The 53,862-nt window shown below is 70.5% G+C and carries 43 protein-coding genes; 17 read left to right on the top strand and 26 right to left on the bottom strand.

Going from position 1 to position 53,862, the window contains the following annotated elements; genetic code table 11:
- Positions 1–48 precede the first annotated feature (48 nt).
- From SM757_RS25215 to SM757_RS25205, 3 genes are all read left to right on the top strand, one after another.
- Complete coding sequence (locus SM757_RS25215) at positions 49–3,030, top strand: translocation/assembly module TamB domain-containing protein (protein WP_322467505.1); 2,982 nt, start codon at positions 49–51, stop codon at positions 3,028–3,030.
- Positions 3,031–3,215: 185 nt separating this feature from the next.
- The gene (locus tag SM757_RS25210; RefSeq protein ID WP_066337255.1) at positions 3,216–3,410 is read left to right on the top strand and encodes a DUF3606 domain-containing protein; all 195 of its coding nucleotides are present in this window, start codon (positions 3,216–3,218) and stop codon (positions 3,408–3,410) included.
- The gene (locus SM757_RS25205) at positions 3,407–4,984 is read left to right on the top strand and encodes a glycine betaine ABC transporter substrate-binding protein (RefSeq protein WP_322467504.1); all 1,578 of its coding nucleotides are present in this window, start codon (positions 3,407–3,409) and stop codon (positions 4,982–4,984) included. The genes SM757_RS25210 and SM757_RS25205 overlap by 4 nt, the downstream gene beginning before the upstream one ends.
- A gap of 13 nt (positions 4,985–4,997) precedes the next feature.
- Here the strand turns inward: SM757_RS25205 and SM757_RS25200 are convergent, their stop codons facing one another.
- The 19 genes from SM757_RS25200 to SM757_RS25110 form a co-directional block, all read right to left on the bottom strand.
- Positions 4,998–5,309, bottom strand: a complete 312-nt coding sequence (locus SM757_RS25200; RefSeq protein ID WP_066337254.1) for a hypothetical protein — start codon at positions 5,307–5,309, stop codon at positions 4,998–5,000.
- A 182-nt stretch (positions 5,310–5,491) separates the two neighbouring features.
- Positions 5,492–7,495: a TRAP transporter large permease subunit gene (locus tag SM757_RS25195; RefSeq protein WP_322467503.1), complete on the bottom strand. Its 2,004-nt coding sequence runs from the start codon at positions 7,493–7,495 to the stop codon at positions 5,492–5,494.
- Complete coding sequence (locus SM757_RS25190) at positions 7,495–8,124, bottom strand: TRAP transporter small permease subunit (RefSeq protein ID WP_322467502.1); 630 nt, start codon at positions 8,122–8,124, stop codon at positions 7,495–7,497. The genes SM757_RS25195 and SM757_RS25190 overlap by 1 nt, the downstream gene beginning before the upstream one ends.
- Positions 8,125–8,210: 86 nt before the next feature.
- Positions 8,211–9,356 (bottom strand): TRAP transporter substrate-binding protein, encoded by a 1,146-nt coding sequence (locus SM757_RS25185; RefSeq protein WP_322467501.1) that lies wholly within the window; start codon positions 9,354–9,356, stop codon positions 8,211–8,213.
- 152 nt (positions 9,357–9,508) lie between these two features.
- On the bottom strand, positions 9,509–9,901 hold the full coding sequence (locus tag SM757_RS25180) for a RidA family protein (protein WP_322467500.1): 393 nt from the start codon (positions 9,899–9,901) through the stop codon (positions 9,509–9,511).
- Between the two features lie 20 nt (positions 9,902–9,921).
- Entirely contained in the window at positions 9,922–11,538 is a 1,617-nt protein-coding gene (locus SM757_RS25175) for an AMP-binding protein (protein WP_322467499.1), read from the bottom strand.
- Positions 11,539–11,567: 29 nt separating this feature from the next.
- Positions 11,568–12,746 (bottom strand): acyl-CoA dehydrogenase family protein, encoded by a 1,179-nt coding sequence (locus tag SM757_RS25170; protein ID WP_322467498.1) that lies wholly within the window; start codon positions 12,744–12,746, stop codon positions 11,568–11,570.
- A 10-nt stretch (positions 12,747–12,756) separates the two neighbouring features.
- On the bottom strand, positions 12,757–13,608 hold the full coding sequence (locus tag SM757_RS25165) for an enoyl-CoA hydratase family protein (protein ID WP_322467497.1): 852 nt from the start codon (positions 13,606–13,608) through the stop codon (positions 12,757–12,759).
- Positions 13,608–14,207 carry a MarR family winged helix-turn-helix transcriptional regulator gene (locus SM757_RS25160; RefSeq protein ID WP_084267529.1) on the bottom strand — a complete coding sequence of 200 codons (600 nt, stop codon included), beginning with the start codon at positions 14,205–14,207 and terminating at the stop codon, positions 13,608–13,610. Before SM757_RS25160 ends, SM757_RS25165 begins: the two co-directional genes overlap by 1 nt.
- A 41-nt stretch (positions 14,208–14,248) precedes the next feature.
- Positions 14,249–15,031, bottom strand: a complete 783-nt coding sequence (locus SM757_RS25155; protein ID WP_322467496.1) for an SDR family NAD(P)-dependent oxidoreductase — start codon at positions 15,029–15,031, stop codon at positions 14,249–14,251.
- On the bottom strand, positions 15,028–17,376 hold the full coding sequence (locus tag SM757_RS25150; RefSeq protein ID WP_322467495.1) for a bifunctional salicylyl-CoA 5-hydroxylase/oxidoreductase: 2,349 nt from the start codon (positions 17,374–17,376) through the stop codon (positions 15,028–15,030). Before SM757_RS25150 ends, SM757_RS25155 begins: the two co-directional genes overlap by 4 nt.
- Positions 17,377–17,746: 370 nt before the next feature.
- Complete coding sequence (gene kynA, locus SM757_RS25145; RefSeq protein ID WP_322467494.1) at positions 17,747–18,586, bottom strand: tryptophan 2,3-dioxygenase; 840 nt, start codon at positions 18,584–18,586, stop codon at positions 17,747–17,749.
- 74 nt (positions 18,587–18,660) lie between these two features.
- Positions 18,661–21,066, bottom strand: a complete 2,406-nt coding sequence (locus SM757_RS25140) for a PAS domain S-box protein (protein WP_322467506.1) — start codon at positions 21,064–21,066, stop codon at positions 18,661–18,663.
- 131 nt (positions 21,067–21,197) lie between these two features.
- Positions 21,198–22,004, bottom strand: coding sequence for a GntR family transcriptional regulator (locus SM757_RS25135; protein WP_084267528.1), 807 nt, complete (start codon positions 22,002–22,004; stop codon positions 21,198–21,200).
- A 46-nt stretch (positions 22,005–22,050) separates the two neighbouring features.
- A complete protein-coding gene (locus tag SM757_RS25130) occupies positions 22,051–22,806 on the bottom strand; it encodes an aspartate/glutamate racemase family protein (RefSeq protein ID WP_322467493.1) in 756 nt (251 codons plus the stop codon).
- A gap of 75 nt (positions 22,807–22,881) precedes the next feature.
- Positions 22,882–24,366, bottom strand: coding sequence for an NCS1 family nucleobase:cation symporter-1 (locus SM757_RS25125; protein WP_322467492.1), 1,485 nt, complete (start codon positions 24,364–24,366; stop codon positions 22,882–22,884).
- A gap of 209 nt (positions 24,367–24,575) precedes the next feature.
- Positions 24,576–25,448, bottom strand: a complete 873-nt coding sequence (locus SM757_RS25120) for an alpha/beta hydrolase (protein WP_322467491.1) — start codon at positions 25,446–25,448, stop codon at positions 24,576–24,578.
- A gap of 51 nt (positions 25,449–25,499) precedes the next feature.
- A complete protein-coding gene (locus tag SM757_RS25115) occupies positions 25,500–26,288 on the bottom strand; it encodes a slipin family protein (RefSeq protein WP_322467490.1) in 789 nt (262 codons plus the stop codon).
- Complete coding sequence (locus tag SM757_RS25110; RefSeq protein WP_322467489.1) at positions 26,285–27,667, bottom strand: NfeD family protein; 1,383 nt, start codon at positions 27,665–27,667, stop codon at positions 26,285–26,287. Before SM757_RS25110 ends, SM757_RS25115 begins: the two co-directional genes overlap by 4 nt.
- A 146-nt stretch (positions 27,668–27,813) precedes the next feature.
- On the opposite strand from SM757_RS25110, the gene SM757_RS25105 reads away from it, so the two are divergent.
- Positions 27,814–28,353, top strand: a complete 540-nt coding sequence (locus SM757_RS25105) for a pyridoxamine 5'-phosphate oxidase family protein (protein WP_084267527.1) — start codon at positions 27,814–27,816, stop codon at positions 28,351–28,353.
- A 55-nt stretch (positions 28,354–28,408) separates the two neighbouring features.
- Here the strand turns inward: SM757_RS25105 and glk are convergent, their stop codons facing one another.
- The 3 genes from glk to SM757_RS25090 all read right to left on the bottom strand — a co-directional run bounded on the left by glk (position 28,409) and on the right by SM757_RS25090 (position 31,765).
- Complete coding sequence (gene glk, locus SM757_RS25100) at positions 28,409–29,374, bottom strand: glucokinase (protein WP_322467488.1); 966 nt, start codon at positions 29,372–29,374, stop codon at positions 28,409–28,411.
- A 162-nt stretch (positions 29,375–29,536) separates the two neighbouring features.
- Positions 29,537–31,009 carry a sensor histidine kinase gene (locus SM757_RS25095; RefSeq protein WP_322467487.1) on the bottom strand — a complete coding sequence of 491 codons (1,473 nt, stop codon included), beginning with the start codon at positions 31,007–31,009 and terminating at the stop codon, positions 29,537–29,539.
- 42 nt (positions 31,010–31,051) lie between these two features.
- Positions 31,052–31,765 carry a response regulator transcription factor gene (locus tag SM757_RS25090; RefSeq protein ID WP_322467486.1) on the bottom strand — a complete coding sequence of 238 codons (714 nt, stop codon included), beginning with the start codon at positions 31,763–31,765 and terminating at the stop codon, positions 31,052–31,054.
- A gap of 201 nt (positions 31,766–31,966) precedes the next feature.
- Here SM757_RS25090 and SM757_RS25085 point away from each other — a divergent pair, with 201 nt between their 5' ends.
- The 8 genes from SM757_RS25085 (at position 31,967) to SM757_RS25050 (ending at position 40,188) form a co-directional block, all read left to right on the top strand.
- Positions 31,967–33,238: an ABC transporter substrate-binding protein gene (locus SM757_RS25085; protein WP_066337228.1), complete on the top strand. Its 1,272-nt coding sequence runs from the start codon at positions 31,967–31,969 to the stop codon at positions 33,236–33,238.
- A 156-nt stretch (positions 33,239–33,394) separates the two neighbouring features.
- Positions 33,395–34,273, top strand: coding sequence for a carbohydrate ABC transporter permease (locus tag SM757_RS25080; protein WP_066337227.1), 879 nt, complete (start codon positions 33,395–33,397; stop codon positions 34,271–34,273).
- 65 nt (positions 34,274–34,338) lie between these two features.
- Positions 34,339–35,199: a carbohydrate ABC transporter permease gene (locus SM757_RS25075; protein ID WP_066337274.1), complete on the top strand. Its 861-nt coding sequence runs from the start codon at positions 34,339–34,341 to the stop codon at positions 35,197–35,199.
- A gap of 5 nt (positions 35,200–35,204) precedes the next feature.
- Positions 35,205–36,272 carry an ABC transporter ATP-binding protein gene (locus tag SM757_RS25070; protein WP_322467485.1) on the top strand — a complete coding sequence of 356 codons (1,068 nt, stop codon included), beginning with the start codon at positions 35,205–35,207 and terminating at the stop codon, positions 36,270–36,272.
- 175 nt (positions 36,273–36,447) lie between these two features.
- Positions 36,448–37,728 carry a carbohydrate porin gene (locus SM757_RS25065; RefSeq protein WP_322467484.1) on the top strand — a complete coding sequence of 427 codons (1,281 nt, stop codon included), beginning with the start codon at positions 36,448–36,450 and terminating at the stop codon, positions 37,726–37,728.
- Positions 37,729–37,747: 19 nt separating this feature from the next.
- On the top strand, positions 37,748–39,226 hold the full coding sequence (zwf, locus tag SM757_RS25060; RefSeq protein ID WP_322467483.1) for a glucose-6-phosphate dehydrogenase: 1,479 nt from the start codon (positions 37,748–37,750) through the stop codon (positions 39,224–39,226).
- Positions 39,227–39,397: 171 nt separating this feature from the next.
- Positions 39,398–39,637 (top strand): hypothetical protein, encoded by a 240-nt coding sequence (locus SM757_RS25055; protein ID WP_157118985.1) that lies wholly within the window; start codon positions 39,398–39,400, stop codon positions 39,635–39,637.
- A 305-nt stretch (positions 39,638–39,942) separates the two neighbouring features.
- Positions 39,943–40,188 (top strand): DUF2789 domain-containing protein, encoded by a 246-nt coding sequence (locus SM757_RS25050; RefSeq protein ID WP_322467482.1) that lies wholly within the window; start codon positions 39,943–39,945, stop codon positions 40,186–40,188.
- Positions 40,189–40,236: 48 nt separating this feature from the next.
- Here SM757_RS25050 and SM757_RS25045 read toward each other — a convergent pair whose 3' ends face one another.
- Positions 40,237–41,643 carry a replication initiation protein gene (locus tag SM757_RS25045; RefSeq protein ID WP_322467481.1) on the bottom strand — a complete coding sequence of 469 codons (1,407 nt, stop codon included), beginning with the start codon at positions 41,641–41,643 and terminating at the stop codon, positions 40,237–40,239.
- 655 nt (positions 41,644–42,298) lie between these two features.
- Between SM757_RS25045 and SM757_RS25040 the strand changes: the two genes are divergently transcribed.
- Both SM757_RS25040 and SM757_RS25035 read left to right on the top strand, forming a co-directional pair.
- Positions 42,299–43,471: an AAA family ATPase gene (locus tag SM757_RS25040; RefSeq protein ID WP_322467480.1), complete on the top strand. Its 1,173-nt coding sequence runs from the start codon at positions 42,299–42,301 to the stop codon at positions 43,469–43,471.
- Between the two features lies 1 nt (position 43,472).
- Positions 43,473–44,519, top strand: coding sequence for a ParB/RepB/Spo0J family partition protein (locus SM757_RS25035; RefSeq protein ID WP_322467479.1), 1,047 nt, complete (start codon positions 43,473–43,475; stop codon positions 44,517–44,519).
- A 277-nt stretch (positions 44,520–44,796) separates the two neighbouring features.
- Here the strand turns inward: SM757_RS25035 and SM757_RS25030 are convergent, their stop codons facing one another.
- Complete coding sequence (locus SM757_RS25030; RefSeq protein ID WP_322467478.1) at positions 44,797–46,869, bottom strand: phage integrase family protein; 2,073 nt, start codon at positions 46,867–46,869, stop codon at positions 44,797–44,799.
- 322 nt (positions 46,870–47,191) lie between these two features.
- Between SM757_RS25030 and pyk the strand changes: the two genes are divergently transcribed.
- A complete protein-coding gene (gene pyk, locus SM757_RS25025) occupies positions 47,192–48,610 on the top strand; it encodes a pyruvate kinase (RefSeq protein ID WP_322467477.1) in 1,419 nt (472 codons plus the stop codon).
- Positions 48,611–48,743: 133 nt separating this feature from the next.
- Here the strand turns inward: pyk and SM757_RS25020 are convergent, their stop codons facing one another.
- Complete coding sequence (locus tag SM757_RS25020; protein ID WP_157118984.1) at positions 48,744–49,217, bottom strand: hypothetical protein; 474 nt, start codon at positions 49,215–49,217, stop codon at positions 48,744–48,746.
- 523 nt (positions 49,218–49,740) lie between these two features.
- Between SM757_RS25020 and SM757_RS25015 the strand changes: the two genes are divergently transcribed.
- Positions 49,741–51,522, top strand: a complete 1,782-nt coding sequence (locus tag SM757_RS25015; protein ID WP_322467476.1) for a SulP family inorganic anion transporter — start codon at positions 49,741–49,743, stop codon at positions 51,520–51,522.
- A 143-nt stretch (positions 51,523–51,665) separates the two neighbouring features.
- Positions 51,666–52,841, top strand: coding sequence for a methyl-accepting chemotaxis protein (locus tag SM757_RS25010; protein WP_322467475.1), 1,176 nt, complete (start codon positions 51,666–51,668; stop codon positions 52,839–52,841).
- Between the two features lie 84 nt (positions 52,842–52,925).
- Here the strand turns inward: SM757_RS25010 and SM757_RS25005 are convergent, their stop codons facing one another.
- On the bottom strand, positions 52,926–53,627 hold the full coding sequence (locus SM757_RS25005; RefSeq protein WP_322467474.1) for a fumarylacetoacetate hydrolase family protein: 702 nt from the start codon (positions 53,625–53,627) through the stop codon (positions 52,926–52,928).
- Positions 53,628–53,862 lie beyond the last annotated feature (235 nt).

Here is a 53,862-nt window from a genome sequence, read left to right as displayed (position 1 = left end):
TGTGTATAAGAGACAGCTATAGACCTCACCGGCCAACTCGCGGGCGAGATGGCGGCGCCCGGCGGCACCGAGGCCTTGAAGCTGAACCTGGAGGCCGGCTGGCAGTCCGAAGCCGCCGCCACCGTGGTGGCGCTGCGCCGGCTGCAGGGCAGCGCCGGCACGGCCCGCCTCTCGGCCCAGGGCCGCATGCGCCAGGCGGCGGCCGGCGCGCCCTGGCAACTGGACACCAAGGCCACCCTGGACAACCTGGACCTGCGCCCCTGGTGGAGCGGCCCGGCCGACGCGCCGCTGCGCCGCTTGCCCAGCCAGCTGGCCGCGCGCGTGGACGCGGCCATGACGCTGCCGGCGGCCGGCCCAGGCGGCGACCTGCTGGCTTGGCTGGCGAGGCTGGAAGGCCGCGCCGACGTGGGCATCCCGCCCAGCCGCCTGGCCGACGTGCCGCTGCAGGGTGCAGCCTCGCTGCGCGGAACCAGCGCCGGCCTGCAAGCCGCCCTGGACGCCCAAGTGGACGGCAACGCCGCCCGCGCCCAAGGCCTGCTGGCGCGCAACCCGCAGGCGGACCACTGGGAAGCCACGGTGGACGCCCCCGCCCTGCAGCGCCTCAACCCGCTGGCCGCGCTGCTGCCGGCCCCGGCGCCCGCGGCCACCACCTCCAAAGGCCAGGCGGGCGACAAGCCGGCTGCGAAGAAAACCGCCCAAGCCGGCGCCAAGGCAGGCGCGGCGAAGGCGGCCGCGTCCGCACCCGTGCGCCCGCTGGCCGTGGCCGGCGCCGCCAAGGCCAATTTCACGCTGGACGGCCGCTGGCCCGCGCTGCGCAGCCAGGGCCAGGCCAGCGCCGACGGCTTGTCGCTGCCCACCCTGCGCCTGCGCAGCGGCCAGGCCCGCTGGCGCCTGGCCACGGTGGGCGATGCCCCGCTGGAGCTGAACCTTCAACTGGCCGACGTGGCCTTGGCCGACAGCGGGCAGTGGCAGCGCGTGCCGGCGGTGGATGTGCGCCTGGACGGCACCACCCGCGCCCACCGCCTGGCGCTGCAGGGCGAAGCCGCCGCGCAGCCGCCGGAGTGGACGGACCTGCTGCAACCGCCGCCGCCGGGCGCCGCGGGCACGCGCACCCGCTTCGCGCTGGAGGCGCAAGGCGGCCTGATCCAGAGCGGCAGCGGCGCGTTGCCCGCCACGCTGGCGGGCTGGCAGGGCCGCATCACGCGCGTGGACGTGCGCCGTGCCGGCGCCGCCGACGCGCTGCTGCAGGCGGCCGACGTGGAGCTGGCGTTCCGGATGGCCGAGGGCAGCCGCCCCGCCAGCCTGAACGTGCAGCCCGGCCGCGCCACGGTGTTGGGCGCGGGCGTGCAGTGGAGCGCCGTGCGCTGGCAGGCCGGCGCGGGCGGCGCGCCGGCCCAACTGGACGCTGCCGTCAACCTGGAGCCGCTGGCCGTGGCGCCGCTGCTGTCGCGGCTGCAGCCGGACATGGGCTGGCAGGGCGACCTGGAGATCAGCGGCCGCGCCGTGGTGCGCACGGCACCCACGCTGCAGGCCGACGTGCTGGTGGAGCGCCGCCGCGGCGACCTGAGCCTGGCCGCGGGCGGCAGCCGCCGCGCCATGGGCTTATCGGCCCTGCAACTCTCGCTGCGCGCCAATGGCAACCAGTGGAATGCCGGGGCGGGCGTGGCCGGCCAGCAGATCGGCGTGCTCTCGGCCGGCGCCAGCGCGCGCACGGCGCCGGGCGAGGTCTGGCCCAGCGCCGCCACGCCCGTGCAGGGCAACGTGGAGCTGCGCGTGGCCGACCTGGGCGTGTGGGACCCGTGGCTGCCCGTGGGCTGGCGCCTGGCCGGCACGGTGGACGCGCGCGCCCGCGTGGGCGGCCGCCTGGGTGCGCCGGAAGTCGCCGGCACGCTGCTGGGCAACCAGTTGGGCGTCACGAACTTCGTGGAGGGCGTGCGCGTGCGCGACGGCGAGATGCGCGTGGCGCTGGACGGCGAGCAGGTGCGCATCGAACGTTTCGTCCTGCGCGCGGGCGACGGCACGGCGCAGTTGCAGGGCGGCGCGCGCTTGGGCGAGCAGCCCGGCGTGGACGTGGCGCTGGTGCTGGACCGTTTCCAGGCCCTGGGCCGCGTGGACCGCCGCGTGGACGTCAGCGGCCGGGCGCAGGCGCGGCTGCAGGGCAAGGATTTGTCGCTGCGCGGCGGCTTCAAGGTGGACCGGGGCCTCATCGACCTGGGCCGCAGCAGTGCCCCCGCGCTGTCGGACGACGTGGTGGTGGTGGACGACCCCGCCATGGCGCGCAAGCCCGCCCCGGGCACCGGGCAGCCGCAAACGCCCATGAAGATGGACCTGGACCTGCGCGTGGACCTGGGCAGCGACCTGCGCGTGCGCGGCAAGGGCATCAACACGCTGCTGGCCGGCGAGCTGCGCGTGACCGCGCCCAACGACCAGGTGGCGGTGGTGGGCACGGTGCGCACCGTGGGCGGCGTGTTCGACGCCTACGGCGCCAAGCTGGACATCACGCGCGGCCTGGTGACCTTCACCGGGCCGGTGGCCAACCCGACGCTGGATATCGAGGCGCTGCGCACGGACCTGGACGAGGTGCGCGTGGGCGTGGGCGTGACCGGCTCGGCGCAGAACCCGCGCGTGGCGCTGGTGTCCACGCCGGCGCTCTCGGACATCGACAAGCTCTCGTGGCTGACGCTGGGCAAGGCGTCCACGGACCTGGCGGGCGACCAGACCGCGCTGCTGCAGCGCGCGGCGCTGGCGCTGCTGGCGGGCAACAAGGGCAGCAGCGGCCCCGGCCTGGCGCAGCGGCTTGGGCTGGACGCCTTTTCCGTCTCGCGCGGCGCTTCCGGCGGGCTGTCGGACGCGGTGGTGGGCGTCGGCAAGCAGCTCTCCGAACGCTTTTACGTGGGCTACCGGCAAAGCCTGGACGCCACGGGCGGCGGTTTCGACCTGGTCTACAAGATCGCCCAACGCTTTACCTTGCGGCTGCTGACCGGGGAGACGACGGGCGTGGACCTGGTGTGGACCTGGCGGTGGGATTGAAGGGGGACGGGTTGTTGCCGCTGGAACCATCACCCGGCAGGGCCTCAACGCTCCATGTACTGAAACAACGCAGCGCAGCCCCTGCAGGAGGTCTGCCCGCGGGCCGAACCGTCGCCGGGCTGCAATTTTCTTCATCGGCGGCCTGGCCCATGCCGCACGGGGCATGGCGCTTGCCGCCATGGGCCATGGCTACCCACACCGAACCCACCCGCCCCGGAGACTCCATCGACCTCAACGACGAAGCCGCGATGCGGCGTTGGGTCGATTACTTCGGCGTGACCATCTCCCAGCTGGAGGACGCGGTGCGCGCCGCGGGCAACGACGCGGAGGCCGTGAAACGGCACCTGCTGGAGCAGGGCAGCAGCGCCGGCGCAAGTTGAACCTGCGGGCCGCCGCACGTGCACTGGCGGCACTGGCACTGGTGCTGCTGGCCGGCGCGGCGCACGCGCAGCAGCCGGCAGGCGCGGCGTCGCGCGCCGGGCAGGCTCCGGAAGCCCACGCCGAAGTGGCCGTGGGCTCCAAGCGCTTCACGGAAAGCTACCTGCTGGGCGAGCTGGTCACGCAGTCGCTGCGGCGCGCCGGCATCGCGGCGGAGCACCGGCAGGGCCTGGGCAACACGGCCATCCTGGAGCAGGCGCTGTCCAGCGGCGCCGTGGACGTCTATCCGGAGTACACGGGCACCATCACGCGCGAGCTGCTGAAGCTGGAGGGAGCGCAGGCCGCCGTTTCGCTGGAGCAGCTCAATGCCCGGCTGGCGCCGCGCGGCCTGAAGGCGGCCGTGCCGCTGGGCTTCAACAACACCTACGCCCTGGCCCTGCGCGAGGACGACGCGCGGCGGCTGGGCGTGGCCTCCCTGTCCGACCTGGCCGCGCTGCCGCCCGCGCAGGCGGGCGCGCTGCGCCTGGGCCTGTCGCACGAGTTCCTGCAGCGCGCCGACGGCTGGCCGGGGCTGAGCCGCGCCTACGGGCTGCGCATGGCGCCCGGCGCCGGCCTGGACCACGGCCTGGCCTACCAGGCGCTGGCGCGCAAGCAGGTGGACGTGGTGGACGTCTACACCACCGACGCTCAGATCGAGCGGCTGCACCTGCGCGTGCTGCGCGACGACCGCAATTTCTTCCCCCGCTACGACGCGGTGCTGCTGATGCGCGCCTCGCTGGACGAGCGGCCGCTGGCCGCGGCGCTGCAGGGCCGCATCGACGAAGCGGCCATGACGGCCATGAACGCCCAGGCCGAGGTGGACGGCCGCGCCTTCGCCGACGTGGCGCGCGAGTTCCTGGACCGCGGCAGCGCCGCCGCCGCCTCGGCGCCGGCCGGCGCGCCCGCGTCGCCCCCGGGCTTCATGGCGCGGCTGCTGGCGCCGGACCTGGGCCGGCTGCTGCTGCAGCACCTGGCCATGGTGTTCGGCTCGGTGGCGATGGCCGTGGTGGTGGGCGTGCCGCTGGGCGTGCTGGCCCACCGGGTGAAGGCGCTCTCCGGGCTGGTGCTGGGCGCGGTGGGCGTGCTGCAAACGGTGCCGTCGCTGGCGCTGCTGGCCTTCTTGATCGCGCTGGTGGGCACGATAGGTTTCGTCCCAGCCTTGCTGGCGCTGTTCGTCTATGCGCTGCTGCCCATTGTCCGCAACACGCACGAGGGGCTGGCGGGCGTGCCGCAGGGGCTGCGCCTGGCCGGCGCGGCGCTGGGCCTGAAGCCGGCGCAGGTGCTGCGCTCGGTGGAGCTGCCGCTGGCGGCACCCGTGATGCTGGCGGGCATCAAGACGGCGGCCGTGATCAACGTGGGCACGGCCACCGTGGCGGCCTTCGTGGGCGCTGGCGGGCTGGGAGAGCGCATCGTCACGGGCCTGGCCATCAACGACCACGTCCAAACCCTGGCCGGCGCCGTGCCGGCCGCGGCGCTGGCGCTGGTGGTGGAAGCGGTGTTCGCGCTGCTGCAGCGGGGGGTGAGGCGAGGGGTTTGAAGGCGGGCCGGGTTCAGTGCAGGGCCCGCGCCGCCAGCTCCTGGGCGTGCGCGATCGCTGCTTCCGCCTCGTGCAGCGCCTGGCAGATGCCTTGCAGCGCACAGGCCGGCACGGCATCGCGCGCGGCGTCCGCACCCAGCACGGCCAGTTGCGCCTGCTCGCGCAGCGCGGCGATGCGCTGCAACAGGCAACGCGCTTCGTGCGCCGAAAGCTGCGGCAACGGATGCCGCGAGGCTTGCGCCGGCAACGGGCCCACGGCCGGCGCGTCGGCCGCGGGCCGGCCGGGCTCACCAGCCCACTGCAGGGGTTCGGCCAGGTTGCACATCACAAGGACTTCCCGGGGTTGATCGACAACGGCTTCAGACTACTGTCTTTTTATACATATGCGGACGGCATATGCATTGGGGTCCGCGCCAGGCGCCGCGGCGTCGCCACCTTGCCGAGATGGGGCCGGCGGACGGATGCGCAAGCCGTCCGCCGGCAAGCCGCTGCCCGCGGCGCCCCGCCTCAGCCGCCGTAGAGCTGCCGCGGCAGCCACAGGCCGATGCCGGGGAAGAGGTAGAGCAGGAAGATGGCCACGATCTGTATGCCCATGAAGGGCAGCATGCCCGCGAAGATCTGGTTGAGCGTCACGTGCCGCGGCGCCACGCCCTTCAGGTAGAAGGCGCTCATGGCCACGGGCGGGCTCAGGAAGGCCGTCTGCAGGTTCAGCGCCACCAGCAGGCCGAAGAACAGCGGGTCCACGCCGAAGTTGTCCAGCAGCGGAATGAAGATGGGCATGAAGATCACGATGATCTCCGTCCACTCCAGCGGCCAGCCCAGGATGAAGATGATCACCTGCGACAGCAGCATGAACTCCGTGCGGCTGAGGTTGAGCCCCATCACCCACTGCTCCACCAGCTCCTGGCCGCCGAGCAGCGCAAAGGCCGCCGAGAAGATGGCCGAGCCCACGAACAGCCAGCACACCATGGCGCTGGTCTTGGCCGTGAGGAAGACCGACTCCTTGACCACCTGCAGGTTCAGCCGCCCGTAGGCCGCCGCCAGCAGCGCGCCACCCAGCGCGCCCACGGCCGCGGCTTCGGTCGGCGTGGCCAGGCCGAACACGATGGAGCCCAGCACGGCCAGGATGAGGAGGAGCAGCGGGAAAAAGCTGCCCAGCAGCATCTTGAACACCTCCAGCCGCGCGAAGCTCAAGAGCGCATAGAACAGCAGCAGCGCCACGGCCAGCACGCCCAAGGTGATCCAGAAGCCGGCAGGCGCAGGCCGGGGCGCGGCGGCGTCGGCCCCCTCGCCCGCCGACGGCGCCGCGCCGGGCGGCTCGGCCAGGCCGGCTGAGCCGGAGGACGCATCCGCTCCCCCCAGGGCGCCTGGCGGCTCCTGCAGCCCGCCGGCGCCACTGCCGGGAGGCTCCTGCAAGGCGCCGCCGGAGGGCGGTTCCTGCAAGCCGCCCTCGGCCGGGGGCTCCTGCAGCGCGCCATCTGGCGGCGGCTCGGCCAAGCCGCCGCCGGCACTGCGCTCGGAGGGCTCTGCACCGATCTCCGTCAGCCCCGATCCGGCCTCCGCCGCCTGCGGCCGCGTCACGACGTCATGGCTCACCAGGGCCGCCGCCACGAACACCAGCGCCGGCAGCGCCGCCACCAGGCTTTGCCCAAGCAGGTAGCCCGTGGGCACGCCATGCGCGCGCCGGCCCTTGAGCGCGGCCAGCAACCCGGGCAGCACGTGGGCGTGCGGCGCGGCGCCGGCCTGCAGCAGCGGCGCGGGCAGCGCCACGGCGCGCTCCTGCGCGGACAGCGGGGGCGCCAGCGTCGGTTTGAGCTTGGCCACCAGGATGGTGTAGAGGATGTACAGCCCCGCCAGCATCAGCCCCGGAAAGAAGGCGCCCGCGTAGAGCTGCACCACCGACACGCCGGCCGTGGCGCCGTAGACGATGAGCAGCACCGAAGGCGGGATGAGGATGCCCAGGCAACCACCGGCCGTGATGACCCCGGCCGACAGCGGCACCGAGTAGCCCGCGCGCAGCATGGCCGGCAGCGCCAGCAGCCCCATGAGCGTCACCACCGCGCCCACGATGCCCGTGGCCGTGGCGAAGAGGGTGCAGGTCACGAGGGTGGCCACCGCCAGCGCCCCGGGCAGCCGCGCCAGCGCCAGGTGCAGGCTCTTGAACAGCTTCTCTATCAGGTTGGCCCGCTCCACCAGGTAGCCCATGAAGACGAAGAGCGGGATGGAGATGAGCACGTCGTTGCTCATCACCTTGTAGGCCGACTGCACCATGAGGTCCAGCGTCTTGGCCGTGTCGCGCTCGTAGGCCAGCCAGGTGAAGACCATGCCCATGCCCATGAGCGTGAAGGCGGTCGGAAAGCCCAGCATGATGGCCACCACCACCAGCGACAGCATCAGCAGGCCGATGTGGCCGTTGGTGATGCGCTCGGCCCCCACCAGCATGGCCACGGCACCGGCCCCGATGAGCGCCATCAGGCCGAAGCCGAACCACAGTTCCTTGCGCAGCTTCATCACGCGCCCTCCTGGCGTTGCGCCGGCGGCAGCACGGCGGCATCCGCCGCGGCAGCGCCGTCGGCCTGGACGCGCACCATCTCGCGCAGCTTGTCCACGTCCACCTCCTCCACGTCGCCGTCGCGCCGGGGCCAGCACCCTTCGCGCAGGCACAGCACGCAGCGCACGATCTCCACCACGCCCTGCAGCAGCAGGATGGCGCCGGCCAGCGGGATGACGAACTTGAACGGGTACAGCGGCAGCGCGTCGGCCGAGAAGGTCTGCTCGCGTATGGCCAGCGACTCGTGCGCGAACTGCCAGCCCGCCCACGTGAGCGCCACCACGCCGGGCAGGAAGAACAGCAGGTACAGCGTGAGGTCAATGGCCGCCTGCGTGCGCGGGCTGAAGAAGCCGTAGAGCACGTCGCCGCGCACGTGGCCGTTCTTGGACAGCGTGTAGGCGCCGGCCGTCATGAACAGCGTGCCATAGAGCATGATCTGCGCGTCCAGCACCCAGGCATGCGGCCTGTTGAGCACGTAACGGCTGAACACCTCCCAGCTGATGAGCAGCGTCAGGCCCACCGCCGTCCAGGCGAAGGCCTTGCCCACGAAGGTGGAGAACCGGTCCACCGCCAGCAATGCCTTTTGCATCGCATCCCCTTCGCTTGCCACAAAAGGAAGGGGCGCCTGCTGCAGGCGCCCCGGACTGTTACTGCCTCATGAGGAGAAGGCCGGGTTCAGGTCTTCTTGGGCTGGGTCTGCCCGGCGCCGCGGCCGAAGTAGTGGTTGTAGGCCATCCTGAAGTCCACGAGGTAGTCGCCCTGCCATTGGCCGGCGCGCTGCGCGAAGGCGCGCTGCGAGTCCAGCACGCGCTTGAACATCGGGTTCTCGGCGGACTTCTTCTCGATGACCTTGTCCCAGGCGGCGAGCTGCGCGCGCAGGATGGCGTCCGGCGTCTTGTAGAACTTCACGCCGGCCTTCTTGAGCTCCTCGTAGTCGCGCGAGTTGCGCTCCACGGCCTTCCAGCTCATGTCGGCGCTGGAGGCCTGCACGGCGTAGTCGATGATGGCCTTGAGCTCCGCGGGCAGCGCCTTGTACTTGGCGCCGTTGAAGAGGATCTCGAACTGCTCGCCGCTTTGGTGGAAGCTTTGCAGCATGCAGTTCTTGGCCACGTCGGGGAAGCCCAGGGCGCGGTCGGAGGACGCGTTGTTGAACTCGGCCGCGTCGATGAGGCCGCGGTCCAGCGCCGGGACGATCTCGCCGCCGGGCAGCGGGTTGACCGCCGCGCCCAGCTCGGTGAACACGTCCACGGCCAGGCCGACGGTGCGGAACTTCAGGCCCTTCATGTCCTCGGCCTTGGCCACGGGCTTCTTGAACCAGCCCAATGGTTGCGTGGGCATGGGTCCGTACATGAAGGAGACCACGTCCAGGTTGAGGCTCTTGTAGATCTCCTCCGCCAGGGCCTTTCCCCCGCCGTAGTAGTGCCAGGCCAGCACCATGTTGGGGTCCATGCCGAAGGCGGGACCCGACCCCCACAGGGCCAGCGCCGAGTTCTTGCCGTACCAGTAGGCGATGACGCCATGGCCGCCGTCCAGCGTGCCCTTGCTCACGGCGTCCAGCATCTGGAAGGCCGGCACCACCGAGCCCGCGGGCAGCACCTCGATCTTGAGGCGGCTGCCGGCCATGTCGTTCACCTTCTTGGAGAAGTCGTTGGCGTACTCGTGAAAAATGTCCTTGGCCGGCCACGTGCTCTGGAAGCGCAGCGTGGTGGTCTGCGCCCGCGACACCATGGGCGCGGCCATGGCGCCGGTGCCGACGGTGGCGGCCACGGCGTTCTTGATGAAACCGCGGCGCGGGGCCGCTTTGCTGGACTGCTGGCTCATGCTTGTCTCCTCGGTGGGGGTACAGCGCGATGCACTGGCTCGCGATGTGGGCCTGCACTATCGAAGCCGTAGGGCCCAGGCTTCAACCCATGCGCAGGCAACGGCCCCCGAGGCTCGCGATGCTCGCTGCGCTGCAGCAACACGGATGCGGGTCAGTCGGGAACCACGGCCGTGGCTTCCAGCTCCACCTTGGCTTTGTCCTCGATGAGCGCCACGACCTGCACCGCCGTCATGGCGATGTCGTAGTGGCCTATGAGCTCGCGAAAGGCCGCGCCTATGGCCGGCAGCGCGGCGAGGTACTCGCGCTTGTCGGTGACGTACCAGGTCATGCGCGCGAGGTGCGAGGGCTGCGCGCCGCCGGCCTGCAGCACGGCCACGATGTTGCGCAGCGCCTGTGTGGCCTGGACCGCGAAATCGTCGCTGGGGAATTGCTGCCGCTCATCCCAGCCGACCATGCCGGCCACGAAGACCATGCGGCCGCGCGCGGACACGCCGTTGGCGTAGCCCTTGGGACGCGGCCAGCCGGGGGGAAGCAGTGCGGACATGGCCGGCTCCTGTGAGGGGTTCATTCGGTACGCCCCAGGCGGAAGCGCTGCAGCTTGCCGGTGGCGGTGCGGGGCAGCGCCTCCAGGAAGGCGACGGCGCGCGGGTACTTGTAGGGCGCGATGGCTTGCTTCACGAAGTCCTGCAGCGCGCGGACCATGGCCGCGTCGGCCTGAAAGCCCGGCTGCAGCACCACGAAGGCTTTCACGAGCTGTCCGCGCTCGGCGTCCGGCACGCCGATGACGCCGCACTCGGCCACGGCGGGGTGGCTCAACAGCGCCGCTTCCACCTCCGGTGCGGCGATGTTGTAGCCGGCGCTGACGATGAGGTCGTCGGTGCGGGCGTGGAAGTGGAAATAGCCGTCGGCGTCCTGCGAGTAGGCGTCGCCCGTGTAGTTCCAGCCGTTGCGCACATAGCTGGCCTGGCGGGCGTCGGCGAGGTAGCGGCAGCCGGTGGGGCCCTTCACGCGCAAGCGGCCCACGGTGCCGGCGGGCACGGGCTGCTCCTCGTCGTCCACGATCTCGGCGCGGTAGCCCGGGACGACGACGCCCGTGGCGCCGGGGCGGGCGTGGGCCTCGTCGGCCGAGATGAAGATGTGCAGCAGCTCGGTGGTGCCTATGCCGTCGATGATCTCCAGCCCCGCGGCTTCGCGCCACTGCAGCCGCGTGGCCGCGGGCAGCGCCTCGCCGGCCGAGACGCACTTGCGCAGCCGCGTGCCGCGCAGCGCCTCGCCGTGCGCGGCCAGCGCGCGGTAGGAGGTGGGCGCGGTGAACAGCACCGTGGCGCCGAAGTCGCGGATGCCGTCCAGCAACTGCGCCGGCGCCGCCTTCTCCAGCAGCACGGTGCTGGCGCCTATGGACAGGGGAAAGAGCAGCAGCCCGCCCAGGCCGAAGGTGAAGGCCAGCGGCGGGCTGCCGATGAAGACGTCGTCCGCTTGCGCGCGGAGCATGTGCGGCGGCCAGCAGCGGCACACGGCCAGCAGGTCGCGGTGGAAGTGCATGGTGGCCTTGGGCACGCCGGTGGTGCCGGAGGTGAAGGCCAGCAGGCAGGTGTCGTCCGCGGCGGTGTCGACGTTGGCGAAGGCGCGGGGCTGGCGCTGCATGGCCTGCTCCAGCCCCTGCGGGTCGCGGGCGTTGGTGTTGAAGTGGCGGACGTGGCGCAGTTGCGGGCAGAGCTGGGCGGCGGCCATGAGCTCGCGCGCCAGCGCCGTGTCGCACAGGGCATGGCTGCACTGGGCGATGTCCAGCACGTCCTTGAGCTCCTTGGCGCGCAGCAGCGGCATGGTGGTGACGGCGATGCCCCCGGCCTTGATGACGCCGAACCAGCAGGCGGCCAGCATGGGGTTGTTGGCCGAGCGCAGCAGCACGCGGTTGCCGGGGACGAGGTCCAGCTCGTGCACGAGGACGTTGGCGATGCGGTCGGCCTGCTCCTGCAGGTCGCGGTAGGTCCAGATGAGGCCCGGCGCGCGCAGGCACACGCGCTCGCCGCGGCCCTCGGCCACGTGGCGGTCCAGCAGCTCCCAGGCGCAGTTCAGTTGCGCGGGAAACTCCAGCGCCGGCAGGTCGAAGACGAGCTCCGGCATGAGCGGCGGCGGCGGCAGCCGGTCGCGGGCGAAGGTGTCTAGGTGGGCACTGGGCATGGACATCCTCCTGGTGCGGAGTTGAATCGTCAGGGCGCCTGCACGGCGCGGACTTCGCGCAGCAGCTCCCGCGCGATGATGAGTTGCTGCACCTCCGAGGCGCCCTCGTAGATGCGCAGCGCGCGTATCTCGCGGTACAGCCGCTCCACCGCCACGCCGCTGACCACGCCCAGGCCGCCCCAGAGCTGCACCGCGGCGTCTATGACCTGCTGCGCGCCCTCGGTGGCGGCGAGCTTGGCCATGGCGGCTTCGCGCGTCACGTTCTGGCCCTGGTCGCGCTGCCAGGCGGCGCGGTAGGTCAGCAGCGCGGCGCTCTCAATCGTCAGCGCCATCTGCGCCAGCTTCGACTGCGTGAGCTGCAAGTCGGCCAGCACGCCGCCGAACAGGGGCCGCGTGGTGGCGCGAGTTAGAGCCTCGTCCAGCGCGCGCCGCGCGAAACCCAGCGCGGCGGCGGCCACCGAGGTGCGGAACACGTCCAGCGTGCGCATGGCCAGCTTGAAGCCCTCGCCCGCCGCGCCCAGGCGCTGCGAGGCCGGCACGCGGCAGCCCTCGAAGCGCAGCCGCGCCAGCGGGTGCGGCGCCATCACTTCGATGCGCTCGGCGATGTGAAAACCCGGCGTGCCCGCCTCCACGATGAAGGCCGAGATGCCGCGCGCGCCCGGGGCCTCGCCGCTGCGGGCGAAGACCACGTAGAAATCGGCGATGCCGCCGTTGGAGATCCATGTCTTCTCGCCGTCGAGCACATAGGCGTCACCTTCGGCCCGCGCCGCGCAGGACAGGGCCGCCACGTCCGACCCGGCGTCCGGCTCCGACAGCGCGAAGGCCGCGATCGCCTCCCCCGCCGCCACCGCCGGCAGCCAGCGCGCTTTTTGGGCCTCGGTGCCCGCCAGTGAGATGGCGCCGGAGCCCAGGCCCTGCATGGCGAAGGCGAAGTCGGCCAGGCCGCTGTGGCGGGCCAGCGTCTCGCGCAGCAGGCACACGGCGCGGGTGTCTATGGCGTCGCTGATGCCGCCCAGCGCGCGCCCGGCCACCGCGTGGCGCAGCCAGCCCGCCGCGCCGAGCTGCCGGACCAGCGCGCGGCAGGCGGCGTCCACGTCGGCGCCGTGATCGCCGGCGAGGTGCTGCGCGGCCCAGACGTCCAGCTCGCGCGCCAGGGCGCGGTGGCGGGGCTCGAAGAAGGGCCAGTCCAGGTAACGCGTGTCGGCCATGGAGACCCCTTCAATCGCCGCGGAACACCGGCTTCTCGCGCGCCACGAAAGCCTCGTAGGCACGCTTGAAATCCTGCGTGGCCATGCACAGGGCCTGCGCCTGGGCCTCGGCTTCTATGGCTTGGTCGATGCCCATGGACCACTCCTGGTGGAGCATGGTCTTGGTCATGCCGTTGGCGAAGGTTGGGCCGCGGACCAGCTCGCGCGCCAGCGCCTGCGCCTCGGCCAGCAAGGCGTCGGGGGCGGCGAGGCGATTGAAGAAGCCCCAGCGCTCGGCCTCCTCGCCGCCCAAGCTGCGCCCGGTGAACAGCAGCTCGCTCGCGCGCCCCTGGCCGATGAGGCGCGGCAGCAGCGCGCAGGCGCCCATGTCGCAACCGGCCAGGCCCACGCGGTTAAAGAGGAAAGCCGTCTTGGACCGGGCCGTGCCCAGCCGCAGGTCGCTGGCCATGGCGATGATGGCGCCCGCCCCCGCGCACACGCCGTCCACCGCCGCGATGACGGGCTGCGGACACGCGCGCAGCGCCTTCACCACTTCGCCGGTCATGCGCGTGAACATCAGCAGCTCCGGTGCCGGTAAATCCACCAGCGGGCCGATGATCTCGTGCACGTCGCCGCCGGAACAGAAGTTGTCGCCGGCGCCGGTGATGACGACGGCGTGCACGTCGGTCGCGTACTTCAGCCGGATGAACAGCTCGCGCAGCTCGGCGTAGGACTCGAAGGTCAGCGGGTTCTTGCGCGTTGGACGGTTGAGGGTGAGGGTGGCCACGCCCTCGCGCGCTTCCCACAGGAAGTGGCGCGCGTCGTAGCCGGCAAGCGCCAGGCGGTTGCCCGCGGCCAGGGCGGGATCGAGGGATTTACTCATCACCGCTCCTTGCGCGCGGCGGCGCGGGGGGAAACGTCGTCCTGCTCCGGCAGCGGCTCGCCGCCGTCGCCGGCCTCCTTGCCGGCCAGGTGCACGCGCAGCCGGCCCAACAGCTCATAGAGCGTGTCGCGGTGCGCAGGCTCGAAACCCTGGAACATGTCTATGAGCCAGCCCTCGTGCTCGGCGGCCATGGCCAGGAATTCCTCGCGGCCCTTGGGCGTGAGGCGCACCAGCAGCGAGCGGCGGTCCTGCGCATCGGCCACGCGCTCGACCCAGCCGTCGGCCACGAGCTGATCGGTGAGGCCCGTGACGTTGCCGCCCGTGACCATGAGGTAGCGCGAGAGCGCGCTCATGCGCAGGCCCTCGGGGCAGCGCTCCAGTTGCGCGAGGTAGTCGAAGCGCGGCAGCGTGGTGCCGAAGCGCTGGCGCAGCCGCACGCGCACGGCCTGCTCGATCTGCGTGCTGCACGAGAGCAGCCGCAGCCACAGCCGCACGGCGGAGTGGTCCTCCGGCGCGGCGCGGGCCTCGCGGCCTATGGCGTCCTCGCCCAGGGACTGCACCAGCTTGAAGTCCCGGACCTGGGTGACTGGATTCTTCATGGCGGCTCCCTCGTGAGTGCCTGCGGGCCGTGGTGACGCGTTCACATCACCTCCCCGCCGCTGATGGACAGCGACTGCCCGTTGACGCTGCCCGCGCCCGCTGTGCACAGCCAGGCCACGGCGTCCGCCACTTCCTGCGGCCGCACCAGCCGGCCCTGCGGGTTGTGGCGGGTGAATTCACGGCGCGCCGCCTCGGCGTCGCGCCCCGTGGTGGCGACGACCTTGGCGATGCTGTCGGTGAGCAGGTCCGTTTCGGTGAAGCCGGGGCAGACGGCGTTGACGGTGACGCCCTTGCTGCCCACCTCCAGCGCCAGCGAGCGCGTGAGGCCGATGACGCCGTGCTTGGCCGCCGCGTAGGCGCCCACGTAGGCGTAGCCGCGCTGCCCTGCCGTGCTGGCGACGTTGACGATGCGCCCCCACCCGCCGCGCAGCATGGCCGGCAGCGCGGCGCGGCAGCAATTGAACGTGCCGGTGAGGTTGACGGCCAGCATGCGCTGCCAAAGCTCATCGGTGGTTTTCACCAGCGGCGCGCTGGCGGCCTGGCCGGCGTTGTTGACGAGGACATGCACGTCCGCGCCCGCAGCTTCCAGCGCCTGCCAGGCGCGGGCGACGGAAGCCGCATCGGCCACGTCGCACACCAGCGTGCGCGCCTGGGCGACGCCCGGCAGCTCGCGGGCCAGCGCCTGCAGTGTGTCCTCATGCCGGCCCAGCAGCGTGAGCGTGGCGCCGTCGGCCGCCAGGCGGCGGGCGATGGCCGCGCCTATGCCGCGCGCCGCGCCCGTCACCAGCGCGTGCCGCCCGGCCAGCGGCAGCGCGCCGCTCACGGCCGGCTCCCTGGCGCCGCGGCGGCTTTCTCGCGGGCGAGGTTGGATTCCAGCTGGCGCTTGGCCGCCAGGTACTGCTTGGGCCAGGCGATCTCCGTGAAGCCGATCTTGGCCGCCTCCAGCAGCGTCCAGGCCGGGTTGGCGAGGTGCGGGCGGGCGACGGCGCAGAGGTCGGCGCGGCCGGCGGCGACGATGGAGTTCACGTGGTCGGCCTCGCTGATGGCGCCCACGGCCATGGTGGCGATGCCGGCCTCCTGCCGCACGCGGTCGGCAAAGGGCGTCTGGAACATGCGGCCGAAGGTGACGTGCTCGTCCTTGCTGACCTGGCCGGAGGAGACGTCCATCACGTCCGCGCCCGCGGCCTTGAAGGCGCGGGCGATGTCCACGGCCTCCGCGGGCGTGTTGCCGCCGGGCACCCAGTCGTGCGCGGAGATGCGCACGGACATGGGCAGGTGTGCAGGCCACGCCTCGCGCACGGCGCGGAACACCTCCAGCGGGTAGCGCAGGCGGTTCTCCAGCGGGCCGCCGTAGTCGTCCTCGCGCCGGTTGGTCAGCGGCGAGAGGAAGGAGGAGAGCAAATAGCCGTGCGCGCAGTGCAGCTCCAGCCAGTCGAAACCGGCGGCGGTGGCGCGGCGGGTGGCGGCGACGAAATCCTCGCGCACGCGGTCCATGTCTTCGCGCGTCATGGCGCGGGAGAACGGGCTCACGCCCGCGAGGTACTGCTGGGGCGAGGCGCTGATGAGCGGCCAGTTGGGTTCCGGGCCGTCCGCGGGCAAGGGAAGGTCGATGCCGTCCCAGGCGCGGCGGGTGGAGCCCTTGGCGCCGGCGTGGCCGAGCTGCATGGCGATCTTGGCGTCGCTGTTCGCGTGCACCCAATCCACGATGGCTTTCCAGGCTTCGCCCTGTTCGTCGTTCCACAGCCCGGGGCAGCCGGGGGTGATGCGTGCGTCGGGGCTGGTGCAGGTCATCTCCGCGCAGACCAGCGCCGCCCCGCCCATGGCGCGGGCGCCCAGGTGGACGAGGTGGTACGGGCCCGGCACGCCGTCCGCGCACGAGTACTGGGCCATGGGCGAGACCACCACCCGGTTCTTCAACTGGACCGACCTCACCTTGAAGGGCGTGAACATGGGCGGCACGGCGGGTTGATCCGCCGAGCGGTCCACGCCGGCGCGGGCGGCGAACCAGCGCTCGTAGCCCTCCAGCCAGGCCTTGTCGCGCAGGCGCAGGTTTTCGTGGCTGATGCGCTGGCTGCGGGTGAGCAGCGAGTACATGAACTGCTCCGGCGCCAGGTGGTCGCAGTAGCGGTCGCCGCAGACCTCGAACCACTCCATGGCGTTCCAGGCGGCGTTCTGCAGGCGCAGCGCCTCGACGCGGCGCGTCTCCTGCCACTGCTGCAGGGCCTGCGGGATGTGCTCCATGGTGTCGCCCAGATCGCGGAACTGGCGGGTGAGCTCGATGGCGTCCTCCAGCGCCAGCTTGGTGCCGGAGCCGATGGCGAAGTGGGCCGTGTGCACCGCGTCGCCCATGAGCGCGACGTAAGCGCCCTGCGGGTTGCGCAGCCACCATTGGGCGCAGGCCACCCTTTGAAAATTCAGCCAGGCCGAGCCGCGCAGGTGGCGGGCGTTGGAGAGCAGCTTTTCGCCCTGCAGCGTGTCGGCGAAGAGGCGCTCGCAGAAGGCGATGGAGGCGTCGGTGTCGGCGCGGTCCAGGGCGTGGGCGCGCCAGACGTGTTCGGGGCACTCGACGATGAAGGTGGAAGTCTGGTCGTCGAACTTGTAGATGTGGGCCTGGAACCAGCCGTGCTCGGTGCGCTGGAAGTCGAAGGTGAAGGCGTCGAACAGCCGTTTCGTGCCCAGCCAGATGTAGCGGTTGGGCCGGGTGACGATTTCCGGCTGGAAGGTGGACGCGTGGCGGGTGCGTATGCGGGAGTTGATGCCGTCGCAGGCGATGAGGAGGTCAGCGTCCGGGAACTCGGCGTCGGACTCCACCTCGCGCTCGAAGACCAGCTTCACGCCCACCTGCTCGCAGCGGGCCTGGAGGATGTTCAGGAGTTTTTTCCGCCCGATGCCGACGAAGCCGTGGCCGCCGCTGCGCAGGGTGCGGCCCTTGAAGCGCAGCTCGATGTCGTCCCAGTGGTTGAACGCCTGCTGGATGGTGGCGGCGGACTCGGCGTCCCACTGGCGCATGTTGTCCATGGTGGCGTCCGAGAAGACGACGCCCCAGCCGAAGGTGTCATAGGGGCGGTTGCGCTCCACGACGGTGACGTCATGGGCGGCGTTGAGCCGCTTCATCAGCAAGCCGAAGTACAGCCCCGCCGGGCCGCCGCCAACGCACACGATCTTCATTCGCCGCCCCTCCAACATCCGGTGCGGGCCGTGAGGCCGAAGCGGGAACTTTAGGGGTCAATTGTTTAGGCTTCAAGCAAATGGAAGCACTGAGGGAGGGGTAGGACGCTTCCCCGCCCGCTTGGCCTGCGCGTGCCCGGCCGCGCTCGCTGGGCGCCGTGCGCTGCGCTCGCATCCTGTTTCAAGCCAAGGTTCGGACCCACAACTTATTGTTGATGGGGTTTCGTTACCTTATGTTGTGCTGCAGTTTATTCATAAGATACTGAAACGGCAGTATTGGATTTTTATTCCTACGCCTTGATTTTCGTCTTTTGCAGCCACAAGCCCACAAGATATTTCCACTCATACACTACCGGCGCGTGCCCATATCTCACAAATCCGTCCTCAACTGCCAAATCTCCGGAAAAAGAACCACTTCCAGCATCTTCCTCAAATAACTCACACCCCCCGTCCCGCCGGTCCCGCGCTTCAGGCCGATGATGCGTTCCACCGTCGTGACATGCCGGAAGCGCCACAGTCGGAACGCGTCTTCCAGGTCGGTGAGTTTTTCGCCGAGCTGGTACAGCTCCCAGTGGTGCTCCGGGTCGCGATAGACCTCCAGCCACGCCGCCTCCACGCCCGCATCGGCTTGATAAGGCTGCGTCCAATCCCGCTCCAAATGTGAGGCCGGCACGTTCAGGCCGCGGCGCGCCATCAATTTCAGGGTCTCGTCGTAAATCGATGGCGAGCGCCAAGCCGTTTCCACCCGCGCATACAAATCAGGTTTATGGGCATGCGGCTTCAGCATCGCCGCATTCTTGTTGCCCAGCGCGAATTCGATGCAGCGGTATTGGGCGCTTTGAAACCCACTGGAGTTGGCTAAATAAGGCCGCATGGCGCTGTATTCCGGCGGCGTCATGGTGGAGAGCACCGTCCAGGCACTGACGAGTTGCTCCATGATCCGCGTCACCCGCGCCAGCATCTTGAAAGCGGGGCTCAATTCATCGCGGCGCACGCAATCGATGGCCGCTTCCAGCTCGTGCAGCAGCAGCTTCATCCACAACTCGCTGGTCTGGTGCTGGACGATGAACAAGAGCTCGTCGTGGGATTGGGACAGCGGCTGCTGCGCGTTCAGGATTTCGTCGAGGTGCAAATAGTCCCCGTAGCTCATGTCCCGGCTGAAATCCAGCTGCGCACCCTCCTCGGCGACGATGCGTTCGGTTTCACTCATGGCGGCTCCCGGTTCGTTGCGGCAATGGCCGCATCTTCGCCTGCCGGCTCGTGGGCGCCAACGCGGCGCCGGCCTCAGGCGGCCGGCGGCAACGGCAGGTCGATGCGGAAGGCCGTGCCCGCGCCGCGCTCCAGCAGCGTGAGCTGCGCGTCGATCTGCCGAGCCAGCGCGTGGATGATGCGCATGCCCAGACCCTTGGAGGCGGCGGGCTCGAAGCCTTCCGGCAGGCCGACGCCGTCATCCGCCACCAGCAGGCGCAGGCCCCCATCTTTGCGATGCACGTGCAACCGCACCGTGCCCCGGCCGTTCGGGAAGGCGTACTTCACCGCGTTGGTCAGCAGCTCGGAGAGCAGCAACGACAGCGGCACGGCCTGGTCCACGGCCAGGGTCACGGCCTCGCCGGACTGGAAATCCAGCGTGATGTGCTTGCCCTCGCCCAGGAGCCGCAAGGTGTCCTCGGCCATGCGGCGCAGCCAGTGGCCCAGGTCCAGCGAGCCGAGGCGGCCGGACTGGTACAGGGACAGGTGCAGCCGCGCCATCACGCCCACGCGGGCGCCGGCCTCGGCGATGGCGCGGCGCGCGTCCTCGTCCTGCACCGTGCGCAACTGCAGCGACAGCAGCGAGTTGATGATCTGCAGGTTGTTCTTGACGCGGTGATGCACCTCGTACAGCAGCGTGTCCTTGGCCTGCAGCGCCTCGGTGAGCGCGGCCTGCGCGGCCTTCTGCGCCGTGATGTCCAGGCTCACGCCCACCATGCGCTCCACGTGGCCGCAGCCGTCGCACACCACCTCGCCGCGGTTGAGCAGCCACACCTGGCGCCCGTCGGCATGCGCCAGCCGCATCTCCTGCTCGAAGCCGCCGCGCGTGGCCAGCGCTTTGGCCAGCGCCCCCTCCAGCGCCGGGCGGTCCCCGGGGTGCACGCGGGCCATGAAGGCCGCCGTGGGCAGAAAACCGTCTTCGGTCGGCTTCAGGCCCAGCAGCTCGAACATCTGCCGGTTCCAGTGCGAGCGCCCCTGCGCGGGCGACCACTCCCACACGCCCATGTCGCCGGCGGACAGCGCCAGGTCCAGCCGCAGTTGCGCCTGCGCGAGCTGGCGCTCGCGCTCCTGCAGCGACTCCAGCGCACGCACCTTGGCGTCGATGTCGTCCACCACCACCAGCGCGCCGGTGAGCGTGCCATCGGCGTCGCGTATGGGCGCGCCCAGCGCGCGCAGCCAGGCCATGTGGCCGCCCGGGCGCAGGTAGCGCATCTCCAGCGCGGGCCGCTCCTCGCCGGCCAGCACGCGCGCCAGCGGCTGCTCGGCGGGCGCCACGGGGCGGCCGTCCTCGTGGAAGGCGCCGTACTCGGCGTAGCCGGCCACGCCCTCCACGTTGAGCAGCGGGTGGCCCAGGATGTCTTCAATGCTGCGGTTGCCCTTGACGATGCGACCCGACGGCGCCTCGGCGATCACCACGCCCACGGGCAGCGCGTCCAGCACGGCACGCAGGTGCGCCTCGCTGGCGTCGCGGGCGCGCTCGGCGCGCCCGCGCTCCACCGCGCCCCACAGCCGCTCGCACACCTGCTCGGCCAGCGCGATGTCCACGTCGCTCCAGCCGCGCGGCTCGGGGTGGTGAATGAACAGCAGCGCCACCAGCCGCCCGTGTTTCACAAGCGGCACGTCCAGGATGCTGCGCGTGTGTATGCCGGCGTAGGCGGCCACCACGGCGGGGGCGCGGGTGCGGTCGTCCTCTTCCACATCGGCGATGGCCACGGTGCGCCCGGCGCGTATGTCGTCCACGAAGGCGACGCCGAAGTCCGGCAGCCGCCAGCGGCCGACCACGGACGGGATGCGCCCGTCGTTCCAGTCGTGGTGCACGGTGATGTAGGGCGGGTTGCCGTCGATCTCGCCGTAGCCGACCTGCGCGACGTCGAGGTGCCGGCCCAGCGCGGCGGTGGCGGCGTCCATCATGTCCTGCGGCTGCGCCAGATCGCGCAGCGCCTCGCTCACGGCCAGCATGAAGCTTGCGCGCTGCTCCTGCGCGGCCAGCGCCTGCTCGGCGCGCACCATCTCGTCCACGTCCACGGCGCTGCCCAGCCAGCCGCGCAGCGTGCCGTCGCCATCGAGCCGGGGAACGACGTTGACCAGGTGCCAGCGCCACTGGCCGTCGTAGCGGCGCACCCGGCGCCGCGAGGCATGGGCGCGGCCGGCCTGCAGGTTGCGCTGCCAGTCGGCGTGGCCGGCCCGCATGTCCTGCGCGTGCACCACGCGCACCCAGCCGCGGCCGGACAGCTCCTGCGCCGACAGCCCCGTGTAGCGCTCCCAGCCCGCGCTGGACCACAGGCGCTGCCCCGCCGCATCGGTCTCGAAGGTCAGCGTGGGCAGGGCATCCGCTATGGCCCGATACCTGTCGGGTGCAGGGGAAACCGCCCCACCGGGGGCTGCGGCACCACGCTCGTCGTCCTCCAGGGGGTGGCTCAGCAGGGGCGCGGCGTAATGCATGGACACGGGAAAATGCCAGGACAAGACAGCCTAGCGCCTGAGCCTTCCGCCACATTGACAAAAGTGACGGCCGGCGCGGATTGCGTCACATCCTGGTACCCGTTACCCCTTGCAACGGCCCGTGGAATGCCTCAGCTCAGCAGGGCCTTGACCAGGTCGAGCTGGCGCTCCGGCACGCCGCCGTCCAGGCGCAGGCTGGCTTCCACGCGCTGCAGGTGCTCGTTCATGCAGGCCACGGCCGCGGCGGTGTCGCCGCGGCGGCACACGCGCAGCAGTTCCTCGTGCTCGTCGCTGGAGCAGTGCGGGTCGTTGGTGGAGGGGTAGAGCATGGCGATGAGCGAGCTGCGCGCCACCATCTCGCGCACCAGCTCCGTGAGCGTCACGTTGCCCGTGCACTCGGCCATCTCGACGTGGAAGTCGCCCAGCAGCTTCTCGCGCGCGCTGCCCACGCTGGTGCGGGGCTCCAGCGTCGTGCGCTCGATGTGGATGTGCTGCTGCAGCCGCTCGAAGTCGCGCGGGCGGGCCTGGGCCACGAAGAGGCGCACCACCTCGGCCTCCAGCACGCGGCGCACCGCGAACACCTCGCGCGCCTCCTGCACGCTGGGCTTGCTCACCAGCGCGCCCTTGTCCGGGACGATCTGGATGAGCTTGTCGCGCGAGAGCGTGAGCAGCGCGGCGCGTATCTTGGTGCGGCTCACGCCGTAGACCTTGCCCAGCGCCTCCTCGCGCAGCCGGGTGCCGGGGGGCAGGCGCTTTTCGACGATGGCGGTGGCGATGTCCTGCGCGATCTCCTCGGCGCTGACGCTGCGCTGCCCGGCCGCGGCCGCGCTTGGGCCGTCAGCGTCGCCGCCGTCGGCCTCGGGGGGGATGGCGCCGGCGGCGGTGGCCTCGTCCGTGGCGGGCGCGGAGGCGGGGGTGGATCGCTTCTTGGTGGGCATGGCCCAAATTTTAGGCAGCAGCCCCGCCCGGCCACCCTGACGGCGCTCAGGCCGCCAGCGGGTCTTGCGAGGGCAAGGTGAAACCTTCGAGCAGGCCGCGCAGCGGCTTGGCGATCGGCGCGGCCAGCTCGCCGCGCTTGGAGGTGTGCAGGCCCAGGGCGGCCAGCGACTCCACGAGCTGCACGGCCGCGGCCACGCCGTCCACCACCGGCACGCCCAGGGCCTGGGAGAGCTCGCGGCAGAGGTCGGCCATGCCGGCGCAGCCCAGGACGATGACGTCGCAGCCGTCCTCGGCCAGCGCGCGGCGGCACTCGTCCAGCACGCGCTGGCGGGCGTTGGAGCCGGGCACCTCCAGCTCCAGCACGGGCAGCTCGCAGGCGCGCACGTTGGCGCAGAAGCGCTTCATGCCGTAGCGCTCGGCCAGGTGCCAGGCCTGGCCGCGGGTGCGGTCCAGCGTGGTGACCACGCTGAAGGAAGCGCCGATGAGGCTGGCCACGTGCATGGCGGCCTCGGCGATGCCCACCACCGGCGCGCGCGCCAGCTCGCGCGCCGCAAGCAGCCCGGGGTCGCCGAAGCAGGCGATGACGTAGCCGTCCATGCCCGCGCGCTCGCCCGCGGCGATCTCCTGCAGCAGCCCCGGCACGGCCAGGGCCTCGTCGTAATGGCTCTCTATGGACACCGGGCCCATGGCCGGGTTGACGGCGATGATGTCGGTGCCCGGCCGCGCCACGGCGCGGGCCGCCGCGCCGATCTTGGCCGTCATGCCGGCCGTCGTGTTGGGGTTGATGATCTTCAGTTTCATGGGGGTGCTTGCGGGTTGCGCTGGGCGCTTGGGGAGCAAGGGCCGCCGGGGCAGCCCTTGCAGGTCACACGGGTCTCAGCGTTGCTTGCTCAACAGCGCGTGGAAGACGAAACCCAGGCCGGTGCCTATGAACCAGGCGTAGTTGGCGGCGCCGCGCCAGTCGGGGACGATCACGCACAGCATGGGGATCAGGGCGGACGGCACCAGGGCCATCACCGCGCGGCGGTTCACGCCGTTCTGGTACCAGTAGCGGCCCTGGGGGCTGAGCGTGTAGAGGTCATCGACGTGCACCTGCTGCTTCTGCACCAGGTAGTAGTCGGCGATGAGGATGCCGAACAGCGGGCCGATGAAGGCGCCCAGGATGTCCAGCGTGTAGTGGATGACCTCGGGGTTGTTGTAGAGGTTCCAGGGCGTGATGAACACGGAGCCGACCGCGGCGATCATGCCGCCGGTGCGCCAGCTGATCTTCTGCGGGTTGCAGTTGGAGAAGTCGAAGGCCGGCGAGACGAAGTTGGCGACGATGTTGATGCCGATGGTGGCGACCATGAAGGTCAGCGCGCCCAGGACGACGGCGGTGGTGCTGTCGATCTTGCTGACCGTGTGCACGGGGTCGGTGATCAACTCCCCGAACACCGGCAGCGTGGCGGCGGTGGTGACGACGGTGAGCAGCGAGAAGAACACGAAGTTCACCGGCAGGCCCCAGAAGTTGCCCTTCTTCACCGCGTCGAAATGCTTGCCGTAGCGGGAGAAGTCGCCGAAGTTGAGCATGGGGCCGCTGAAGTAGCTCACCACCAGGGCGATGGCCGAGAGCATCACCGGCAGCGCGTCCCAGCCCTGGAACTTCACGCCGCCCAGGTTCATGTTGATGTTGTCCCAGCCGGCCTTCCACACCAGCCAGCCGCACAGCACGGCCATGACGACGTAGACGGCGGGGCCGGCCCAGTCGATGAACTTGCGGATGGACTCCATGCCGTGCCAGAACACGAAGGCCTGCAGCGTCCACATCACCATGAAGGCGACCCAGCCCAGCGTGGACAGGCCCACGAAGCCGTGCTGCTGCACGTCGGCGTAGGGCGCGAGGTGGGGGAAGAAGTGCAACGCCAGCACCATGAAGGCGGCGGAGGCGAGGTAGGTCTGGATGCCGTACCAGGCCACGGCGATGAGGCCGCGGATGACGGCGGGGATGTTGGCGCCCAGCACGCCGAAGGAGGCACGGCAGATGACGGGGTACGGCGTGCCCGTGACCTGGCTGGGCTTGGCCACGAGGTTGCAGAAGAACTGGACGATGCAGATGCCCACCAGCAGCGCCACCAGCACCTGCCAGCTGGAGAGGCCCAGCGCGAACAGGCTGCCCGCGGTGATGTAGCCGCCGACGCTGTGCACGTCGGACATCCAGAAGGCAAAGATGTTGTATTGGCCCCAGGTCTGGCGCTTCAGCGGCGCCAGGTCCTCGTTGGTCAGCCGCGGGTCGTAACCCGGCTTGATGAGCGCATTGGATTCCTCGGTGTGCGCCGGCCCCGCCTGGGCCGTGGCGCTGACGCCGGTGGCGATCGTGTTCATGCTGTCTCCATCGCTTGTAGTGGTCTCGTGACGGCTTCGATGCCGCGGCGACGCGTGGTGCCTTCCGCAGATCGTGCACCTATTTTGTATACATAAATCGCGACAAACAAGTGAAGAATGGGGGGCGGCACCCCGGGGTTTCACGGATGGTGGGAGAAGGCCGCCCGCGGCGGGCGGCAGGAGCGCCGAGGCTGACGCTCAGTGCGAAATCACAGGCCCAGCCGAGCGGCGAGCCATCGGCACACCGGGCTGGCCGCGTCCTCCAGCCCGTGGATCACGGTGAAGTGGTGCGTATCGGCCACGGGGGACAGCTCCACCTCGTTGCCCGCCCGCCGCCACGCTTCGGCGAACTCGATGGACTGCCGCGCGAACTCGCTGGACTCCAGCGCGCCCCAGGTCACCCACGCGGGCGTGGCGCAGGAACGAACCAGCCGCGTGGGCGAGTTGCGGCGGATGACGCCCTCGTCCAACTGGATCATGGGCTGCAGGTAGCTCCAGCGCAGGGGCTCCAGCTCGTAGAGGCCGCTGAACAGCAGCGCGCCGGCCAGCGGGTCTTCCGGCAGCCCGTAGTCGCGCGCCCAGGGAGCGAGCAGGCTCATGGCGGCCAGGTGCCCGCCCGCGGAATGCCCGCCCACGGCCACGCGCGACGGGTCGCCGCCGTACTGGCCGATGTTGCGCAGCACCCAGGCCACGGCCGCGCGGGTCTGGCGGGTGATCTCGTCGATGCTGACCTGCGGGCACAGCGCGTAATTCACCACCACGGTGGTGATGCCCAACGCCTGCGGGCCCAGGGCCACGCCGCTGAAATCGCCCGCGCTCAAGGCCCGCCAGTAGCCGCCGTGTATGAACACGAACACCGGCGCGTCGGCCTGGGCGGCGGGGAAGATGTCCAGCGTCTCGGCCAGCGTCGGCCCGTAGGGCACGTTCAGCACGTTGGGCAGCTTCTCGCGCGCTTGGCGGCTGGTCTCCACGTAGTGCCGCATCTCGGCCGCGGGGTCGTCCACGCCCAGCGAGGGGTTGTACTGGCCGTCGATCTCGGCCTGGGTGGCGAAGTTGCGGTAGAGCTTGGGCGATGCGGTCATGGGCAGGTGGGCGGATGGGCGGGTTGGTGGCGGGGGCAACGAAAGGGCAGCTCAGCCGGCGTCGCGGGGCTTGTCGCTGCGGCGCATGCCCTCGATCAGCGGACCGAGGATGTCCACCGGCAGCGGGAACACGATGGTGGAGTTCTTGTCCGCCGCGATCACCGTGAGCGTTTCCAGGTAGCGCAACTGCAGCGCCTGCGGCTGGCGGCCCAGGATCTCGGCGGCCTGCGCGAGCTGCTGCGAGGCCTGCAATTCGCCCTCGGCGTGTATGACCTTGGCGCGGCGCTCGCGCTCGGCCTCGGCCTGGCGGGCGATGGCGCGCACCATGGACTCACCCAGGTCCACGTGCTTGATCTCGACGTTGGTCACCTTGATGCCCCAGCTGTCGGTCTGGGCGTCCAGGATCTTCTGGATGTCCAGGTTCAGCCGCTCGCGTTCGGAGAGCAGTTCGTCCAGCTCGTGCTTGCCCAGCACGGCGCGCAGCGTGGTCTGCGCGAGCTGGCTGGTGGCGCCCAGGTAGTTCTCGACCTGGATGATGGCCCGGTCCGGCTGCACCACCTGGAAGTACAGCACCGCGTTGACCTTCACCGAAACGTTGTCGCGGGTGATGATGTCCTGCGACGGCACGTCGATCACGCGCACGCGCAGGTCCACCTTGACCATCTGCTGCAAGCCGGGGATGAGGATGACCAGCCCCGGCCCCTTCACGCTCCAGAAGCGGCCCAGCTGGAACACCACACCGCGCTCGTACTCGCGCAGGATGCGCAGCGAGTTCACCAGCAGCACCACCAGCGCAAAGCCCGCCAGCACCAGAAAGCCCGTGGGCAGCAGATCGCTCATGTCCTCACCTCTCCTTGTGGGTCGTGATCCTTGGGCGCCTCAACCGGCCGTACCAGCAGCGTGAGGCCGTCCTGGCCGGTGACACGCAGCGGCTGGCCGGGCCATAGACCGGCCACGCCGCGCACGCGCCAGGGCGTGCCGGCCACGCGGGCCCAGCCAGCGTCGCCGTCCACTTCCAGCAGCTCGCCCGGCTCGCCCATGAGCACCGCCGTGCCGCCCACCTGCGGGCGGCGGCGCGTGCGCAGCGCCAGCATGGCCACGCCGCCTATGAAGGCGGCGGAGGTGAGCATGAGCACGGCGATCAGCGTCCAGGGGATGGCCAAGCCGGGCACCTCGCCGTCGGTGAGCAGGGCCGCGCCCAGGCCGAAGGCGGCCAGGCCGCCCAAGCCGAGCACGCCGAAGCTGGGGACGAACACCTCGGCCGCCAGCAGCGCCAGGCCCAGCAGCACCAGCGCCAGCCCGGCGTGGTTGATGGGCAGCATCTGCAGCCCAAACAGGCCCAGCAGCAGCGACACGCCGCCCACCACGCCGGGCAGGACGAAGCCGGGGTTGGCGAACTCGAACACCAGGCCGTAGAGGCCAATGGTCATCAGCGCCAGCGCGACGCTGGGGTCGCTCAAGCTCTCCAGCAGCTCGTCCCGCCAGCCGGGCTGCAGGGCCTTGACCGGCGCATGGGCGGTGGCCAGGGTCACGCGGCGCTCGCCCACGGTGAGGGTGCGGCCGTCCAGGCGGCGCAGCAGCGTGGGCAGGTCGTCGGCGACGAGGTCGATGACGCCCTGCGCCAGCGCCTGGCGCGCGTCCAGGCTGGCGGCGTCGCGCACGGCGCGCTCGGCCCAATCGGCATTGCGCCCGCGCAGTTGCGCCAGGCCGCGGATGTAGGCCACGGCGTCGTTGACGCGCTTGGCGGCCATGGCGTCCTGGGGCGCCGAAGCGGCCTGCGGCGCCGCCCCGCCGGGGCCGACCGCCACCGGCGTGGCCGCGCCCAAGTTCGTCGCCGGTGCCATGGCGGCCACGTGCGCCGCATAAAGGATGTAGGTGCCGGCGCTGGCCGCCCGCGCGCCCTGCGGGGCCACGAACACCGCGACCGGCACGGGCGAGGCCAGCAGGCGCTTGATCACGTCGCGCATGGACTTGTCCAGGCCGCCCGGCGTGTCCAGTTGCAGCACCAGCAGCGCGGCGCGCTCCTGCTCGGCCTGCTTGAGCGCGCGCTCGAAGCGCAGGGCCGTCGCGGGGCCGATGGCGCCGGAGACGGTGAGCAGCAGCACCGGCGCCGGCCCCGGTGCGGAGGCAGGAGCGGACGCATCGGCCAGCGCGCGCCACGCGCCGGCCAGGCCGAGCGCGAGCGCCAGGCCGTACAGCCACGGGCGAAGCCACTTCATGCCGGGGATGCTACGCGCCGGCTCCCGGCCCGGCGAGGAACGCGGGCGATGGCCGCGCCGCCCCGCGCAGGACCCTGGGCCCGGGAATGGCCCTTGCCGATCACCCAGTCCCGGGCTGCGGCCCACCCCAGCAGGAAACCACAACCATGAGCCAGGACCAGCACACCGACCACGCCTCGCACGACGGGCACGACCCGGCCAACATCGCCAAGCTGTGGAAGATGATCAAGGACATGCGCTTCGGCATGTTCACCACGCGGCACGAGAACGGCCACCTGCACTCGCGCCCCATGACCACGCAAAACCGCGGCACCGACACGGACGACGTGCTGTGGTTCTTCATGTCGCGCAGCAGCGAGCCCTGCGCCGACCTGCAGCGCGACGCACAGGTCAACGTGGCCTACGCCGACCCGTCCAGCGACACCTACGTCTCCGTGGCCGGCACGGCCGAGCTGGTGGAGGACGCCGGGCGCAAGCGCACGCTGTGGAACACCGCCACCGAGGCCTGGTTCCCCAACGGCCCGGACGACCCCGACGTGGCCCTGGTGCGCGTGCGCATCACCCACGCCGAGTACTGGGACGTGCACGAGAGCAAGGCCGTGCAGCTCTTGAAGATGGCCCGCTCCGCCGTCACCGGGCATCCGCCCAAGGACATGGGGGAGTACGGGCAGGTGCGCATGCATTGAGGGCGCTGGGGCGCCTTGGCATATCGCAAGCCAAGGCGCCTCGCACCCTACTTCGTCATTCCCCCAACGCCGCCGCCGCGCCCAGCAGCGCCGGCTGCGGCGCGCGGATCAAGAAAGTCGGAATGCGCTCCAGGTAGCCCGCAAACCGCCCCTTGGCTTCAAAGGCGGCGCGCAGCGGCGAGCGGCGAAGCAGATAGTCCTCGCCGAAGCGGCCCAGGATGCCGCCGCCGAAATACACGCCGCCGCGCGCGCCCAGCGTCAGCGCCAGGTTGCCCGCCACGCTGCCCAGCAGGCTGCAAAACGTGTCCACCGCCTCGGCGCACTGCGCGTCCGTGCCCGCCAACCCACGCTCGCACACCTGGGCGGCGGTGAGCGGCTGCGGCATCACGCCGTCCAGCCTGGCAATCGCGCGGTACAGGTTTTCCAGCCCCATGCCGGAAATCAGCCGCTCGGCCGAGACGTGCCGGTGCTCGGACCACGTGGCGCGCAGGATGTCCGCCTCGCGCGGGCCGCCGGGCGCCAGCGTCGCGTGCCCGCCCTCGCCCGCCACGGCCACCCATTCGCCGCCGCGTGAGCGCACGAGAGAAGACACGCCCAAGCCTGTCCCCGGCCCAAGCAGCACGCAAGGCGCCAAGGCGTCCGGCGCGCCGCCGCCCAAGTGCAGCAGGTCTTGCGGCTGAAACGCCGGCACGGCGTGCGCCATGGCCTCCCAGTCGTTGAGCATGAGCAGCCGCCGCAGGCCCAGGCGCTGCCGCGTGGCCTCGATGGAGAACTGCCAGCGGCTGTTGGTCATGCGCAGCCCGTCGCCCTGCACGGCACAGGCGATGGCCACGGCCGCTTCGACAGGACGTTCCGGAAATCCGTGCAGGCTTTCCAAATAGGTTTCGACCGCCGAGGCCAGGTCCGGGTGGTCCGTCGTTGCCAGCGTGCGCTGCATCTGCGGCAGGCCGCGCGCACCGCGCACCAGTGCGAAACGGGCATTGGTGCCGCCCACGTCGCCCACCAGGCGCAGCGGCCCCAAGTCGGACGGCTCAACGGACGGCAGGACGGCACCGGCAGGCGACGGCGCAAGAGCGGGAATAGGAAGCATCGGAACAAGCGACGTGAACGCGATGCCTAAATTATTAATGCTTCATTAATAAATGAACACGGGTTAAACCCGCAGGCGTGCCGCCTCGCTGCGCTATGCCGCCGCGCCCGCGTCCAGCGGCAGCCGCACCACCACGCGCAACCCGCCCGCGGCGCCGTCCGCCAGCTCCACCTGGCCCGCGTGGCGCTCGATGATTTCCTTGACGATGGCCAGCCCCAGGCCGCAACCGTCGCCCGTGGTCGTGCCGCGCACGAAACGCTCAAAGACGCGCTCGCGCTCCGCGGCCGGGATGCCCGGCCCGTTGTCCTCCACCTCGGCCACCGCCTGCCCGCCTTCGCGGCGCACGCGCACCGTCACTTCCGAGCCGCGCCCGGCGTAGCGGATGGCGTTGTCGATGAGGTTGCTCAGCGCCTCGCGCAGCAGCAGCGCATTGGCGCGCACGGGCACGGCGTCGCCGTCTTCCTCCAGCGCCGGGTCCAGGCCGAGGTCCACGCCGGCGCGCAGGGCGCGCGGGACCAGCTCCGCCGTCAGCTCCCGCGCCAGTTGCCGCAAGTCGAAGGCGCTGCGGTCCTGCACCAAGGCGGATTCGGGCTCGGCCCGCGCCAGCGTCAGCAGTTGATTGACCAGATGCGCGCTGCGCGTGGCGCTCTGGTGCACGCGCTCCAGCCGCGAGCGCAGCTCGGCGTCCGTGCAGCCCTGCAGCGCGAGTTCCGTCTGGCTCTTGAGCCCTGCCAGTGGCGTGCGCAACTGGTGGGCGGCGTCGCCTATGAAGCGCTTTTGCGCCGCCACGTTGCGCCGCGCCGCGCCCAGCAGCTCATTCAAGGCCCGCGCAAGCGACTGCAGCTCGCGCGGCGCCTGCTCGATGTGCAGCGGCGCCAGATCAGTGGGCGCACGGCTTTCCACCTCCCCGCGCAGCCGCGCCAGCGGTGCCAGGCCCGCGCGTATGCCCGCCCACACGATCATGGTCATGAGCACGATCAGGGCGGACAGCGGCAGCAGCGTGTCCACCAGGATGCTGCGCGCCAGCTCCTCCCGGTTGGCGCTGCTGCGCGCCACCTGCACCAGCATCAGCTGCCGCGGCGAGTCCTCCGTGGCGTAGGACAAGTACAGCGCCGCCACGCGCACAGGCTGCGCCGGGCGCGGCGACGAGGCGTCATCCGCCATGCGGCCGTCGTAGAAGTATGGCACGTTCAGGCGCGGCTCCTGCAGCGCGGGCGGCTGCGGCAGCGTGCGGCTGCCCAGGATGAACTGCCCCGGCGGCGTGCTCACCATGTAGTAGATGCGGTCGTCGGGGTCGGCCTCCAGCACGTCCTGCGCGGCGCGTGGGAAGTCGATCAGCAAGCCGTTTTCCATCGGCTTTATTTGCCGCGCCAGCGCGCGCGTGGCCTGCGAGAGGCTGTCGTCGATGGCGCGGTTGGCGTAGCCCGCGGCCAGCCGGTAGGTGGCAAAGCCGCCCGCGATCCACAGCACCAGTTGCGGCAGCAGCAGCCACAGCAGCAACTGCCGCTGCAGCGACAAGCCCCCGGCGTTGAAGCCGCGCAGCAGGCGTTTGAGCGGGGAAAACACGGGTGATGCGCCCCGGTGAAACAACGGTACGGGTGCGGTGCTTCAGCCGCGCGGCGCCTCGCCGCTTTCCAGCAGATAGCCCAGGCCGCGCACGGTGCGGATGCTCAGGCCCGACCCTTCGAGCTTGCGGCGCAGGCGGTGGATGTAGACCTCTATGGAGTTGCCCGCGGCGCCCGCGCCGCCCGCGCTACCCGCCTCGCCGCCGTCGCCGCTCCAGGCCTGCGTGATCTGCTCCTTGGTCAGCACCTGGTCCCGGTGCGTGCTCAACTGCTCCAGCAAGGTCCACTCGCGCGGGCTGAGCTCCAGCGGCTCGCCGGCCACGCTGGCGCGGCGAGCCTGCGGCTCCAGCAACAGGCGCCCAAGCGTGCTGGCCGCGGGCGCGGCCTGCGACGCGGCCTGCGAGCGCCGCAGCAGCACGCGCAGCCGCGCTTCCAGCTCGGGAAAATCAAAGGGTTTCGTGAGGTAGTCCTCCGCCCCGGCGTTGAGCACCGTGACGCGGCTTTCCAGGTCGTCCAGCGCGGTGAGCACCAGCACGGGGAAGCTGGGCTTGGCCGCGTGCACGCGCTTGAGCACGCTCAGCCCGTCCAGCATGGGCAGGCCCAGGTCCAGGATGGCCAGATCAAAGGATTGCCGCAGCAGCAGGTATTCCGCCACCGCGCCGTTTTCCACATGTTCGACGTCAAAGCCCACCTGGCGCAGTTGCGCCGACAGCGCATCGGCCAGCAAGGCATCGTCTTCCGCAAGCAGGAGTCGCATGGCCGAAGCTTAACGGCACATTGCACCCTTCACGGCCCGCGCACCGCCTTGCACGCCGGCACGGCGCGCCTTCAGGGTTTAACCTCATATTAAGACATTAACGTCACATTAATACTTGCATCCAACGCAGCCGCAGCAGGCCGCGTGCAGTGCAACCATCAAGCCGGATGCAACAACCGGCGCCCGCAAGGAGACTTCCCCATGACCACCCACCGCCCCACCCCGCGCCGCGCCCTGCTGGCCGTTGCGGCGACTGCCGCCACCATGGCGCTTTGCGGCGCGGCCCGCGCCGGCGAGGTCGAGGTGCTGCACTACTGGACCAGCGGCAGCGAGGCCAAGGCCGCCGCGGCGCTGAAGTCCATGCTGCAGGCCAAGGGCCACACCTGGCGCGACTTCGCCGTGGCCGGCGGTGGCGGCGACTCGGCGATGACCGTCCTGAAATCCCGCGTGGTGTCGGGCAACGCCCCGGCCGCCGGCCAGATCAAGGGGCCGTCCCTGCAGGAATGGGCCGCCGAGGGCGTGCTGGCCAGTATCGACGACGTGGCCAAGGCCGAGAAGTGGGACAGCCTGCTGCCCAAGCAGATCGCCGACGTCATGAAATACAAGGGCAGCTACGTCGCCGCCCCGCTCAACGTGCACCGCGTCAACTGGCTCTACGCCAACCCCGAGGTGCTCAAGAAGGCCGGCGCCAAGCTGCCGGCCAACTGGGACGAGTTCTTCACCACGGCCGAGGCGCTGAAGAAGGCCGGCGTGATCCCGCTGGCCCACGGCGGCCAGAACTGGCAGGACTTCACCATCTTCGAGAGCGTCGCGCTCGGCCTGGGCGGCGTGGACTTCTACCGCAAGGCGCTGGTGCAACTCGACGCGGCCACGCTCAACGGGCCGACCATGGAGAAGGTGCTCACCACCTTCCGCCGCATCAAGGGCTACACCGACAAGAACGCCCCGGGCCGCGACTGGAACCTGGCCACCGGCATGGTGGTCAAGGGCGAGGCCGGCATGCAGCTCATGGGCGATTGGGCCAAGGGCGAGTTCATGGCTGCGGGCAAGCAGCCGGGCAAGGATTTCGTCTGCACGGCCGCCCCCGGCAGCGCGGGCGCCTTTACCTTCAACGTGGACTCGCTGGCCATGTTCAAGGTCAAGGGCGACGACAAGGTCAAGGCCCAGAAGGACCTGGCCGCGGCCGTGATGTCGCCGCAGTTCCAGGAGGCCTTCAACATCAACAAGGGCTCCATCCCCGTGCGCATGAACATGGACCTCTCCAAGTTCGACGACTGCGCCAAGGCCTCCGCCAAGGACTTCGCCGCCAGCGCCCAGGCCGGCACCCTGGTGCCCAGCATCGCCCACGGCATGGCCGTGCCGGCATCGGTCGAAGGCGCCATCAAGGACGTCGTGAGCCAGTTCTGGAACAACGACCGCATGACGCCCAAGGAAGCCATGTCGCGCCTGGCCGCCGCCGCCAAGAGCAGCTGACCAACGCCCGCGGCCGCGCCTGACGCGGCCGCCTGAATTTCCCCACCCGTCGTCGGCGCCCCCCCAGCGCACCGGCCCGTTGAAACCTGCGCCGCGCGCGCCGGGTGGGGCCCTCTCACGCCCAATGAATCCATTGGGCTCCACCAAGAGGCTTGCATGTCCGCCCCTTCCAACCTGCGCACGCCGTGGCTGCCCAAGCTGGTGATCGCGCCCGGCTTCGCGCTGTCCTTCGTGTTCATCTACGGCTTCATGGCCTGGAACGGCTACCTGTCGCTCACGGGCTCGCGGCTGCTGCCCAACTACGAGCTCCAGGGCCTGGACCAGTACGTGGCCCTGTTCCACAACGAGCGCTTCCACGTGGCGCTGACCAACATGGCGGTGTTCGGCGGCCTCTTCATCGCCGGCGCCATGGGCCTTGGCCTGCTGCTGGCCATCCTGCTGGACCAGAAGGTGCGCGCCGAAGGCGTGCTGCGCACCGTCTACCTCTACCCGATGGCGATCTCCTTCATCGTCACCGGCACCGCGTGGAAATGGATGCTCAACCCCGGCCTGGGCCTGGAGCGCACGGTGCAGCAGTGGGGTTGGGAATCTTTCAGCTTCGGCTGGCTGGTGGACCCGGACAAGGCCATCTACTGCATCGCCATCGCCGGCGTGTGGCAGGCCGCGGGCTTCGTGATGGCGCTGTTCCTGGCCGCGCTGCGCGGCATCGACGACGCCATCATCAAGGCCGCCCAAGTGGACGGCGCCACGCTGCCGCGCATCTACCTGCGCATCATCGTCCCCAGCCTGCGCCCGGTGTTCTTCAGCACCCTGATGGTGGTCAGCCACCTTGCCATCAAGAGCTTCGACCTCGTGATGGCCCTCACCGCCGGCGGCCCCGGCTACGCCACGGACCTGCCCGCCACCTTCATGTACGCCATGGCCTTTACCCGCGGCCAGATCGGCCTGGGCGCCGCCAGCGCCACCGTGATGCTGGCCACCATCGCCGCCATCGTCGTGCCCTACCTCTACTCCGAGCTCAGGAGCAAGCGATGAGCACTTCACCCCTCGCCACCACCATGCCCTCCTCCTCCGTGATCGGTGCCACCGCACCCGCCGCGATGTCGCGCCGGCGCCTCAACCTGCACCGCCTCGTGCTGTGGGCCGTGCTGCTGGTGTTCGCCGCCTGGTTCCTGGCGCCGCTGTACGTGATGGTCGTGACCTCGCTGAAGGACATGGCCCAGATCCGCGACGGCAACCTGCTGTCGCTGCCTACCAGCCCCACGCTGGAGGCGTGGAGCCGCGCCTGGAGCAGCGCCTGCACCGGCACGGACTGCAGCGGCCTGCAACCCTTCTTCCTGAACTCCGTGCTGCTGGTGGTGCCGGCCGTGCTGATCTCCACCGCTTTGGGCGCGCTCAACGGCTACGTGCTGAGCAAGTGGCGCTTTCGCGGCAGCGAGCTGATGTTCGCGCTCATGCTGTTCGGCGTGTTCATGCCCATGCAGGTGGTGCTGCTGCCCATGAGCCAGGTGCTGGGCTGGCTGGGCATGGCCAGCTCCATCAGCGGCCTGGTGCTGGTGCACGTGCTCGCCGGCCTGCCCTCCACCACCCTGTTCTTCCGCAACTACTACGTGGGCCTGCCGGACGAGCTGGTCAAGGCGGCCATGCTGGACGGCGCCTCGTTCTGGCAGATCTTTTGGCGCATCGTGCTGCCGCTGAGCACGCCCATCCTGGTCGTGACGCTGATCTGGCAGTTCACGCAGATCTGGAACGATTTCCTCTACGGCGTCGTCTTCTCCGGCGCCGACAGCAAGCCCATCACCGTGGGCCTGAACAACCTCGTCAACACGACCAGCTCGGTCAAGGAATACAACGTGGACATGGCGGCTGCGCTCATCGCGGCGCTGCCGACGCTGCTGGTCTACGTCATCGCGGGCAAATACTTCGTGCGCGGCTTGACGGCCGGCGCAGTGAAAGGCTGATCACCATGGGCGCTCTCTCCATCCGCCAGGTCGAGAAAACTTACGCGGGCAACGTCCGCATCCTCAAGGGCATCAACATCGAGATCGAGGCCGGCGAGTTCCTCATCCTCGTGGGCCCGTCCGGCTGCGGCAAGTCCACGCTGCTGGGCATGATCGCCGGGCTGGACACGCCCACGGCCGGCAGCATCCACATCGGCGAGCGCGACGTCACGCACCTGCCCAGCAAGGACCGCGACATCGCCATGGTGTTCCAGAGCTACGCGCTCTACCCGAACATGAACGTGGCGCAGAACATCGCCTTCGGCCTGGAGATCCGCAAGGTGCCCAAGGCCGAGCGCGACGCGACCGTCCAGCGCGTGGCGCAGATGCTGCAGCTCGGCCACCTGCTGGACCGCAAGCCCGCCCAGCTCTCCGGCGGCCAGCGCCAGCGCGTGGCCATGGGCCGCGCCCTGGCCCGCAACCCCAGGCTCTTCCTCTTCGACGAGCCGCTGTCCAACCTCGACGCCAAGCTGCGCGTGGAGATGCGTGCAGAGATCAAGCTGCTGCACCAGCGCACGCGCACGACCACCGTGTACGTGACGCACGACCAGGTGGAAGCCATGACGCTGGGCGACCGCATCGCGGTGATGAAGGACGGCGTGGTGCAGCAGTTCGGCACGCCGGAGGACATCTATGCGCGCCCCGCGAACCGCTTCGTGGCCGAGTTCATCGGCTCGCCCGTGATGAACATCGTGTCCGCCGCGCAGGGTGCCAACGCACCCACCGCTGCCGGCCTCCCCTTGCCGACCACCGATGGCCAGCAGGCCGCACTGCGCGCCAACGGTTGCGCCAGCATCCTGTACGGCCTGCGGCCCGAGCACCTGAGCCTGGCCGACAGCGGCGTGCCGGGGCGGCTGGCCATCGTCGAGCCCACCGGCCCCGACACCTACGCCACGGTGGAAACGGCGCTGGGCATGCTCACCGCCCGCGTGCCCGGCACGCTGCACGCGCAGGCCGGCGAGAGCGTGCACCTGCGCTGGCAGCCGCAGCACGCCCACCTGTTCGACGCGCGCACCGAGGCCCGCGTGGCCTGACGCCCAAGCGGCCCGCGCGCCGCCCGCCCAACGCAAGACGCCCACACGCCGCGCCAGCGCGCGGCGCGGGGACGGCTTCGCCCAAAGAACAAACAACGGCCCGCTCCATCCGCCCAAAGGCAAGGCGGCGGGCGAACTCGTCCCCAGCGGACGCCTACTCAGAGGAGACAAGGACATGAACACCAGCAACGCCCCCCAGCGCCTGCGCCAGGCCAGCATCGCCGCCGCCGCGGCGCTGGCCTGCCTGTCGGCAGCCCAGGCCGCGGAAGTCGCGGGCCTGGAGCTTTACGGCTACACCCGCGGCGGCTTCTACTCCAGCAGCGGCGACGCCCCGCGCGGCGGCTACACCTTGGGCGGCGACGCGCAGAAGTTCCGCCTGGGCAACGAGGGCGACCACGGGCTGGAGTTCGGCATAGGCAAGACCTTCGATGCGGGCAACGGCCTGAAATTCGGCGCCTACTACATGCCCACGGTCTGGAACGGCGACCACGGCACCGACGAGGCCTACGGCACGCTCTCCGGGCTGCCGTTTGCGCCCGAGGCCGAGTTCTGGGCCGGCCAACGCCGCCTGCGCCTGCAGGACGTGCACATCGTGGACAAGTTCTTCGCCGACTACGGCGACAACTTGGGCGCGGGCATGCGCGGCATGCAGTTGGGCCCGGTGAAGCTGGGCGTGGGCCTGTTCACCAGCGACAGCATCAACAACCACGTGAGCCGCCCCAATCAGGCCAGCCGCCTGAACGTGGACCTCTCCGACTACGCGCTCAACCCCGGCGGCAAGCTGCGCGTGACCTTCACCAAGGTGTTCGGCGATTTCCAATATGGCCACGACGGCATGGGCGTGTCGCTGGTGCACAACCAGGCGGACTTCATCGTTCCCAAGCTGAAGAACGCGCTGTTCGTCCAGGCGGCCAACGGGCATGCGGCGCTCAGCGGGCAGTTCTTTGGGCTGGACAACCCGACAACGACCAGCCTGGTGGTGGGCGTGGGCGGCGTGGTCAACACCGTCACCAACCCGCCCACGCCCAACGCGGGCCAGAAGAGCTGGCGCGTGATCGACTCGCTGAGCTGGCAGCAGGGGCGCTTCGGTGGCCAGACCATCGCCGCCTACCAGCACGCCAAGGCGGATGGCGGGCCCAACGACGGTGTGGTGACCAAGGACATCTCCCTGGGCGGCCGTGTCTCCTATGCGGTGACCGACCATTTCAAGCTGCTGGCCGAGGCCGGCACCACCAGCCGCGCGGTGGACGGGCAGCCCACGCAGCGGCTGCACAAGCTGACCATCGCCCCGGCCCTGGCGCTTGGGCCGGAGTTCTTCTCCCGCCCCGAGCTGCGCCTGTACGCCACGCGGGTGAAGTGGAACGACGCGGCCGCGGCGGCCAACGCCGGCGGCTTCGCGGCCGGCGGGCGCACCTCGGCCACGCTGTTCGGCGTGCAGATCGAGGCCTGGTGGTGATCACTGCGGGGACACGGCCATGAGCTTCGACCTCGTCATCTTCGGCGGCACCGGCGACCTGGCTTGGCGCAAGCTCATGCCGGCCCTGTTCCAGGCCTGGCGCCACGGCAAGCTGCCCGCTGGCGGGCGCATCCTGGCCGTGGCCCGCGAGGCCCTGGACGACGATGGCTACCGCCAGTGGCTGCAGCAGCGCTTCCAGGACCTGGCCGGCCCAACCCGGCCGGGCGCGGCGGATTTCAAGCGCTTCGCCGCGCTGCTGCACTACCTGCAGGTGGACTTGTCCTTGCGCGCGCACTACGCGCGGCTGCGGCGCTGGCTCAAGGCGCCGCAGCCGGGCGAGGGCCGCAACAGCGCTGCCGACAGCGCGGTGCTGTACCTGGCCACCAGCCCGCACCTTTTTCCCGAGATCTGCCGCCAGCTCGGCGCCGTGGGCCTCAACGGGCCGGAGGTGCGCGTGGTGCTGGAAAAACCGCTGGGCCATGACCTGCAAAGCGCCCGCGCCATCAACCAGGCCGTGGGCGCCACCTTCAGCGAAGCGCAGGCGCTGCGCATCGACCACTACCTGGGCAAGTCCGCCGTGCAGAACCTCACCGCGCTGCGCTTTGGCAACGCCCTCTTCGAGCCGCTGTGGCGGCGCGAGAGCGTCGCCAGCATGGAGATCACGCTGGCCGAGTCCTTGGGCGTGGGCACGCGCGGCGACTTCTACGACCGCACCGGCGCCCTGCGCGACATGGTGCAGAACCATGCCTTGCAGTTGCTGACCATGCTGGCCATGGAGCCGCCCGCGCGCCACGACGCCAACGCGCTGCGCGACGAAAAGCTCAAGGTGCTGCAGGCGCTGAAACCCTTCGACGCCGTGAGCGCGCGGCGCGACGTGGTGCGCGGCCAGTACCGCGCCGGCGTGTGCGAAGGCCGCGCCGTGCCGGGCTACCTGGACGAGCGCAACGTGCCCGCGGGCAGCCGCTGCGAGACTTTCGTGGCGCTGCGCACCGAGGTGCGCAACTGGCGCTGGGCCGGCGTGCCCTTTTACTTGCGCACCGGCAAGCGGCTCGCGGCGGGGGCGGCCTGCATCGTCGTGAACTTCCGGGCGGTGCCGCACCCCATCTTTCCCGGGCCGCACCGCGCCAACCGCCTGCTGATCAAGCTGCAGCCGGAGGACGGGCTGGAGCTGCAACTGCTGGCGGCCAAGGGCAGCTCCGGCTCGGAGGCGCTGGCGCCGGTGAGCCTGGACCTGGACTTCGACAAGGCCTTTTTCGAGGACCGCGTGGGCGCCTACGAACGGCTGCTGCTGGAGGCCCTGCACGGGCGGCTGAACCTGTTCGTCCGCAGCGACGAGCAGGAGGAGGCCTGGCGCTGGGTCGAGCCCGTGCTGCAGGCTTGGCGCGAGGACGATGCCGCCGGCCTGGGCCCGCGCCCCTACGCCGCCGGGAGCTGGGGCCCGGCCGCCGCCAGCGCGCTGGTGGCGCGCGACGGGTTTCACTGGTCCGAGGAACACTGAGCACCGTCCGCCGCCCGGCGCGCCTATCCACAAAACTGGTGCGTGCCGTCAGAAAAAAGTCTGCTTGTCAGGGATAACGAGGAATATTCACGGCTACCGATGTAAACAGGCGCAACCAGACGCCGATGAAAGACCGTCGCCCAAAGTGGGCTGCAGTTTTTTAGGCAGGACATGGACATCGAAGTCTGGAGAGAAGGATTTGAAGCCGGCAAAAGGCTGCAGCCGGCTCGTCCGCCTTATGACAACGGCACGCTGGAGGCCTGGAGTTGGCACCGCGGCTACATCGAAGGCGCGGCGCAGCGCATGGGCCGCTGCTACAGCGACCGGCCGCCTCGCGACGTGGAATGGCCCAGCCTGCCCAGCCAGCGCAGCGCCGGCCGCGCTGTGAGAGGAAGGCCGGTTTCGCGGTAAATCCCTTCGCCGCTTTTCCCCCAGATCGCGCGCACGCGCCGCGCTCCAATGCTGGAGCCGGCGCGTGCGCGCTTTTGGGCGTTCCCATGCACCGACCTTGCCGTCAGGCACGCCAAGCTGTGGACGCGCAGACCCTGCCCGCGCGGCTGTCCGCACCAGGGCGAGGGACTTTCCTGGGCGCCCCGGGGGCGGCGCGAGACTTGCCACGTGCCGGGACCGACCGCGCCGACCGGCGCGCAGCGGCACTCCAACCATTCCGGCGCATGGCGCCACAGTCCGTTCAAGCCAAGGGAAAGGACACTGTCATGGAACTCTCCAACCACGCCTTGAAAGACCTCTTCGACCAGCTCGGCCTGCCCAGCGAGCAAGGCGACATAGAGCACTTCATAGAGAGCCACCGGCCGCTGCCGGACGATCTGCGGCTGGCGGATGCGCCGTTCTGGACGCCGGCGCAGGCGCAGTTCCTCAAGGAGGAATTCCTGGATGACGCGGATTGGGCGCCGCTGGTGGACCAGCTCAACGCGCTCCTGCATCAGCCGACGCGGCACTGAGCGCGGCGCGTTCGCCCATGCGGCGAACGCACGCCGGGCCTGCGGCTTTCAGCCCAGGCCGTTTTGCTCCATGTAGAAGCGCACCATGCTGGCCATGACCAGGGGCGACTGCCACTGGCGCGCGTCCAGCCGGCGCATGAGCGTGGGCGTGGCGGTGCCGGCGGCCACCACGTGGGCGCGCAGCCGCTCCATCCAGGCCGCCTGCTCGGCCTCCGGTAAAGCCTCGAAAACCGCCCTCGCCTGGGCCAGCGCCCGCGACTGCGCCTGCTGCGCGGCGGTGGCCGGGTTTTGCAGCCCGGCTTCCCGCACCGCGGCGGCGGGCCGTGGGGCTGCGGCCATCGGCCCCGGCGCAGCGGCGGCCGGCGCGGGCGCAGGGGTGCCCGGCTGCGCCACGGTGGGATGCGCCTCGTTCTCCAGGCCGGCCAGGATGGTCTTGAGGTAGGCGGCCTTGTTGACGATGGGCTTGCTGGCACCGGCACCGGCGTAGCGCTGCATGGCGTCCAGCGCGCGGGCCACGGTGGCTTCGCCGTAGCGCTCCATGAAGGCATCGACATCGCTTTCGCGCAGGCCCAGGGCCAGTGCGCGCGCCACCTGCGTCACGTCGGCGGGCTGCTGCTCGGCGCGGGCAGCCGCCACCTCCGGCGCCTGCTTGCGGCGCACGGCGAACTGCACCTCGGCCACGGCACGGCCTTCCTTGTATTCGAGCAGCTCGATTTCGAGGTCGCTGATTTCGTTGATGTCGCGTATGGCGGGGCTGACGAACTCGTTCTTGAACTTGCGCCACTCGCGCTGGCGCGCCAGCTCGGAGCCCTTGAGCACGGCCACCCACCAGCTCCAGTGCTGGCGCGCGGTGACGCCGCCGGGGTTGTCGCGGTAGCGGGCGCAGATTTCGTACAGCGCCACGGCCGTGTAGGTGCCCAGCTGCGCGATCGTTTCCAGCTCCAGCCGCGCCCACCGGTTCGGACCCAGCATCTGCTGCTGGATGGTGGGCGGGTAGAACCACGTGACCCAGTTCTCGCCGTTCTTCTTGTACAGGCGCACCTCCGAGAGCATGTTGAACATGCGCAGCTCGTCGCGCGTATCCGCCGCGCCGCCCTCGGCGAAGCTGGCCGCCGCCGCGTCAGCCGGCAGCAGGCTCCACTGCTCGCCGCGCGACAGCGGGCGCCACTCGATCTTGGTGGACATCATCTGTTCGATGTAGCGCTTGGCGTCCACGGCTACGTTGGAGCCGGCACCGAAGCCGCGCAGGATGGCGTTGAGCGGCGCACTGAAACCGGTGCTGCCGTCAGCACCTTGCGCGCCCTGGCGCTGCGCGATGTGCAGCATGACGTTGTAGGCCTTGCGCGCGGTGACGGTGAGGCTCTTGTTCAGCGGAACGATGGCCAGCGCCGCCACCGGCTTGTTCAGCATGCCGGCGGGAGCGTCCTTCTTCAGCGACGTCAGCTTCTTGGCCATGGCGCAGTATATGTCCGCACGCGTTCGGACAGATGGCACGGACACCGGCGCCCTGCTGTCCTCGTTTCAACGGACAGCATATGGAACTCGCTCAGCCAACCCCCGGAAAAGCCGGACATTTACAAGTGCCGCAAGCTTGAGGAAGCCCCGGAAAAGCCGGACGCTTGGCTACCTGCGGACCGACAGCAAAGGCCTGAAAACCCGGACACTTCACGGTTCACAACTGAGAAACAGGCCTGCCGGCCCTTGGAACAAGCGTCCTACAAAGCGGACACGGAGCATGGAACAGCCACGCCCGGAAAACCGGGACACTTGCCCGCAAGCTCAGACAGTTGGCTCGCAATGCCGGACGCATGTGCAGGCCATCCCGGACGGATGCTTGGGCAAAGCCGGACGGTAAAACTTATTAAGTTGTTGATTTATATGGAAAATTCAAGGTTTTCCACAGGCCCGAAATCTTGAATCTTTGAATTCTTCTAAAGATCGGATGACGTTGAGGAAAAGAGAACTCCATACAGCCGAAAGTGTCCGGATTCTCCGGACCGTTGTTGAATCAAGACGCGGCTTTCACGTGTGACTGCGAAAACGGCGTTCTCTATAGAATCGGCCGCTACAGCAACATTCGCGCGGGAAAGGACTGTTTGTGGAATCACTTTTGAGCAACGCTGCGCGCAGCATCAGCCTGGAGGCCATTGCGGAGCAGGCCGAGCGGGTGAAGTCCATCGTGGCCCAGGTGCGGGGCGCCATGCTCGCGCCGGATGCGCGCAAGAAGCCTCCCACCTTCTCCACCACGCAGCTCATGGCACTGACCGGGCTGGACAAGGGGCAGGTGGACTACCGCGTGCGCAAGGGTGACCTGCCCAGCGGACGGCTCAACAGCACGGGGTCGCGGCGCGAGTTCACGTTGGAGGAGGCGCGCCGCTGGGTGAAGGACGTGCGCAGGGAGGAGCTTCGGCCACAGGGCGCGGAGGCCGTCACCATCGCCATCGGCAACTTCAAGGGCGGCGTGACCAAGACCACCACTTCGCTGACGCTGGCGCAAGGGCTGAACCTGCGCGGGCATCGGGTGCTGGTGATCGACTGCGATCCGCAGGGCAGCCTGACCACGCTGTTCGGCCTGCTGCCGGACTCGGAGGTCAACGTGGATGACACGGTGCTGCCGCTGTTCACTGGCGACCAGGCCGACATCGCCTACGCCATTCGACCGACTTACTGGGACGGCATCGACCTTGTGGCGGCGGCGTCCTTCCTGTTCTCGGCCGAGTTCGTGCTGCCGGCCAAACAGAGCAAGGATCCGAAATTCGAGTTCTGGAACGTGCTGAACTACGGCATAGACCCGGTGCGGCTGGACTACGACGTGATCATCATCGACACGCCGCCCGCCCTCTCCTACACCACCATCAACGCGCTGATGGCCAGCGACGGGATCATCATGCCGCTGCCGCCCAATGCGCTGGACTTCGCTTCCAGCGCCCAGTTCTGGGATCTGTTCTCCGACCTGACCACGCAGCTCGTCAAGAACCGCGGCGGCAGCAAGGAATTCGCCTTCATAGACATCCTGCCGGCCAAGGTGGAGTCCACCGACCAGGCCAGCCTGGTGGTGCGCGAGTGGATGGCCGCGGCCTACGCCGAGAAGGTGTTGCCCGTGGAGATACCGAAGTCCATGGCGGCCAGCACCTCCAGCGCCGAGTTCGGCACCGTGTATGACAGCAGCCCGGCCAATGCCAGCACGCGCACGTTCAAGCGTGCTTACGAAGCCTATGACCGGCTGGTGGAGCTGATCGAAGACCAAGCCCAGACCTTCTGGCGCAAGCAACTGGGAGCGTGACATGGCCTCGCAAGGAACACCTGTGAAGAAGAAGGGGTCCGGCATCCACTTCGTATTGCCCGATGCGCGCAAGGAGGGGGAGCTTGCTTCCCCCGCGCCGGTGGCGGCGCGGGCCAACGCGCCGCGCACCGGCGTGGGCCTGTTGGCCACGACCGTGTTCGAGACTGCCAAGCTGGAGGAGCGCATAGAGGCGCTGCAGGGCGAAGTGCAGAAACTGGAGTCCGAGCGCGGCGGACAGCTCATGGATGCGCGCAGCGTGGTGCCCAGCCGCTGGGCCAACCGGCATCCGGACGCTTTCACCGGGCCGGAATTCGAGGAGCTCAAGCGCGAGATTCGCGATGCGGGCGGCAACGTCCAGCCCATCAAGGTGCGGCCGCTGCCGGCACCGCGTGCGGGCGAGGGCGGCGTGGAGGCACGATACGAGATCGTCTTCGGCCACCGCCGCCACCATGCGTGCCTGGAGCTGGGCCTGCCGGTGCTGGCCATCGTGCAGGAGTTGCCGGACCGCGACCTGTTCATCCACATGGAGCGGGAGAACCGCGGGCGGCAAAGCCTTTCGGCGTGGGAGCAGGGGCGCATGTATTTGCGTGCGCTGGATGAAGGGCTGTTTCCCTCCAACACCCAGTTGGCCAATGCCATTGGGCGCAGCGTCAGCGACATCGGCAAGGCGGTGCGCATTGCGCAGCTGCCCTCCGAAGTCGTCGGCGCCTTTCCCTCGCCCAACGCCATCCAGTTCCGCTGGGCGGCCGACCTGCAGCGCGCGCTGGAAAAGGACGCCGATGCCGTGCTGGCCGCCGCCCGTGCCGCTGACCAGATCGAACCCCACCCTTCGGCCGCCGAAGTTCATGCCACGCTCACGGCCTGCCTGCGCGACAAGGGGGTGGGACGGTCCTACCCCCCGGTGCACGAGATCGACCTGGGCCAGGGCCGCAGCGCCACGCTGCGCAGCGACGCCAAAGGTCGCACCGTGGTGGAGTTGAGCGCAGGCGTGCTGCCCGCGGACCAGTGGCCGGCCTTGGAGGCGGCACTGCGCAAGATCGTGGGCTGAGCGGGCGCGGTCTGCGCCCGCGCGGACGGCTTGTTGAGACGAAGGGGTGGGACGGTCCCACCCCTTTTGCTTTTCGTCTCCGCTTGAAGCATCAAGGAAACTGCAGTGCACAGGCCGTGGGCGTAGGGGGTGGGACGGTCCTACCCCCACCCGGAAAAGTATTCGTGCGTAGACAGCCGAGCCACGATGCAATTCCAGCGGCTGGGCCGGCAGGGGGTGGGACCGTCCCACCCCCTTTCGGTTTTGCGTGCTCTGCCGTCGAGCGCGCTGCGCAAGCTCAGTCTTGCCAGAACTTCTTCATTGCCTTCATGCGCCGGCGTTGCTCGGTCGTGACGTACACGGTGGTCGTCGCCAGCGAGGCATGCCCCAGGTTCTGCTGCGCGATTTCTATGGGCATGCCGCGCGCGATGGCGTGCGAAGCATGGCTGTGGCGCAGCCAATGGGTGCTGGCGGCAAACAGGCGCTGTGCACCGCGTTCGTTGCCCTGGGCGCGCAGCAGCCCGGCGCAGTGGCCAAAGAAGGTCTTGAGTTGGTCGTAAAGGGTGTTGGACGCGATGCCGGCTGCCGGGTCGATGCCAGCGCCGAGCAACTGCGGTGCGCGCTCGGCCGCGTCACTGGCCAAGCCCAGCAGGAAGGCGTCTTGTGTTGCCGGGTGGCCGGGGTCGGGGTCCAGCCCACGCGAGGCCAGGTAGTCCAGCAACTCGTCAGCCACCGGTTGCGGCAGGGGCACCTCGCGCTGGCGCTGGCCCTTGCCGACCACGCGCAGCACCCAGCCGGCCTCGGCCTGTGCGTCCTCGCCGTCGGCCGGGTATTCCACCCAATGCAGGTCGCCCGCGCGGGCCGCCACCGCTTCGGACAGGCGCAGGCCCGTGGCGTAGAGCAGCAGCAGGGCGGCACGCAGGCGGCGGGTGGAGCCGTTGGCCGGCTGCAGCTCCAATTGCTCCCGCACGAAACGCCACTGCGCCATGGTCAGGCTGCGGCCGGCATCCACGCGCGGTGCGGCGCCACGCGACACGGCCACGCCCGTCCACGGATTGCCCACCAGGTAGTTTTGCTGGACGAGGAAGTTGTAGAGGTTGCGCAGCACGGTCAGTGCCTGGCCCACGGCGCGTGCCGACAGCGGACCTTCGAACGGCCGCCACAGCGGCGACCAGCGCTCGCGCCCGCGCGGCCCGCACCAGCGGCTGCGCGGCTGCGGGTCGGCCAGGAAACCGCGGTAGGCCACGCAGTCCTCATGGGTCATGGAGGACAAGGCCTTGCCCCGCACCAACAGGGCCCACAGCAGGAAGCGTTCGGCCTCCTTGCGGTAGGCGCGCTGGGTGTGGGAGAGCACGGGTGGCAACGGAGACAGCGACGGCGACGCGCGTGTGCCGGTCACCGCCAAGGCATCGCCCGCGGCGCGCGAGCGCCGCCGCGCCACCACGGCCGCCTGCTGCTGCGGCGTCGCGCCGTGCTTGGCGCCGATCCAGGCCAGGATGGCTTCGTAGTCGTTGCCCGCCGCCAGCAGGCATTGCGCCTGCGGCCGGCGGTACAGGCCGCGGCTGCCGTCCATTTCGGCCGGCACCACGATCTTCTCCAGCGGCCGGATGTCGGTGGCCGCCATCACCACGCCGTGCAAGGCCTGCTCGGCCAGGTGCGATCGGGGCAGGGCGGTGTGGGCACCGATGCGCAACCCAGTGGAGTCTTCATGCGCGCGCAACCACTCCACGATGCGCTGCGCCTTGGTTCGGCCAATGCCGCGCAGGCCGCCATGCCAGCCCTGGCCCAGTCCGTTGATGCGCTCGGCCAGTTGGTGCAGGGTGAACAGGTCGGCGGCTTCCAGGCGGGACGCCAACGCCGGGTTGAGCCACGCGGCCAGCGCGTCGCCCGCGCGAGGCGGCTCGGCCACCAGCGCTTCCAGCCAGCGCAGCGCCTCCAGCTGCTTTTCCACCAGGCGGGCGCGCCGGCGCAGCCGGCGGCCTTGAGCGCCATAGGCCGCCGCATAGGCCTCGGCCTGTTCCTGCTGGGAAAAGTCCTGCAGCCCGTGCTGTTCGGCAAAGCTGTCCAGCGAGGGCAGGGCGGCTGCGTCGAACAGCCTGGACGTGTCCAGCCTGACGAGCCGCGCCACGCCGTGCCTGTCCTCGCGCCGCGCGGCGGCGGCGAACTCGTCGCGCAGCCAGGCGATGGTGGCGCGCACGGTGCGCAGGTCCGTGGCTTCGCCTTCGGCGCGCAGGTAACGGTCCCAGCTTTCGCGCAGGTCCAGGCCCTGCACCAGTGCACGCATGAAGGCGAAGTGACCACCATGCAGCTTGCGCCGCCGCGCGGCGCGGGCGGATGCCGGCACCAGCGCGGAAGCGGCCCCCGCCGCCACGGCAGGGCCTCCATCGCCGCGATGCACGGGCAGGACGTCTTCGGCTGCACCCCTTTCATGCCCGCCAGATTTCCCGCCAAGTGCTTGCCGCGCCATGAATTTCCTCTTTGCCGCGTCAGGCCGCAGCAGTTGGCTGATTTTTTTGTAGGTGTTGATAATAAAGCTTATCAACCCCAGGATTCGCAGCCATCCGGCCGTGGATTCGGCGCCGGAATAGCTCATATCTGTCCGCTGGCGTTCCTCTGGAGGGCACAAGTCCAGACCATGGCGGCGCTGGAACCCTCCAGCCCCGCCAAGACGAGACACCAGGAGATTTGCCCCCATGCGCCGCCATCGCCAAGCCAAGATCGTTGCCACGGTCGGTCCCGCCAGCAGCAGCCCCCAGACGCTGCGCGCGCTCTTCGATGCCGGCGTGGACGTGTTCCGGCTCAACTTCAGCCACGGCACGCAGGCCGACCACCGCGAGCGGCTGCAGGCCATTCGCGCCATGGAGCGCGAGGTGGGCCGCCCGATCGGCGTGCTGCTGGACCTGCAAGGCCCCAAGCTGCGCATAGGCACCTTTGCCGACGGCCCCATCACGCTGTCCGCGGGCGAGCGCTTCACGCTGGACCTGCAGCGCGAGCTGCCCGGCAGCCAGCGCCGCGTGGCGCTGCCGCACCCGGAAATCTTCGCCGCGCTGCGCCCGGGCTCGGAGCTGCTCATCGACGACGGCCGCGTGCGGCTGCGCGTGGTGGCCTGCGACGCGCAGCACGCCGACACCGAGGTGCTGGTGGGCGGCACCGTCTCCGAGCGCAAGGGCGTCAACGTGCCGGACGTGCTGCTGCCGCTGTCCGCGCTCACGCCCAAGGACCTGGCCGACCTGGACTTCGGCCTGAGCCTGGGGGTGGACTGGGTGGCCATGTCCTTCGTCCAGCAGCCGCAGGACGTGGAGCAGTTGCGCGAGATCGTGCAGGGCCGCGCCGGCATCATGGCCAAGCTGGAGAAGCCCCTGGCCATCCACCACCTGGACGAGATCGTGGAGCGCTGCGACGCCCTCATGGTCGCGCGCGGCGACTTGGGCGTGGAGCTGCCCGCCGAGGCCGTGCCGCCCATACAGCGGCGCATCGTCCGCGCCTGCCGCCGCGCCGGCAAGCCGGTGATCGTGGCCACGCAGATGCTGGAGTCCATGGTCAGCTCGCCCGTGCCCACGCGCGCCGAGGCGTCCGACGTGGCTACCGCCATCTACGACGGCGCCGACGCGGTGATGCTCTCGGCCGAGTCCGCTTCCGGCCGCTACCCGGTGGAGGCGGTGCGCATGATGGACCGCATCATCCGCACCGCCGAGGACGACCCGCACCACCGCCAGGCGCTGGACGCCTCGCACACGCCCGCTCGCGCCGAGCGCGGCGACGCCATCGGCTGCGCCACGCGCCGCGTGGCCGCGCTGCTGGACGTGGCCGCCATTGCCGCCTTCACCAGCACCGGCGCCTCGGCGCTGCGCATGGCGCGCGAGCGCCCGCGCGCGCCCATCCTGGGCCTCACGCCCAACGAGAGCACCGCGCGGCGGTTGCCTCTGGCCTGGGGCGTGCACGCCGTGGCCTGCGGCGCCGTCTCCGACCAGGCCGACATGGCCGAGCGCGCCTGCGCCATCGCGCGCGAGCAGGGCTTCGCGCAAGTTGGGCAGACGGTGGTGGTCACGGCCGGGATGCCGTTCGGCACGCCGGGGACGACCAATTTGCTGCGCATTGCGCAGGTGGAGTGAAAAGGCCCTGCGGCTGAACGAAGGTGGCCCCTCCCGCCGGCCTGTAGGAGGACCGCTGGCGGGCCGAATGGCAGCCAGGCCACGGTTCGGCCCGCCAGCGGGCACGCCTACAAGGCGTGCTGGCGGCGTTTACTCACGCCCGCCCCTCCTGCCCATTGACCCGCGCGCACACCGTCAGCGCCGTGCACAGCGCCAGCAGTTGCGCCTGCAGCTCGCTGGCGTCGCGCAGCCGGCCCGCGGGCAGGGCGGCGTCCGAGGACCAATGCCGCATCTGCGCGCGCAGCCGCTCGCGCGCCCAAGCCGGCCCAAGCGTGTCGCCCAACCAGTCCAGCGGGGCCAGCAGGCCTCGCACCTCCTCCACGGTGCGCTGGCAAAGCTGTTCCAGTTGCGCGCGCGACAGGTGCCGGCCCGCATCCTGCACGCGGGCGCGGCCGAGCTGCCGCTCCAGCTCATGCACCCGGCGCGCCAGCGCCAGCAGGTCCACCGCCTGGGCGCGGCGCCGTCCGAAGCGGGCCGCGCGGGCGGCCCACAAGGCCAGCGCCCAATGCCGGGCCGAGCGCAGCACGCGTGCCAGCACGCCAGGGCCCTTGCGTCTGAGCGCCGCCATGCGCGGGCTCAGGCACGGCACGGTGCCGGCAGGGCGCGGCACGGCGGCCGCGCCGGCCACGCCCCGGCATCCATGGCCTGCGCGCTGGGCGCAGGGCGCTGTGGCTTTTCAAACATGAAGCTCTGCGAAGTTGAAAAGCGGCGCAGTAGGCCAGCCGCTTCCAAGGTGCCCTGTTGCCAGCCGCTGCATTTCTGCGGTGGGCGCAACCAGCCGTTTCCCCCGGACCGGGTGGCTCAGCAACCGATACATCCGATACGGCCAGGGTGGTTCGCAGCCCACGGTGCGCTTGTGCAAATGCGTCAATGCTGATAGGGGGGAATGGCGCGCCCCCGGTGGCCCATGGTTGCGCGCGCTTCTACCTAGCGGCCGCGCCGCGGGTCTGCGCCAAGGTAGCGGACCGCGATGCGCCCGGGCCCCATGCCGGGATGGCGCCGGGGCCCGCACGCCGCCCTGGGCTTCCACCCGGGCAGCACCTGGGCCCTGTGCGAACCCGGTGGCAGCGCACGCTACCCTTGCCCCTGCCATGCTTCAACGACGCCGTTTCACCGCTTCCGTCCGTTCCCGCCTGCCCGCATTCCCCTCCACGGACGACCTGCGCGCCGACGCGCTGGCCGGCCTGCTGGGTGCCGTGCTGGTGCTGCCGCAGGGCATCGCCTTCGCCACGCTGGCCGGGCTGCCGCCGCAGTACGGCCTGTATTCGGCGGTGGTGCCCTGCATCGTCGCGGCGCTGGCGGGCTCCAGCCGCCACGTCGTCTCCGGGCCCACCAACGCCAACTCGCTGGCGCTGTTCGCCATGCTGGCGCCGCTGGCCGCCGTGGGCTCGCCGGCCTACGTGGAGCTGGCGCTGGCGGTCACGGTGCTGGTTGGGCTGCTGCAGTTCGCCACCGGCGCGCTGCGGCTGGGCTCGGTGGCCAATTTCATCTCGCCCACGGCGCTGCTGGGCTTCACCGCGGGCGCGGCGTTGCTGATCGTGGTGCACGCGCTCAAGGACGCGCTGGGCCTCACGCTGCCGCCGGGCCCAAGTGCCGGCGCCGTGCTGCAGGCGGCCTTCTCCCAGGCCCCGCAGCCCGGCGCGCTGCTGGTGGCGCTGGTCACGCTGGGCACGGCCGCGGGGCTGCGCCACCACCGCCGCGGCTCGCCCTTCATGCTCGCGGGCCTGGCCGTGGGCACGGCGCTGGCGGCGCTGCTGGCGCACTTGGCGCCGGCCGCCTGGCACGTGCGGCTGCTGGGCGCCTTGCCCTCGGCGCTGCCGCCCTTTCACCCGCCGGCGGTGGCGCCGGAGCAATTGCCGCAGCTGCTGGGCATCGCCGCGGCGCTGACGGTGGTGGCGCTGGCGCAGTCCATCGCCATCGCCAAGGTCGTGGCCGCGCGCTCGGGGCAGCGCATAGACGCCAACCGCGAGTTCCTGGGCCAGGGCCTGTCCAACCTCGTGGGCGGCTTCTTCTCCTGCTACGTGTCCTGCGGCTCGCTCAACCGCTCGCTGCCCAACCTGGAGGCCGGCGCGCGCGGCCCGCTGGCCGCCGTGTTCTCGGCGCTGCTGGTCATCCCGCTGGTGGCGATGTCGGCGCCGCTGCTGGCGCTCATTCCCTTTGCCGCCATCGCCGGGCTGCTGGTGCTGGTGGGGTTCACCTTGCTGGACCTGCCGCGCTGGCGGCACCTGCGGCGCGCCAGCCGTTCCGAGCTCGCCGTGGCCCTGATCACCCTGGCCGCCACGGTGAGCGTGCGGCTGGAGATCGCCGTGCTCATCGGCAGCGCGCTGTCGCTGGGCCTGTACCTGCACCGCACCTCCCGCCCGGCCATGCGCACCATGGGTTTCAACCTCCCGCGCGAGGATGGACACCGGCCTTTCGTGGTCGTCGAGCACACCGCGGACGCGCTGCCGGAGTGCCCGCAGTTGAAGCTGCTGCGCATGGAGGGCTCGGTCTACTTCGGCGCCACGGCCCACGTGGCCGACCGGCTGCAGGCGCTGCGCGACGCGGGCCAGCCGCAAAAGCACCTGCTGGTCATGGCCAAAAGCATGAATTTCATCGACGTGGCCGGCGCCGAGCTGTGGCGCCAGGAGCTGCGCGCGCGCCGTGCCCTGGGCGGCGACCTGTACTTCCACCGCCCGCGCCCGCCGGTGCTGGCGCAGTGGCGGCGTGACGGCTTCCTGGACGAGCTCGGTGCCGACCACGTCTACCCCGACAAGCGCCGCGCCATCGCCGCCATCACCCACCGCCTGGACTGCGACACCTGCCGCCGCTGCACCGTGCGGGTGTTTCAGGAATGTGCCGAACTGCCGGGGCCGGGCTGCCGGCGCGGCTGAAAGCGCCCGCGCGTCCCATTGCTTGGGCCAGACCCGGCCTTGGGGCCCTGTCCCCATCGGGAAACTTTTTGAGTGACCTCAACTCCTGCGGCGCGTCGCCGATACCGCCGTGTCAGCTTTCATTAAGAAATCAGGAGACAAGCGTGACCTTCACCAACCTGAAAACCCGCACCATGCTGCCGCTGGCCTTTACGCTGCTGCTGCTGTTCATGCTGGCGCAGGCGGCGCTGGGCATCAGCGGCCTGCGCGACGTGGGCCGGGTGATGCACCAGGGGCTGGAGCACGACCGCACCGCGGCCGTGGCGGCCATCGACGACGAGGTGTCCTCGCTGACCTGGCTGATGGGCCTGCTGGCCGGCGCCGGGCTGCTGCTGGGCACGGGCTGCACGGTGGCGCTGGTGCGCGCCATCACGCGGCCGCTGGACGAGGCCATCGTCATCGCCGAGACCGTGGCCGCGGGCGACCTGAGCCAGGAGTTCAAGACCGAGCGCGGTGGCGACTTCGGCCGACTCCTGGGCGCGCTGGGCAACATGGAGGACACGCTCACGGACCTGGTCACGCGCATCAAGGGCTCCACCGACACCATCGCCGTGGCCTCCAAGCAGATCGACGGCGGCAACGTGGACCTGGCGCGCCGCACCGAGCAGCAGGCCGCCTCGCTGCAGCAGACCGCGGCCAGCATGAGCCAGCTCACCGAGACGGTGAAGCTCAACGCCGAGCGTGCCCACTCCGGCAGCGGCCTGGCCGCGCAGGCCCGCCAGGTGGCCGAGCAGGGCGGCGCGGTGATGGCGCAGGTAGTGGGCACCATGGACGCCATCAACACCAGCTCCAAGAAGGTGTCGGACATCATCGACGTGATCGAGGGCATCGCCTTCCAGACCAACATCCTGGCGCTCAACGCCGCGGTGGAAGCCGCCCGCGCGGGCGAGCAAGGCCGCGGCTTCGCGGTCGTGGCCGGCGAGGTGCGGCACCTGGCGCAGCGCAGCTCGCAGGCGGCCAAGGAGATCAAGGAGCTGATCAACGACGCCGTGGAGCACGTGGACAGCGGCTCCAGCCTGGTGCGCCAGGCCGGCGGCACCATGCAGGACATCGTGCGCGCCGTGCAGCGCGTCAACACCATCCTGGGCGAGATCTCCGGCGCCATGGCCGAGCAGAGCGCGGGCATCGCCCAGGTCAACCACGCCGTCTCGCACATGGACCGCGTGACGCAGGAAAACGCCGCCCTGGTGCAGCAGGCCACCGCCGCCACCTCGGCCCTGGCCTCTCAGGCGAGCGCCTTGCAGGCCGTGGTGGGGGAGTTCAAGCTGGAAGCGGCTTGAATGGCTTGAGCGTCGGCGGACAAGGCAAGGGCCTGCCGTGGCATCCGTCTCGGCGCTGCAAAGCGCAGCGCTCGCCGCGGGACTTCAGGCCGGCCGCGCCCCGATCTCGAACGCGAACGTCCCCACGCCCTGCACGCCGCCGCTGACGCGGTCGCCCGGCCGCAGCGCGCCCACGCCGGCCGGGGTGCCGGTGTAGATGAGATCGCCAGGCTGCAGCGCCACCGACTGCGAGACGTAACTGATGACGTCGGCCACCGGCCAGATCAGCTCGTTCAAGTCGCCCTGCTGGCGCACCTCGCCGTTGACCTCCAGCCACACCCGGCCGGCCGACGGGTGGCCCACTTCGGCCACCGGGCGCAACGCGGCGCAGGGAGCGGACGCATCGAAGCCCTTGCCCCAGTCCCAGGGGCGGCTCATCTTCTTGGCCACGTCCTGCAGGTCGCGCCGCGTCAGGTCCAGGCCGACGCCGTAGCCCCACACCAGCGACAGCGCCTCTTCAGGCGACACCCGGCTGCCGCCGGCCCCCAGCGCCACGACCAGCTCCACCTCGTGGTGCAGGTTGTCCGTGAGCGGCGGGTAGGCAATGACGCCCTCGGCCGGCACCACCGCGTCGGCCGGCTTCATGAAGAAGAAGGGCGGCTCGCGCGTGGGGTCGTTGCCCATCTCGCGCGCGTGCGCGGCGTAGTTGCGCCCCACGCAGAACACGCGGCGCACCGGAAAGCGCGCGCTGCTGCCGGCCACCGCCACCGAGGGCGTGGCCGGGGGCGCAAAGACGAATTCGCTCATGGCTGGTCTCCATTGCATTTTTGGGCGGGCCGCCGCCACGGCGGCCCAAGCGCTCCAGCGTAGCGGGCCGGCGCCGGCGCAGGCGTGGCCGTGTCCCGCCGCGTGGTACGGCACGGCTTGTGCCCGGGGCGCAGGCCGGTGTTTCATGCCGGACCGACCGCAGGAAAGCCGCCATGCAGCCGAAATACCGCATCCCCGCGCCCGCGCGCGCCGCCGGCCTTGCCCGGCGCCGCCT

Source organism: Azohydromonas lata (assembly GCF_034427735.1).
In the GTDB taxonomy this organism is placed as follows: Bacteria; Pseudomonadota; Gammaproteobacteria; order Burkholderiales; family Burkholderiaceae_C; genus Azohydromonas; species Azohydromonas lata.
Note: the sequence above shows the minus strand (reverse complement) of the source record. Positions and strands in the feature narration are given on the sequence as shown.

What these genes read in the sequence shown, in the direction of transcription:
- SM757_RS25215 (WP_322467505.1), top strand. Translation starts at nt 49, where the DNA reads ATGGCGGCGCCCGGCGGCACCGAGGCCTTGAAGCTGAACCTGGAGGCC.
- SM757_RS25210 (WP_066337255.1), top strand. Translation starts at nt 3,216, where the DNA reads ATGGCTACCCACACCGAACCCACCCGCCCCGGAGACTCCATCGACCTC.
- SM757_RS25200 (WP_066337254.1), bottom strand. Translation starts at nt 5,309, where the DNA reads ATGTGCAACCTGGCCGAACCCCTGCAGTGGGCTGGTGAGCCCGGCCGG.
- SM757_RS25195 (WP_322467503.1), bottom strand. Translation starts at nt 7,495, where the DNA reads ATGAAGCTGCGCAAGGAACTGTGGTTCGGCTTCGGCCTGATGGCGCTC.
- SM757_RS25190 (WP_322467502.1), bottom strand. Translation starts at nt 8,124, where the DNA reads ATGCAAAAGGCATTGCTGGCGGTGGACCGGTTCTCCACCTTCGTGGGC.
- SM757_RS25185 (WP_322467501.1), bottom strand. Translation starts at nt 9,356, where the DNA reads ATGAGCCAGCAGTCCAGCAAAGCGGCCCCGCGCCGCGGTTTCATCAAG.
- SM757_RS25180 (WP_322467500.1), bottom strand. Translation starts at nt 9,901, where the DNA reads ATGTCCGCACTGCTTCCCCCCGGCTGGCCGCGTCCCAAGGGCTACGCC.
- SM757_RS25175 (WP_322467499.1), bottom strand. Translation starts at nt 11,538, where the DNA reads ATGCCCAGTGCCCACCTAGACACCTTCGCCCGCGACCGGCTGCCGCCG.
- SM757_RS25170 (WP_322467498.1), bottom strand. Translation starts at nt 12,746, where the DNA reads ATGGCCGACACGCGTTACCTGGACTGGCCCTTCTTCGAGCCCCGCCAC.
- SM757_RS25165 (WP_322467497.1), bottom strand. Translation starts at nt 13,608, where the DNA reads ATGAGTAAATCCCTCGATCCCGCCCTGGCCGCGGGCAACCGCCTGGCG.
- SM757_RS25160 (WP_084267529.1), bottom strand. Translation starts at nt 14,207, where the DNA reads ATGAAGAATCCAGTCACCCAGGTCCGGGACTTCAAGCTGGTGCAGTCC.
- SM757_RS25150 (WP_322467495.1), bottom strand. Translation starts at nt 17,376, where the DNA reads ATGAAGATCGTGTGCGTTGGCGGCGGCCCGGCGGGGCTGTACTTCGGC.
- kynA (WP_322467494.1), bottom strand. Translation starts at nt 18,586, where the DNA reads ATGAGTGAAACCGAACGCATCGTCGCCGAGGAGGGTGCGCAGCTGGAT.
- SM757_RS25140 (WP_322467506.1), bottom strand. Translation starts at nt 21,066, where the DNA reads ATGCATTACGCCGCGCCCCTGCTGAGCCACCCCCTGGAGGACGACGAG.
- SM757_RS25135 (WP_084267528.1), bottom strand. Translation starts at nt 22,004, where the DNA reads ATGCCCACCAAGAAGCGATCCACCCCCGCCTCCGCGCCCGCCACGGAC.
- SM757_RS25130 (WP_322467493.1), bottom strand. Translation starts at nt 22,806, where the DNA reads ATGAAACTGAAGATCATCAACCCCAACACGACGGCCGGCATGACGGCC.
- SM757_RS25125 (WP_322467492.1), bottom strand. Translation starts at nt 24,366, where the DNA reads ATGAACACGATCGCCACCGGCGTCAGCGCCACGGCCCAGGCGGGGCCG.
- SM757_RS25120 (WP_322467491.1), bottom strand. Translation starts at nt 25,448, where the DNA reads ATGACCGCATCGCCCAAGCTCTACCGCAACTTCGCCACCCAGGCCGAG.
- SM757_RS25115 (WP_322467490.1), bottom strand. Translation starts at nt 26,288, where the DNA reads ATGAGCGATCTGCTGCCCACGGGCTTTCTGGTGCTGGCGGGCTTTGCG.
- SM757_RS25110 (WP_322467489.1), bottom strand. Translation starts at nt 27,667, where the DNA reads ATGAAGTGGCTTCGCCCGTGGCTGTACGGCCTGGCGCTCGCGCTCGGC.
- SM757_RS25105 (WP_084267527.1), top strand. Translation starts at nt 27,814, where the DNA reads ATGAGCCAGGACCAGCACACCGACCACGCCTCGCACGACGGGCACGAC.
- SM757_RS25090 (WP_322467486.1), bottom strand. Translation starts at nt 31,765, where the DNA reads ATGCGACTCCTGCTTGCGGAAGACGATGCCTTGCTGGCCGATGCGCTG.
- SM757_RS25085 (WP_066337228.1), top strand. Translation starts at nt 31,967, where the DNA reads ATGACCACCCACCGCCCCACCCCGCGCCGCGCCCTGCTGGCCGTTGCG.
- SM757_RS25080 (WP_066337227.1), top strand. Translation starts at nt 33,395, where the DNA reads ATGTCCGCCCCTTCCAACCTGCGCACGCCGTGGCTGCCCAAGCTGGTG.
- SM757_RS25075 (WP_066337274.1), top strand. Translation starts at nt 34,339, where the DNA reads ATGTCGCGCCGGCGCCTCAACCTGCACCGCCTCGTGCTGTGGGCCGTG.
- SM757_RS25070 (WP_322467485.1), top strand. Translation starts at nt 35,205, where the DNA reads ATGGGCGCTCTCTCCATCCGCCAGGTCGAGAAAACTTACGCGGGCAAC.
- SM757_RS25065 (WP_322467484.1), top strand. Translation starts at nt 36,448, where the DNA reads ATGAACACCAGCAACGCCCCCCAGCGCCTGCGCCAGGCCAGCATCGCC.
- zwf (WP_322467483.1), top strand. Translation starts at nt 37,748, where the DNA reads ATGAGCTTCGACCTCGTCATCTTCGGCGGCACCGGCGACCTGGCTTGG.
- SM757_RS25055 (WP_157118985.1), top strand. Translation starts at nt 39,398, where the DNA reads ATGGACATCGAAGTCTGGAGAGAAGGATTTGAAGCCGGCAAAAGGCTG.
- SM757_RS25050 (WP_322467482.1), top strand. Translation starts at nt 39,943, where the DNA reads ATGGAACTCTCCAACCACGCCTTGAAAGACCTCTTCGACCAGCTCGGC.
- SM757_RS25045 (WP_322467481.1), bottom strand. Translation starts at nt 41,643, where the DNA reads ATGGCCAAGAAGCTGACGTCGCTGAAGAAGGACGCTCCCGCCGGCATG.
- SM757_RS25035 (WP_322467479.1), top strand. Translation starts at nt 43,473, where the DNA reads ATGGCCTCGCAAGGAACACCTGTGAAGAAGAAGGGGTCCGGCATCCAC.
- pyk (WP_322467477.1), top strand. Translation starts at nt 47,192, where the DNA reads ATGCGCCGCCATCGCCAAGCCAAGATCGTTGCCACGGTCGGTCCCGCC.
- SM757_RS25020 (WP_157118984.1), bottom strand. Translation starts at nt 49,217, where the DNA reads ATGGCGGCGCTCAGACGCAAGGGCCCTGGCGTGCTGGCACGCGTGCTG.
- SM757_RS25015 (WP_322467476.1), top strand. Translation starts at nt 49,741, where the DNA reads ATGCTTCAACGACGCCGTTTCACCGCTTCCGTCCGTTCCCGCCTGCCC.
- SM757_RS25005 (WP_322467474.1), bottom strand. Translation starts at nt 53,627, where the DNA reads ATGAGCGAATTCGTCTTTGCGCCCCCGGCCACGCCCTCGGTGGCGGTG.